Genomic DNA, 57,671 nt, shown 5'->3' with positions numbered 1-57,671 from the left:
CGGCCGGTGCCCGGTGACGCACTCGTAGAACACGCAGGTCGCGGCGTAGACGTCGGTGGCGGGGGAGGCGGCCTCGCCGCGCCACTGCTCGGGAGCCATGTAGATGGGGGTGCCCGCCGCCGACGTGGAGCCCGCTTCGGTGGCGATGCCGAAGTCGATCAGTTTGCTGCGGCCGTCCGCCGGGACGACCACGTTCGCGGGCTTGTAATCACGATGAACGACGCCCACGGCGTGCGCGGCGGCGAGACCGAGCAGCGACCCCTTGAGAACGGTCAGCGCCGCCTCGGGCTCCAGCGTCCCGTACCGCTGGAGGATCTCCTTGAACGAGACGCCCTCGACGGCCTCCATGATGATCGCGACGCCCTGCTCGCCCTCGACGAGCCGGTACAGGCGCGCCACGTGCGGGTTCTCGACCTGGCCGAGCATCCGCGCCTCGTGCCGCAGCCGCTCGATCTCGGCCTCGCCCGCACCGGCCGTCAGGTACTTGATCGCCACGGGGGTGCCCCGGGTCGCGTGGCGCGCGAGAACGACGCGACCCTGCCCGCCACGGCCGAGTTCGCGTACCTCCTCGAACCCCGACACCCGCCACTCGCTCACGTCAGCTCCTCACCAAGATTCTCTCGTTTGTGTGACGCCCCGAACGCCCCCTGCGTTCGCGCGGATCGATCATCCCTGACTCCGGCGTTCACATCAGCCTTAACGGACCGCGTTCCAGATCGACGCCACCCCCCGCCACCACCAATTCCCCTGCGCGGGGGAGGCCCGCCGGTCTCGCGGGGGAGGTCCGCGGGGCCTCCCCGGCGAGATCTTGGGTGCATGGCACACACCTTGGGAGGACGCGATGTTCCCGTTCAGCACGAAGTTCCCGTTCAGCCAGGCGGTCAGGATCAAGCTGCTGGTGGTCGCGGCGATGACCGCGATCATCGCGGCGGCGATGCTGCTCAGCTGACGGCTGCTCAGGCGACGGCGGGCCCGGTGCCGCGCTGGGCGGACCGGGCCGCGCAGGCGACGCTGTGGCTCGCGCTGCCCTCGGGCATCTGGCGGATCCTGTTCGCCCTCGGCCTGCCCGCCGGGTTCACCGGCTCGCAGGCGCCGAACGACTGGTTCATGCTGCCGTACGTGATCGTGCTGACCACGGTCTCCGAGGCGGTCGCGTTCCTCAGCATGGGCCTGGTCCGGCCGTGGGGCGAGGTCTGGCCGCGCTGGGTGCCGTTCCTGCGCGGCAGGAGGATCAGGCCGCCGGCGGCGATCATCCCGGCCGCGCTCGGGTCGGTGGCGCTGATGCTCCTCTGGACGCAGCTGGCCTTCTCGTTCGGGTCCGATCCCGATCCGGAGTTCCCGCACGGCGCCAAGGCCGTGATCTTCTACGCCTGCTACCTGCCGCTGGTCGCCTGGGGCCCGCTGCTGGCGGCGGTCACGGTCGCCTACGCGATCCGCCGCCGTCGCTACGGGTGAGTCACTCCTCGGCCGTCAGAACGGCCCGGGCGGCGAAGACGACGTCCGGGTGGGAGTGGGCGCGCAGCCCGCGGAGGACGGCCCGCCACTCCTCGGGCCATCCCGCCGCCTCGCCGTGGTGACCGGCCAGGGCGCAGGCGAAGAGCCCGCCCGGCAGGTCGCCGCGGGAGGCCAGGCGGACGGCGTGGGGGAGCACGTCCTCGGGCTCGGGCGCGCCGATCGGTGTGCAGGGCATCCAGTCGGGCTCCTCGCCGTTCGGCCCGTACGCGAGGAAGCCGGCGACGCGGGAGATGGCCAGGACGCCGCCCATGTCGCGGGCGGCGAGTGCGTCGATCTTGTCCGCGGCGTTCTGCCAGCGGATCGTGGCGGCCAGCAGCTCGGACGCGAGGGGCTCGGGAAGCCGGTCGTCCAGCGCGCGGATCGCGGGCTCGGCGGCCTCACGGTTGCCCGCGGCGCGGGTCAGGGTGGCCTCGACCAGGGCCGCGAGACGCTGGGACGCCGGGATGTCGCGTTCTTCCTCGGCGTCGGGCTCGGAGGCGGAGGTGGAGGCGGTGGCGAGCGTGGACGCGGCCGACGCCAGGTCGGCGGTGCCCGAGCCGTTGGCCGCGCAGGCGACCAGGGCGTCGAGGGCGGGACGCCAGTGGGTCACGTCCAGGTCGGTGACCAGGGACGCCAGCACGGTCGGCGCCTCGGGCGCCCACGGTGCCCACGCGGGGAGCGCGGGCAGCGCCACCTCGCGGGCCTCCGGGTCGGCCGAACGGGCGACCTCCAGGACCAACGCGGCGTAGGCGTCGCGGTGGCGCTCCTCCACGTAGATCGGCGAGGTGCCGACGACCTGGCGGGCCACGTCGCGCGGGCCGTTCGCCGCCTCGGTCAGGATGCGCATCGCCTCCGGGTCGCCCAGCCGGGTCCGTAGGGCGGAGGCGATGGCGGCGCGGACGTCACGGTGCTGGCCGGGGTCGTCCCAGGCGGCGGCGATCAGCGTCATCGCGTCCGGGACGCGGTTGTGCAGCAGGATCCGCAGCGCCTCCTTGCGCGCCGTGATCTTGCCGTCGGTCATCACCGGGCCGAGGTGGGCGGCCAGCGCGCTCGGCGGAACGAACCGGGCCGCGCGGGTGGCGGCGTAGACCGAGACGTGCGCGTCGTCGCCAGAGGCGGCCTGCAGCAACTCCGGCAGCATGTCCTGCGGGGTGGCGATCCAGGGCGCGGCGGTCAGCGCGATGCGGCGCAACTCGTCGTCGCCGAGATAGGGCCGCAGCTCCTCGGCGCCGATGCCGGGGACCTCACCGATCGCACGGACCGCCTCGCCGCGCCGCGACGAGGTCGTGCCCTCGTCCCGCGCCACCAGATGCTGGAGCAGCAGGTAGTCCGCGCGCTGGCGGGCGGTCCAGCGGCGCATCCAGGCGCGCTGCGCCGACGGGACGAACACCACGTTCGGCCGCCAGAAGCGCCCCTCCGGCGAGGTCCCGGCCAGGGCGGCCGAGCTCAGCAGGTCGGTGCGGTCGGTCGCGACGACGGCGAGGACGTCCGAGAGCGTCACCGCCGAGGCGTCCCGCTGGAGCAGGACCGCCACGCGCTCGGCGCGCGTGCGGGGCGCGGCGAGCCACAGCGAGATCGCGATCTTGGCGATGCTCGTGTCCTTGACCCCGGTCGCGACCTCGAGCGCCTCCTGCAGCGCCGGAACGTCGTACGCGCGACGGCCGAGGGCGCGGGCGAGGTTGAGCGCCAGCCGGTGGTTGCCGCGCTTGCCCGACTTGGCCAGGCGCGGCGCGAGCGCCCGCACCAGGTCGTGCTCGGAGCCGCGCCGCAGCACGGTGTCCAGGCGGCCGAACCCGATGTGCTCGACATGCCCGGTGAGCTTGGTGATCATGTCGAGGCCGACCGCCAGCAGCTCATGATCATTGCGGATCGCGCCCTGGAGGCAGATCTGGCGGGCGATGGCGCCGAGGGCGTCGCGGGTCGCGTACGAGCAGTCGCGGGCTGCCAGAGCGTCATCGGTCAGCCGGAGGAACGCCTCGCCGTGCTCCACCCGGATCGCCTGGCCCGGGATCCGCGCCAGCGCTCCCAGGGCGATCGAACGCACCGGGTCCTGCTCGTTGCGGAGCCTGCCGAGAGCGTCGAAGAGCCGCGTCAACATCTGCGGGTCGCGGCTGCGGCCCGCGCACGCGATCAGGTCGGCGTAGCCGCTCGCGCGCTCGTCGGCGTCCTGCCGCCGGGTGACCGCCCCGAGCACGGGCAGCGCCTCGTCGAACGGCAGGAACGACTGCGTCCGCCAGTAGGTGTGCGGGGTCTCGGCCACGCGGCGCAGCCTCAGCATCCGCCGTGCGTGCGCGGTCCGCAGGCCGGCGGGCAGCACGTTGAGCAGGGCCTCGTCGAGCTCGGCGGTGCTCAGGTCGATGCCGTCCATCGCCAGCTCGAAGATCCGCTCCCGGCGGCTCGGCGGGAACACCTTGAGCAGGAGCAGCAGTGCGTAGTCGTCGGAGCGGACGGCCCGTGCGACCTCGGCGATGTCCGCCTCGTCCAGCCTGGCGATCCGTTCCCTGAGCGAGCGGCGCCGCAGCGAGAGGTAGGGCCGGTGGCTCTCGGCGAGCAGCAGCCGGAGCACGCGCTGCGGGTCGGCGTCCATGAGCACGCCGAGGTGCGGCTCGATCGCCTGCGGTACGGGACCTTCCGTCCAGTGCCGCTCCAGCAGCCCGATGACCCGGCTCGGGTCGTACGGGATGGCCGCCGCGATCCCCGGCGCGTGCCACCACCAGAACCGCTGCGTGGCGGCCGGGAGCGAGGCGAGCTCGGCGTCGGCGTGGTCGAGCATGAGGCCGGGGTGGGCGCGCCCGAACGACTTCCAGTTGGGCACGGCGTGCGAGAGCGCGCCGAGCCGTTCGCGGGCGACGTCCTCACTGCACGCGGGCAGCAGCGCGGCGGCCTCGGCCTCGCCCCACCGCCCGGCGACCCGTTCGATCAGCGCCTCGGCCAGGTCGGCGCGCCGCCAGCGCCGGATCGCGCGGTAGGCGGCGGTACGGGTGGCGGCGGGCGCGTCGTCCAGCAGGGCGGCGAACGCCTCCACCCCGACGCCGAGCCGCGCCGACCAGCTGATCGCCGCCTGCGCGAGGTCGGCGGCCGGGTCGCGCATGGCCGCCGCCAGGTGCTCCAGTGCGGGCCGGTTCTTGGCCGCCGACGCGATCAGGAGGGCGAGCGAGCGCTCGTAGTAGCCGAGCGCGCCCAGTTCGGCGAGCTCGTCTGACACGGGCTGGTCCGTCGCGGGCTGGTCCGTCGTGAGCTGGTCCGTCGCGAGCTGGTCCGACAGCAGGCCTCGGCCGACGTGCAGGGCCAGCCTGCGGCACCGCTCACCATGCGACAGCGGCTCGATCTCGGCCAGCAGTTCCTCGACGCGCATGGCCCCGCATCCTGCCCGATCAGGGGGCCGGGGTCACCTCGATATCGGCCTGCGAGTCGGTCTCCACGCCCGCGCCGGCGTCCGTCTCGACGTCCGGGCGCGACTCGCTGATCTGCTGGGCCAGCAGCCGTACGCGGGGCTCGTGCTCGTCGTAGCCGACCACGACCGGCGGCTCGTTGTAGGCCATGGTGTCGGACGAGCGGCGCAGCTTCACGTACTGGCCGCAGGCGTCGATGGCGTACGGCTCCATGTCGTCCTGCAGGGCGCCGATGACCGTGATGCCGTGCGTCTCGCCGATCTTGCGGAAGAGGGCGACGGCCTCCTTGCGGTGCTCCTTGCCGAGGTTGCGGCCCAGCTCGTCCAGGACGAGGCAGAGCCGGCCGCCGCCGGAGCTGGCCAGCGCCGCGGCGCAGACCAGCTTCACCGCCTTCTCGTCCATGAGCGCGGTGTTGGCGCGCCGGTTGTAGGGCACGTACCGCTGGCCGTCCGATCGCCGCCACTTGGGGGTGACCCGCCAGCGCCACTCCTGCTCGGGGTCGCCGGGCGGCTCGGGCGTCGGGAACTCCAGCGTCGCGCCGTAGCCGCCGTAGGCGACGTCGAGCTTCTCGAACTCCTCCGAGACCCGCGCCAGCCGGGCCCGGATCGCGGCGGTGAGGGCGGTGCGGTGCGCCTCGGCCGCGCCGGCGGCCTCGTCGGCGCCCTTCTGGGCCTTGTCCAGGTCGGCGCGGCGGGCCGACAGCTGCACCTCGATCTGCCGCCGCTGGTGGCGCTCGTAGTCCTCCTGCTGGCGCAGGTAGGCCTCCAGCGCCTTGACCAGGCGGGGGAACGTGGCGCGCTCGCGGTCGGTGCGGCGGCCCTCGCCCTCGGCGCGTTCGGTCAGCAGGAAGCGGACCTCCTCGGGCATGTCCTCGTCGGAGACGCCGTCGGGGAACACGCGCCGCAGCGCCTCCGAAAGGTGCTTCTCGGCGTTGTGCCACCACTCGTCGGGCGTCCAGGTCCGCTCGTCCTCGTCGAGGGCGTCCAGCCACTCGGCGGCGCCGTCGCGCGAGCCGCCCCACTCCCGCTCCAGGCTTTCCAGCTCGAGGGCGTTGCGGCGGTCGGCCAGTTCGGCGGACTTGCCGCGGATCCGGTCCCGTTCGCGTTCGTGGCCCTCGCGGCGCCCGCGCAGCCGGTCGACCTCCAGGGCGCGCGTGTCGGCCTTGGCCTGCAGGCGGCGCAGCGTCTGCTCGGCCGAGCCCAGGCGCGGGCCGAGCTTGGACTCGCTGCCCGCCAGCTCCTCCAGCTGCTCGCGCAGGCCGGTCATCTTCTCACGGACCAGCTCCAGCTCGGCGGCGGCCCGCGCGCCCGCCAGGCGTCGCTGCGCCTGCGCGACGTCGGCGGCGGTGTCGGCGGTACGCTGCCTGGCCTCCTCCAGCGCCTCCTTGGACGCCTCCAGCGCGGCCCGCGCGGCCTGGACGCGTGCGACCCGGCCGGTCATCGCCTCGGGGAAGCCGCCCACGATCACCACGCCCGTACCGTCGCCGCCCTCCAGGGCCGCGAAGAAGCGGCCGAGCGGCAGCCCGCAGTTCACGCCCTCTGGATGCCCGTCCAGCGGCTTGCCATCGGGGTCCAGATCGCCGTCCGCCGGAACGATCATCGAGCCGGGCAGCGAACGCAGCGCCCCGGCCGCGGTCTCCAGGTCGCCGGACCCGACCACGACCGCCTCGCGGTACGGCCAGAGCGCGGCCTCCCAGCGTTCGCGCACGTCCTCGGCCAGCTCGACCGCGTCCAGCAGGCCGACCGCGGCGATCCCGGCGCCCGCCAGCGCGCGGATCTGCGCGGGCGCGCTGCTCTCGCCCGCCTCGGCCTCGGTGAGCGCGCGTTCGGCCCGGGCCACCGCGCCCCTGGCCATCCCGAACTCCTGCTGCGCCTCGTCGCGGCGTCCCTCGGCCTCGGCCAGCTCCTTGCCCGCCGCCGCCTCGTCGCGCCCGTCGGCCTCGCGCTGCCGGTCCTCCAGGGAGGACACCTGACGGCGCAGCTCCTCTAGGCGGTTGCGCGCGACGGCCTTGTCGGCGCCGAGCTTGTCGGCCTGGCCCTTGAGGTCGGCGAGCGCCGAGCCCGCCTCGCCGAGCTGCGCGTCCAGCGCGCCGCCGGTGAGCTGCTCGACCTCGCGTTCGGCGGCCCGGATCGCGGCGACGGCCTCGGCGGTCTCCTCGTGGAGGCGTTCCTGCTCGGCGGCGTGCGCCGCGTCGGCCTCGGCGGCGTCCACCAGCATCCGGGCCTGCCGGGTCCGCCAGTGCCGCAGCGCGCCCGCGACCTCGTCACGGGCCCGGTCGCGGCGGTCGAACGTCTTCAGCAGCGACGCCGCCTCGCGCTCCCACTCGGTGAGCCGCGCGATCGCCTCGGCGGCCTTGGCACGCTCCCGGTGCTCCTCGGCCCGCGACTTGCGCTCGGCCTCCAGCTCCCGGTCCAGGCCGGTCAGCGCGGCGATCGCGCTGAAGATCCGTTCCGGGCTGATCTCGTTCAGCGGCTGCGACAGCAGGTTGGTGGCGACCTTGGACCGCACCGAGGTCGACAGGAACGACACGCAGCGCACCTGGCCGCCGTACAGCACCCGGCTCAGGTCCTTGGCGACCAGGTCGCGGCGCCCGGCGCTGCGCGGCAGCTCGGCCCAGCGCCGGTCGGCGAGCGACACCCGCTCGGCCTCCGACGGCGCCGCCGCCAGGTGCACGCCGTGCCGCCAGCGGATCTCCAGGTGCGGCGCGTCCGCGTTCACCCGCAGCCAGATCGTGACCGGCCCCTCGCCCTCGGGCCGCTCGTTCTCCTCGGAGAAATCGAAGACCCCGACGATGTAGCCGTGGTCGGCGCTGGCCCACTGGTTCTCGCCCTGGGCGGCCAGCTCGGCGTTGAACAGCAGCTCGGCGACCGCCCGCGCGCCCGAGGCGAACCGCCACTGCTCGTCGCCGAGCAGCGCGGTGATCGAGGCGATGAACGAGGACTTGCCCGCGCCGTTGGAGTCCTTGGGACCCTGCCCGGCCACCACGATCAGCGTCCCCGGCACGGTCGGCACCGGATGGGTGGACAGCCGGGAGATGTTGACGGCCTGGATGGCGATCAGGGTGCGGGCGCCGACGACGTTCTCGCTGTCGGCGCCGCCGCGCGCGGGCGCCGGCACCAAAGGATCAAGAACCGCGGTCATGTCGTCTCCCCCCGATCGTGCACTGTCCGAACCTGCACCGTGCCGCGCCTGCGGGCGCGGATCGCCGCGGCCAGCGGCGAGTCCGGCCCGGCGGCCAGGATCAGCTCTTCCTGCAGGCGGCGCCGCGCCGCGTCGGTGAGCCGATGGAACTGCGGCCCCGGCACGAAGCCGCCCGCCTCCTCGGCGCCCGCCTTGACCTGCGACACCAGCCCCGCCGCGCGCAGCCGCCGCAGCGCCGCCTCCAGCTCTCCGATGGGCAGCTGCGAACGGCGCCGCAGCTCCTCCATCGGCGTGGGGTAGGTGGACAGCCACGAGTCGTCGCCGAGCAGCCCGGCCGCGCGCAGGATCGCCACCGAGTGGATCAGCACCAGCACGAGCACGGCGCGTTCCTCGACCGGCAGCGCGACCTGCGGGTCGGCGCCGAGCCCGGCCGTCACGTCGTCGCGGTAGCCGGAGATCCACTCGGCCTGCGCCGACCGGATCAGCGTCCGGCCGGTCAGCCCGAGCATGCCCTCGATCGTCCGGCGCAGCGCGGGCTCGCGCAGCGCCGGGAAGCGCACCTCGGGCACCGGCTCGGCCGCGTGCTCGACGGCCATGTAGGCCGCCACCAGCTCGGCGCGCCGCTTCTCGTCGTACGGCCGCAGCAGCCGCTCGAACAGCTCACTCACCGGCAGCCTCGACCTCCCCGATGGTGGCCCGAGGCTCCTCGGCGGCGCCTTCGGGCTCCCGGGCGGTGGCCTGGGGCTTCCCGGCCGCAGCCGGGGGCTCCCCGGTGGCGCTCTCGGCCTCCTCGGCGGTGGCCTGGGGCTCCTGGGCTGTGGCCCGGGGCTGCTCGGTGGTGGCCTGGGGCTCCTGGGTGGTGGCCTGGGGCTGCTCGGTGGTGGCCTGGGGCTCCTGGGTGGTGGCCTGGGGCTGCTCGGTGGTGGCCTGGGGCTCCTCGGCAACGGCCTCGGGCTCTTCGGCGGTGGCCTCGGGCGCCTCGGCCGCGGCCTGAGGCTCCTCGGCGGTGGCCTCGGGTTCTTCGGCGGTGGCCTTGGGCTCCTCGGCAACGGCCTCGGGCGTGACTGCCGGCGGCTGCTCGGCGGCAGGCTTTTCAGTGGCGGGCTTTTCAGCGGTGGGCTCGGGCTGGGGCGGTTGGGGGAGGCGGCGCAGGAGGTCGCGGAGGGAGGCCAGCGAGTCGTCGGCCCACATCGCCACGCGCGGGCCCGGCCGGAGCGTTCCGGCCTCCTCGTCCAGCAGCAGCCAGGCGGTGTCGGCCAGGCGCCGCAGCTCGCCGGTCGCCCAGCGGCGGGCCAGCTCCGCGTCGCCGCGCGTCATGCCCGCGTAGACCTCCAGCACGGCGGCGACCGTGGCGGTCTCGCCCGGCCAGGGCGCGTCGTCCAGCCGCGTCCAGCAGCAGCGCAGCGCCGCCGCCAGCACGCGCCGCGTCATCCCCGGCCGGTCCAGCGGCATCGGGGCGGTCTGGTAGTCCTCCAGAACGGCCGGGGTCGCGCCGTCCGGCCAGGCGGGCAGCAGCCAGACCCGTGCGTCGTCGGAGGCCGCGGTCATCCCGGCGGGGATCGGCTCCGACACCGGGATCGACGGCGCGCCGAGCACCCGGGCACGCGCCCGCGCCAGCACGTCCGGTTCCACGCGGGGTTCACTGCGGGGTTCGCTCACGACGGCCCGGTCCTCTCGAAGACGCCCGGGGACATCCAGGTGGGGGCGCCGTCCGGGCGTACGGCCAGTCCGTCCGACCAGACCAGCCGGTAGGGCAGCTCGGGGTGCAGGTGCACCGAGGACAGGTCGGCGAGCATCCGGCGCCCGGCCACCCAGTCGCGGTCCAGGACCTCCTCGACGGCGACCCGGTCGCGGCCCCGCAGCACCTGCTCGGCGATCTCGCGGAGCCGTTCCAGCGCGGCCCGGTCCCCGCCGGTCTCGTCCGACAGGCCGTGGTCGGGCACCGACGGGCGGGGCGGCGCAGGCCGCGGCGGGGTCGCCCGCGGCCCGTCCTCCACCGCCGTGACCACCGCGGCGGGCTCGTGCCAGGGGGCGGCCGCGTCGAACACGAACCCGTCCAGCACGGCGGCCAGGTCGTCGCGGGTGGCGGTACGGGCGAACGTCCGCCAGGTCTCGGGCGGCAGCAGCGTCAGGTTGCGGGTGGTGCCGGCCGAGTCCGAGAGCCGGGCCGCGGCGCGTCGCGACGCGTCCCCATAGGCGTAAATGGCCGCCCGCAATTCGGTGCAGGTGCGGTCGAGCTGGGGCCAGCGCCGCAGGATCGCGCCGTGCAGCCGCTCGGCCCGGATCAGGATCTCCTCGGTGCCCCACAGCTTGGGCGCCTGCTCGCGCAGCTCCTCGATCGTTCCATTGGTCAGCGTGAGCAGCTCCACGCTCCACAGCCGGAACGCCCGCGCCAGCCCCTCGGCCCCGGCCCGCGCCTGGTCGGGGGTCATCCGCGGGTCGGCCACGTTCAGCTGCTCCAGGGCCAGCAGCCGGTGCATCTCGCTCTGGCCGCCGTCCAGCATCATCCGCCGGACGAACATCAGCCCGACCACGCTGGTGAACGAGGCTCGATAGCGCAGCTGGTTGGGCTTGGGGAACACCTCGCGGATCGCGCCGAGGCCCTTCAGCACGCGCAGGCGGTTCTCGAAGACCTCATTGGGATAGCGGCGGCAGACGTAGCGCATCTGCTCGCGGCTCAGCCCGTCCTCCCCGGCGTCGGCGAACGCGGCCAGCAGCGTCTCGGCCACGTCGACCAGCTCCGGGTCGTCCACCACGGCGCCGCCGTCGCGGGCCAGCGCGGCGAACATCTGCCGGTAGACCCCCAGCACGGCCTCGCCCACCAGCACGTCGTCAAGGCTGGGGGCGTCGCCGCTCTCTTGCTCGGGGGTAGCCGACACGGCGAACCACGGTACGGCCACCAGGCCCCGAAGGTGGAATCGGATCACTTCCGGCGTGTTCCAGAGCGGGTCCGGCTCGTTCCGGAGCGGGCGCGGCCTGGGCGCGGCCTGGGCGCGGCCTGGGTAAAGAGAAGGAAGATAGGCAACACCCGGAAACCGGAGACGGTGCCCGGTAGCGGATGTCAAACTCGCAGTGACCACATGGGGATGTACGGGCCAGACCTTCGACAGATGTGGGCGCATGACACTGCAGAACGCTCCTGACTCTCATGCTGACGACGATCCGAACGCCGCCACGAACCTCCCCGTCGAACCGAACGACTTCGTCGGCCGCGAACGGGACGTGGCCGACCTGCGCGACCTGCTGGAGTCGGTACGGGCGGTGACGCTGTGCGGACCGGGCGGCATCGGCAAGACGCGGCTGGCGGTGCACGTCGCGCACTCGCTGCTGGGCTCCTACCCCGACGGCGTGTGGTTCGTCGAGCTCGCCGACGTGGCGCCCGACGGGCTCGACCAGGTGCCGCGCAAGGCCGCGGCCGTCCTGGGGGTGGCCGAGGAGGACACCCGGCCGGTGGCCGACACCCTCGCCGACGCGCTGAGGCCGCGCGAGGTGCTGCTCGTGCTGGACAACTGCGAGCACCTGGTCGACGAGTGCGCCGACCTCACCCGGGTGCTGCTGGCCCGCTGCCCGCGGTTGTGGGTGCTGGCGACCAGCCGCGAGCCGCTGCGGATGGCGGGGGAGAACGTGTGGCGGGTCCCGCCGCTGGAGCCCGCCGAGGGCGCCGAGCTCTTCCTGGCCCGCGCCGCCGCGATCCGCCCCGGGTTCGCCGGCGCCGGGCCGGGCTCGGGCGCGCGCGGCGGCCCGGACGGGGTGGAGGACGCGGTCGGCGAGATCAGCCGGGCGCTGGACGGGGTGCCGCTGGCGCTGGAGCTGGCCGCCGCCCGGATCCGGGTGCTGTCGGTCGAGCAGATCGCGGGCCGCCTCGCCGACCGGTTCAAGCTGCTCAGCACCGGCGACCGGACCGCGCCGCTGCGCCAGCGCACGCTGCGCGCCGCGATCGACTGGAGCCACGAGCTGCTGTCCGAGCCCGAACGGGTGCTGCTGCGGCGGCTGTCGGTCTTCGCGGGCTGGAGCCTGGACCAGGCCGAGCAGGTGTGCGCCGGGGACGGGCTGCCCGCCGAGGACATCCTGGACCTGTTGACCGCCCTGGTGGACAAGTCGCTGGTCGCGATCGCCGGTGAGGTCGCGGGCGAGGTGCGGTTCCGGCAGCTGGACAGCATCAGGCAGTACGCGGCCGAGCGGCTCACCGCCGCGGGCGAGACTGAGGCGGCCCACGACCGGCACCGCGACGCGATCCTGGAGATCGCCGAGCGGCACGGCGAGCTCGCGCTGGCCGAACGGCGCGGCCCCTGGTCGGAGCGCATCGCGCTGTTCCGCCGCTACGACGTCGAGGTCGGCAATGTCAGGGCGGCCCTGGCCTGGTCGTTGGAACGTGGTGAGATCGAGGCCGGGCTGCGGATCTGCACCGCGTTGCGCACGTATTGGATCGTGCGCGGGCGCGTCGCCGAATGGGCCGAGTGGACCGATCGCTTCCTGGCCCTGGGCGCCGACCTCCCGGCCTACGTGCGCGGCCCGGCCCTGGCCAGCCGGGCGCAGCTGGGCATCGGCGCCCGCGATTACTCCCAGGCGGGCGAGTTCGCCTCCGAGGCGATCGAGCCCTGCCGCAAGGCCGACGACGCGTTCATGGAGGCCAGCGCGCTGATCGCGCTGGCCGAGTCGCTCAGCCGCGCCGGCCGCCTGAACGAGGCGGTCGAACGGCTGGACGAGGCCGACGCCCTGGCCGCCGCCCCCGGCCAGGAGTGGAACCGCGCGTACTCGCTGACCTCACGCGGCTACCTGCAGATCAGGCGCGGCAGGCTGCGGGAGGCGCGCGAACTGCTGGAGTCGGGGCTGGCGACCATGCGGGAGATCGGGCAGCTCTGGGGCGCCTCGGCCGCGCTGATCGGCCTCGGCAGGCTCGCCGAGCTGCGCGGCGATCCGGCCGCCGCGCGCGCCCACTACACCGACGTGCTGCCGATCCTGGACGAGATCGACGCCCGGCCCGAGCTGGCCCGCGCCCACGCCGGGATCGGCCGGGTCGCGCTGGAGCAGGGCGACCTGCGGGCGGCCCGGGAGGCGCTCACCGCCAGCATCGGGCTGAGCCGCGCGAGCGGCATCCGGCTCGACGTCGCCCGCGCCCTGGAGACGTTCGCCATGCTGCTGGCGGCCGAGGGCGACGACCGTGGCGCCGTCACGCTCGGCGGCGCCGCGCACGCGCTGCGCGAGGCGGCGGGCGGCCGGGCCGGGACCGGCGCGCGGCTGGAGGCGACCCTGGAGCCGCTCCGCAAACGGCTCGGCGAGCCACTGGTGGCACAGCTGTGGGGCGAGGGGCTGGCGACCTCCTCCGACGACGCCGTCCGCTACGCGCTGCGCGCCCCCGAGCCTGGTGCGGTCCCCGCGCCGCGTTCTCCCGCAGGCCCCGAACGGCCGGAGGAGACCGAGCCGCACGGACAGGCCAAGCCGGGACCGCGGCCCGAGACCGGACGGCCGCTGGCCACGCCGGTGACACCGCCGAGCACGCTCACCGCCCGCGAACGCGAGATCGTGCGGCTGGTCGCGCGCGGGCTCAGCAACCGGGGGATCGCCGACGAACTGGTCATCAGCCCCGCGACCGTCGCCCGGCACGTCACCAACATCCTGACCAAGCTCGGCTTCTCCTCGCGCGCCCAGGTCGCCGCCTGGGCCGTCGAGAACATCCCGGACGAGTGATGTGACGTGCCGCCGCGTCAGGTGCGTACACATGCCCGTCCCGCCGCGCGGCGGCGGGATACGACCCCGGATGCACATTCCGGTGCATGCGCGGGCCGCCCCGGCGCCCGTAGCGTCGCACCATGATCTCCATAGGTCCGGAACCGGTGGGCGCCGTACCCGCGGTCACCGTGACCCAGGCGGTCTTCGGCGCGGTGGGTGCGGATCCCGACCTGGGTGAACGCCCCGCGCTGGTGGACGCCACCTCGGGTCGCTCCCTGTCCCACGGCGACCTCGCGGCGGCGGTCGGATCGGCCGCCGCCGGGCTCGTCAAGGAAGGACTGGGCGCGGGCACCGTCATCGCGCTCTACCTGCCCGACAGCCCAGAGTTCGCCGTGGCCCTGCACTCGGTCATCGCCGCCGGCGCGGTCCCGCTGCCGGTGCGGCCGACCGTGCCCGCGCCGGAGCTCGGGCGGCTGATGGCCGCCGCGGGCGCCGCCGCCCTGATCACCTGGCCGGTGCTGCTCGACCTCGCCCAGGAGGCGGCCAAGTCCGCCGGCGTCGAACGGGTCCTGTGCTTCGGCGCCGAACCCGACGTGGAGCCGTTCGACCTGCTCCACACCGGGGAGGCGGCGCCCGAGCTGGCCGTCAGCCCCGCCGCCGACGCCGCGATCCTGGCCTGCACGCGCGGCACCACCGGCCCCGCGCGGCTGATCCCGCTCACGCACGCCGACGTGGTCGGCGGCCTGGTGCGGCTCGGCGAGGCGGGCATGCTCGGCTCGTCCGACGTGGTGTTCTCCGCGCTGCCGTTCGCCGACGTCCTCGGCCTGAACGGGATCCTCAACCCCGCGCTGCGGCTCGGCGCCACCGTCGTCACCCAGTCGGGCGCCGGGCGGCACGACCAGCTGCGCGCCATCCAGGACCACCGGGTGACGGTCGCGCTCGTGCCGCCGCGCATGGTCGAGATCCTCGCGTTCGACCGCGCCGTGCCCCGCTACAACCTGCGCTCGCTGCGCGCGGTGGTCAGCACCGGCGGCCCGCTGCGCGCGGAGGTGGCCCGCGCCTGTGCGACCCGCCTCGGCTGCCCCGTGCGCCAGGCGTACGGGCTGGCGGAGGCCTCCGGACTCACCCACCTCAACCTGCGCGCCGCCGAGGAGGGCACGTTCGACTCGGTCGGCCGCGGCCTGCCCGGCGTGACCTGGCGGGTCGTCGACCCGGCCACCGGCACCGACCAGCCCGCCTACCAGGCCGGGGAGCTGTGCCTGCGGCTGCCGGTCGCCGGCACGGGCAAGATCAGATGGCTGCCGACGGGCGACTCGGCGTTCGCCGACGAGCACGGCCGCATCTTCATCCTCGGCCGCCTCGGCGAGGGACGGCCCGAACCGCCCGCCGAGCCGGAGGCGGTGCTGGCCGCCCACCCGGCCGTGCGGGACGCGGTGCTCGCCCCCGCGCCCGACCCCGACCTCGGCCTGGTGCCGCACGCCTTCGTCGTGCTCGCCGAGCCGGTCTCGGGCGACGACCTGCTCGCCTACGTCAACGGGCACGTCCCGGCCTACCGGTCGGTGCTCGCCGTCCACGAGGTCGACGTGATCCCGCGGTCGCCGAGTGGCCGGGTGCTGCGCCGCGCCCTGCTCGAACGCGCCGGGCTGCGCGCCGACCCGACGCCCACGCCGCCGACCACGCCCACGCCGCCGACCACGCCCACGCCGCCGACCACGCCCACGCCGCGCAGCCATCGAAGGCAGTGAGCTACACACCCGCGTACACATTCCTGATGATGTGGCGGTACCTGCGGGGCACGTACCGTCGGGGCATGCTCGAGGGAGACCGCATGTTCAGCGACGAGGCCGGTCAGGTGACCGTCTCCGACGCGACGGTCACCCGCACGGTCATCGGGGCCGTCCGGGAGAACGCCGTCCGGCACGGCGACCGTGCCGCCGTCCGGGACGCGCGCCAGGAGCTCGGCTTTTCCAGGCTCGCCGCGGTCGTGCCCGCGGCCGCCGCGGGGCTGCTGCGGCGCGGCGTCCGGCCCGGCGACGTGGGCGCGATCCATCTGGAGGGCGCCTGCGACTTCACGCTCGCCCTGCACACCGTGACCGCCGCCGGCGCCGTGCCAGTGCCGCTGCCGCCCGGCGGCTCGGCGAGCGAGCTGGCCCGGATGATGACCGACTGCGGCGCGCGCTTCCTGCTCACCGGCGGGGAGACGGCGGCCGCGTCGCTCGCCGCCACCGAGCGTTCCTATGTACGCCAGGTCTTCGCGTTCGGCGAGGCGCCGGGGGCGACCCCGTTCGCGCGCCTGGTGTCGGCGGGAAGATCCGTGTCCGGAGAACCGGCCGCCGAGGGGGAGGCCGGACCACTGGACGCGGGGATCGATCCGCTGGGCGACCTGGCGCTGCGACTGTGCGACCCGCCGGAGGAGTTCACCCACGCCGACCGCCTCGCCGATCTCTACCGGCTGGCGGGCTCGGTCGGGATGGGCGAGTCCGACGTGCTGGTCTGCGGCCGCCGCGAACTGCCGGTCGCGACCTGGGTCGGGCTGATCGACCTGTGCCTGACGCACGGCGCCACGTTCGCCGCGACGGCCGGGTCCGGGGTGGGCCCGCTGGCCGACGCCATCGAACGGCACGAGGCGACGATCGCGGTCGTCACCCCGGCCGAGCTGCGGGCGCTGACCTACGACCACGACCCCGTGCGCAAGCCCGGCATGCGGCTGCTGGTCACCGGGACGCCCGACCCCGAGATCGTCCGCGCCTGCCGCGAGCGCAACGGCTGGACCGTCTCGCCGCTGGATTGACGGCTCGCCTGAACTGAACGGGGTCACTCCACCCGCAGCACGAGGATGGCCATGTCGTCGTCCAGGGGCTCGGTGCTGAAGTCGCGGACGGCGGCCTGGATGCGCAGGCTCACGGCGCGCGCGGTGAGGCCGGTACATTCCGACAGCAGTCGCGCCAGCCCGTCGTCGTCATCGAGCTGCTCGTAGCCGCGGCGGCGTTCAGTGATCCCGTCGGTCACCAGCAGGAGCACGTCACCGCGATCCAGCACGACCGAGTCCAGCCGGTAGTCGGGATCGGTGACGGCGCCGACCAGCAGTTGCGAGTCGCCGATGGGCTCCACCACGCCGTCCGGGCGCAGCCGCAGCGGCAGCGGATGGCCCGCCACCGTCATTGACACCCGTACGCCGCCGGAGCCGAGCATCTCCAGCTCGCCGTGCACCGCCGTGAGCAGCTTGGGGCCCGTGCTGTCGAGCATCGCCTCGTTCAACCGGTCCAGGGCGCGGGCCGCGCTGTGGCCCTCGCGGCCGAGCGCGCGCAGGGTGTGGCGGGCCAGCCCGGTCACCGCTGCCGCCGCCGCGCCCGTCCCGCACACGTCGCCGAGCATGAAGCGCCAGCGCTCCGGCCCGGCGGCGAACAGGTCGTAGAAGTCGCCGCCCGCCTTGGCGTCCTGCCCGGCGGGCATGTAGACGATGCTGTGATCGATCCCGGGGATCTGCGGCAGGTGATCGGGCAGCAGGCTGCTCTGCAGGATCTGGCTGACCGCGACCTGCTCGCCGTAGCGGCGGGCGTTCAGCAGCGCCAGCGCGAACCGGTCGGTCAGGTCCTCGGCGAACCGGGCCAGCTCGGGGCGGAACGATCCGTCGTCCGGCGCGCCCAGCACGATGCTGCCGAGCCGGTGCTCGCGGCAGGCGAGCGGCAGCTCGAGCGCCTCGGGACCGCTGATCGCACGGTCGGCCGGGCCGAGCACGTCCAGAGCGTTCCACCGCCGTGGCTCGCGCACGGGGAACGCACCGGGCGCCGGGCACGACTCCAGCAGTTCGCGGAGCGGCCGGATGCGCTGCTCGTCGGCGTGCCAGATGTGCGCGAGCACGCCCTTGCCGCCCTGGTCGCTGAGGTACACCGCGCACCAGGACGCGATCCGGGGCACGAACAGCTGCGCGGCCAGCGCCAGCACGAGCTTCTCGTCGAGCGTCCCGGCGAGCAGGTCGTTGGCCTCGGCCAGGAAGCCGAGCCAGCCGCGATAGCCCTGCTGACCCGCGGCCTGCCGTTCCCGCGCCACCACCGGCGCGAGCGAGGTCGCGGCGTACTCCAGCCGGGCGACGTCGGCCGCGCCGAACCGGTCGGCCTCCTCCGCCGACACCACCACCAGCCCGAGCCGCTTGCCGCCCGCCTTGAGCGGCGCGGTCGCCAGCGACCGGAAGCGGCTGCCGACGGACGGCGTCACGATGCCCGCGTCCTCGTGCGTGGCGAGGGCCAGGCGGGCCGTGTCCAGCGAACGCAGCGCGGCGCCCTCGGGCGGGACCGGCGCGGCCGGGTCGTCGGAGGCCGCGGTGGCGGTGGCGCGCACGGCCAGCGCGTCGTCCTCGGTCGACACCAGCACGTAGGCGACGTCGGCGCCGGTGGACGCGCGGGCCCACTGCACGACGTGGTCGAACATCCGCTCGGCGGGCAGCCGTTCGGGCGCCTCGGGGGCCACGTCGGCGGGCGCGACGGGCGCGGCGCCGCCCGGCGCCACGAGCATGGGCGACGCGCTCATCGCGGCCGGCGCCGCTGTCGCCGCCGTTGCGGGCATCCCTGGCGACACGGCCACGGCGGGATAAAGGCCTACCTCCGGCGGTTCCGAGACGATGGGGAGGGTCGTGACCTCGGCGGGCGCGGGCTGGGTCATGGCGGGCGCGGGCGCGGTCGCGGGGCCGGGCTGCGGCGGCGGCAACGCGATCGGCGGGGGAGGAGCGGCCGTCGGCGCGGGCTCGACCGGCTCGCTCGCGGCGTCCTCGAACTCGAACCACACCGTCTTGCTGGTCTTGGAGTAGGTGACGCCCCACGAGTCGGCCAGCGAATGGGTGAGCACCAGGCCACGGTGACCGTCGGACAGATGGGCCTGCGCACCGTCCAAGCCGGGCGCGTGCACGCCGTGCGGCTCTTCGACGCGCCGCATCGGCAGCTCGTCGCGCACCTCGACGCGCAGGATCGTTCCCGCGGCGTCCAGCAGGCAGGACAGACGCACGTCGGTGCCGGCGTGGACGACGGCGTTGGTCACCAGCTCGCTGGCGATGAGGACCGCGTCCTCGACACGGTCGTACGGAAGGCCCCAGGCGCGCAGCGTCCGCCGGACGAGCCCGCGTGCGGCGGGCACGGCGGTGCTCTCGGGGACATACGTGGCGCTGGACCTTCGCGAAACCGACACGATGACCCCCCTGCGGGAAACATGCTGATTCGCGAGGTGAACCTCAGGCCATAGTGACAGAATGAACGGGCTCAGATACGCCGAGTTGGCAAGGTCCGCCCAATGAGTGCAACCTCGAGCAAGTCGCAAGTCCAGCAGCCCTCATCAGGGGCCGCCGAGCAAGCCCAGCCGCCACCTCATTCCGACGCGGTCGGGGCGGGGGGTGCCGGGGGTCGTCCCCCCTCGGGAGGCGTCGACAACGAGGCCGCGCTGCGCTCGTTGCTGGAGGCGCTGAGGGCGATGCGGGACGGTGACTTCCGTCCCAGGTACGCCCCTCCCGACGACGGCACGCTCGCCGAGATAGGCGAGGTCCTCGGCCAGATCCTGGATCGCAACCGGCACATCGCCGACGAGCTCGGCCGGGTGTGCCGCCAGGTCACGCGCGAGGGCCGGCTGGACGAGCGGCTGGCCGCGAGCCCCGGCCCGGGCCAATGGACCTCCAGCGTCGAGTCGGCCAACACGCTGCTGGACATCATCACCACGCCGCTCACCTCGACGGCCCGCGTCCTGGAGGCGGTCGCCGCCGGCGACCTGTCGCAGCGCGCCGACCTGGAGGTCGGCAACCGAGCCCTGCACGGCGACCTGCGCCGACCGGCCAAGGCCGCCAACCGGATGATCGACCAGCTGTCGCTGTTCACCTCCGAGGTCACCCGCGTCGCGCGCGAGCTCGGCACCGAGGGTCGCCTCGGCGGCCAGTCCAAGGTGCGCGGCCTCACCGGCAGCTGGGCGCAGGTGACCGAGGCCGTGAACGACATGGCGGGCCGCCTCACCGGCCAGGTCCGCGACATCGCCGTGGTGACCACCGCCGTCGCCAAGGGCGACCTGACCCGCAAGGTCACGGTCGAGGCGACCGGCGAGATGCTGGAGCTGAAGCTCACCGTCAACACGATGGTCGACCAGCTCTCGGCGTTCGCCGACGAGGTCACCCGCGTCGCGCGCGAGGTCGGCACCGAGGGGCGGCTGGGCGGCCAGGCGCAGGTACGCGGCGTCAGCGGCACCTGGAAGGACCTCACCGAGTCGGTGAACGTCATGGCCAGCAACCTGACCTACCAGGTGCGCAACATCGCCCAGGTGGCGACGGCGGTGGCCAAGGGCGACCTGAGCCAGAAGATCACCGTTGACGTCAAGGGCGAGCTGCTGGAGCTGAAGGACACCCTCAACACGATGGTGGACCAGCTGTCGGCGTTCGCCGGCGAGGTCACCCGCGTCGCGCGCGAGGTCGGCACCGAGGGCAACCTGGGCGGGCGCGCCGAGGTGACGGGCGTGTCGGGCGTCTGGAAGGACCTGACCGACAACGTCAACGCGATGGCCAACAACCTGACCTCGCAGGTCCGCAACATCGCCCAGATCACCAAGGCGGTCGCCGACGGCGACCTCACCAAGAAGATCGACGTGGACGCCCAGGGCGAGATCCTGGAGCTGAAGGACACGCTCAACACGATGGTCGACCAGCTGTCGGCGTTCTCCTCGGAGGTCACGCGCGTCGCCCGCGAGGTCGGCACGGAGGGACGGCTGGGCGGCCAGGCGCAGGTGCGTGGTGTGTCGGGGGTCTGGAAGGACCTCACCGACAACGTGAATTCGATGGCGAACAACCTGACCAGCCAGGTCCGCAACATCGCGCAGATCACCAAGGCGGTGGCCGACGGTGACCTGTCGAAGAAGATCACGGTTGATGCGCAGGGCGAGATCCTGGAGCTGAAGGACACGCTCAACACGATGGTCGACCAGCTCTCGGGCTTCGCCGACGAGGTGACCCGTGTGGCGCGTGAGGTCGGTACCGAGGGCGAGCTGGGCGGTCAGGCGCAGGTGCGTGGTGTGTCGGGGGTCTGGAAGGACCTCACCGACAACGTGAATTCGATGGCGAACAACCTGACCAGCCAGGTCCGCAACATCGCGCAGATCACCAAGGCGGTGGCCGACGGTGACCTGTCGAAGAAGATCACGGTTGATGCGCAGGGCGAGATCCTGGAGCTGAAGGACACGCTCAACACGATGGTCGACCAGCTGTCCGGCTTCGCCGACGAGGTCACGCGCGTGGCGCGTGAGGTCGGCACGGAGGGACGGCTGGGCGGCCAGGCGCAGGTACGCGGCGCGTCGGGGGTCTGGAAGGACCTCACCGACAACGTCAACTCCATGGCCAACAACCTCACCAACCAGGTCCGCAACATCGCCCAGGTCGCGACGTCGGTGGCGGGCGGTGACCTGACCAAGAAGATCACCGTGGACGCGCGCGGCGAGATCTTCCAGCTGAAGACGACCATCAACACGATGGTCGACACGCTCTCGGCGTTCGCCGACGAGGTGACCCGCGTGGCGCGCGAGGTCGGTACCGAGGGCGAGCTGGGCGGCCAGGCGCAGGTACGCGGCGCGTCGGGGGTCTGGAAGGACCTCACCGACAACGTCAACGCGATGGCCAACAACCTGACCTACCAGGTCCGCAACATCGCCCAGGTCACCACGTCCGTCGCGAACGGCGACCTGACCAAGAAGATCGACGTCGACGCGCAGGGCGAGATCCTGCAGCTGAAGACGACGATCAACACGATGGTCGACACGCTGCAGGCGTTCTCCTCCGAGGTGACCCGCGTCGCCCGCGAGGTCGGCAGCATGGGCGAGCTGGGCGGCCAGGCGCAGGTGCCCGGCGCGTCGGGGGTCTGGAAGGACCTCACCGACAACGTCAACGAGCTCGCCGGAAACCTGACCACCCAGGTCCGCGCGATCGCCGAGGTGGCCAGCGCCGTCGCCCGCGGCGACATGACCCGCGCGATCGCGGTCGAGGCGCGCGGTGAGGTCGCCGAGCTGAAGGACAACGTCAACCTGATGGTGGCCAACCTCCGCGAGACCACCCGCGCGAAGGACTGGCTGGAGAGCAACCTGGCCCGCATCGCGGGACTCATGCAGGGCCACCGCGACCTGGTCGAGGTCGCCAGCCTGATCCTGAGCGAGCTGACCCCGCTGGTCACCGCGCACTACGGCGCGTTCTTCCTGGCCCAGCGCGAGAGCGGCGGCGAGCCGGTGCTGCGGCTGATCGCCGGTTACGGCTACCGCGGCCAGGGCCGGCTGAACGAGGAGATCGTGTTCGGCCAGGGTCTGGTCGGCCAGGCGGCGGTGGAGAAGAAGCGGCTCATCATCATCGACACCCCGCCCGACTACATCAAGATCTCCTCGGGCCTGGGGGAGTCGTCCCCGGCGTGCGTGGTCGTGCTGCCGATCGTGTTCGAGGACGAGGTGCTCGGCGTGATCGAGCTGGCCGCGTTCAGCCGGTTCAGCGACGTGCACCTGGCCTTCTTCGACCAGTTCGTGCACACCATCGGCGTGGCGATCAACACCATCATCGCCAACGCCCGCACCGAGGCGCTGCTCGGCGAGTCCCAGCGCCTCACCCGCGAGCTGCAGGAACGCTCGGGTGAGCTGCAGCGCCAGCAGGCCGAGCTGCGGCGCTCGAACGCCGAGCTGGAGGAGAAGGCGGCGCTGCTGGCCCAGCAGAACCGCGAGATCGAGGTGCAGAACACCGAGATCGAGCAGGCCCGCCGGGCGCTGGAGGAACGCGCCGAGCAGCTGGCCCTGTCCTCGCGCTACAAGTCCAACTTCCTGGCCAACATGTCGCACGAGCTGCGCACCCCGCTGAACAGCCTGCTGCTGCTCGCCAAGCTGATGTGGGCCAACCCGGACGGCAACCTGACCTCCGAGCAGGTGCAGTTCGCCCGCACCATCTATGGTGCCGGGCGCGACCTGCTCCAGCTGATCGACGACATCCTCGACCTGTCCAAGATCGAGGCCGGCAAGATGGAGATCCACCCGGAGGAGATCCCGCTCACCAAGCTCGTCGACTACGTCAACGTCACCTTCCGGCACATCGCGGTCGAGCAGGGCCTGGAGTTCGAGGTCGTCATGAACGACGACCTGCCCGCGGTGCTGTCCACCGACGAGCAGCGGCTCCAGCAGATCGTCCGCAACCTGCTGTCCAACGCCATCAAGTTCACCACCGAGGGCGGTGTACGGCTGGAGATCGGGTTGGCCGAGGACATCTACTTCTCGATCGAGGCGCTGAACCAGGCCGAGCGCGTGGTGGGCTTCACCGTCACCGACACCGGCGTCGGGATCCCGCCCGGCAAGCTGGAGGTCATCTTCGACGCGTTCCAGCAGGCCGACGGGACCACCAGCCGCAAGTACGGCGGCACCGGCCTCGGGCTGTCGATCTGCCGCGAGATCGCCGGGCTGCTCGGCGGCGAGATCCGCGCCGACAGCCGGCCGGGCGTCGGCAGCACGTTCGTGCTCTACCTGCCCGAGCGCAGCCCGCATCCGCGCCGGTTCGAGCTGGAGGAGGGCGGGACACCGGCCGCGATCACCGACGGCGGGATGGTCGCGCTGGAGCCCGCCGCCCGGGTGCACGTCGGCGACGAGTTCGACGAGCCCGGCCTGGTCGTCGCCCAGGACGAGGTGTTCGAGGGCCGCAAGGTCCTCATCATCGACGACGACATACGGAACGTGTTCGCGCTCAGCACGGTGCTGGAGAGGTCCGGCCTGAAGGTGCTCTACGCCGCCGACGGCAAGAAGGGCATCGAGAGCCTGGAGAACAACGACGACATCTCGCTGGTCTTCATGGACGTGATGATGCCGGAGATGGACGGCTACGCCACCACCCGTGCGATCCGCGCGATGCCGCAGTTCACGGCGCTGCCGATCGTGGCCCTCACCGCCAAGGCGATGAAGGGAGACCAGGAGAAGAGCCTGGTCGCGGGCATGTCGGACTACGTCACCAAGCCGGTGGAGATCGAGCACCTCTTCGACGTCATGCGCAAGTGGCTCGAGGGACGCGGGGACGGGGACCAGGACCCGGGCCGGGACGCCCGGGACGCCCGGGAGGGCCAGGAGGGCCCGCAGGGACAAGAGAGGCAAGAGGTGAGATCGGAAGACGGGGAAGACGCCGAAGGGGGACGGCAGTGATGGACTCGGCCCATCTGCCCAAGATCCTGCTGGTGGACGACCAGGAGGAGAACCTGATCGCGCTCACCGCGATCCTGAAGACCGTGAACGCGGTCGTCGTGCCCGCGCGGTCGGGGGAGGACGCGCTGCGGGCACTGATGGCCGACGACTTCGCGGTGATCCTGCTGGACGTGGTGATGCCGGACATGGACGGCTTCGAGACCGCGTACCACATCAAGCGCAAGGACCGGACCAAGGACGTCCCGATCATCTTCCTGACCGCCGCGCGCAGCGAGCCGGACCTGGCGTTCCGCGGCTACGCGGTCGGTGCGGTGGACTACCTGGTCAAGCCGTTCGACCCGTGGGTACTGCGGTCCAAGGTGGAGATCTTCATCGAGCTGCACGAGCAGCGCCGCCGCGCCCGCGAGCGCTCGGCGATCCTGACCGGGCTGTTCCCGGGCGCCTCGACCGGCCTGGCGCACGGCGCGGGCCTGGTCAGCACGCTGAACGAGCACATGGCGGCGGTGCACAAGGCGATGTCGGCGCTCGCCGACCGGATCGACGACGTGGAGGCCAAGGAGGCCTTCGACCGGCTCGACGAGGAGGTCGCCGGGCTGAGGTCGGCCCACGATGCGCTGTTCGGCTGCGAGATCTAGCCGCCGGGCCGCGGCGGCCCGCCACGGGGCTAGGTGCGCGGCTTCAGGTGGCCGCGTTCGAACGCCTCCGCGACGGCGGCCGCGCGGTCCTTCACGCCCAGCTTGGCGTAGATGTGCAGCAGGTGGGTCTTCACGGTGGCCTCACTGATGAACAGCTTGGCGGCCGCCTCCCGGTTGGTGCTGCCGCGCGCGATCAGGCTCAGGACCTCCAGCTCGCGCGGGCTGAGCGGCTCCTGGTCCGCGGCCGCGGCGGGCGCGGGCGTGGCGGCGGTGCGCATCTGGCCGAGCAGGCGCGTGGCGACCGACGGGGACAGCACGGCCTCGCCGCGTGCGGCCGATCGTACGGCCCGGAACAGCTCGTCCTGCAGCGCGTCCTTCAGCAGGTAGCCGGTGGCGCCCGCCTCGATCGCGGGCAGCACGTCGGTGTCGGTGTCGTAGGTGGTGAGCACCAGCACCTTGGACGGCAGGCCCAGCTCGGCCATCGCGGTGATCGCGGTGACGCCGTCGCCGCCCGGCATCCGCAGGTCCATCAGCACGACGTCCGGCGCGAGCTCCCGCGCCCTGCGCACCGCCTCGACGCCGTCCCCGGCCTCGCCGACCACCTCGAAGCCCGGCTCGCCGGTGAACATGCCGCGCAGGCCGTCCCGCACGACCGGGTGGTCGTCCACGATGAGCAGCCGGATCACGCTGTGCCTCCGGCGGGGATCGCGGGCACGCTCGCCGAGATCGCGGTGCCCGCGCCCGGCTCGGACTCGATCTCCAGCGTTCCGGCGACCCGGGCGACGCGGCGGCGCATCGCGGTGAGGCCGTAGCCGCCGTCGCCGTTCGGCCGCACCTGGTCGGGCGCGAATCCGGCGCCGTCGTCGCGGACGTCCAGGGTGACCAGGTCGCCCATGTACGACAGCGTCAGCGCGACCCGGGTGGCCCCGGCATGCTTGGCGACGTTGGCGAGCGCTTCCTGGGCCGTGCGCAGCAGCGTGCCCTCCACCTCGGGGTGCATGGGCCGTACGGTACCGGTCGTGCTCACCTCGGCGGGCACGTGGTGGACCGCCGACCAGCGCTCCACCACCTCGGCCAGCGCGTCGGGGAGACCGGCCTCCTCCAGCTCGCCGGGGCGCAGCGCCTGCACGGACCGGCGCGCCTCGCTGAGGCTCTGGCGGGCCATGGTCTGCGCGAGGTCTACGTGCCGTACCCAGTCGGCATCGCGGTCGCGGGCCTGTTTGGCGGCCTGCAGCTGGGTGACCACCCCGGCCAGGCCCTGCGCGATCGTGTCGTGGATCTCGCCGGCCATCCGCTGCCGCTCGTCCAGCACGCCCGCCTCGCGGGCCTGGGCCAGCAGCTGGGCGTGCAGGCCGGCGTTCTCCTCCATCGTGGCCTCGAGCCGGGCGTTGGTCTCGGCCAGCTCGTTGATCATCGCCTTGCGGCGGTCGGACTCCTCGTCCTGCCGCCACAGGAAGTAGGTGAGCCCGCCGGCCAGGAACACGTTGATGGCCAGGACCAGCAGGTAGATGCCGGGGGCGTCGGAGGCGTGGCCGAACCCGCCCATCTGGGAGGTGGCGGCCAGCGCCGCGACGGCCGCGACGCCGAGCATCCGCAGCCGCCGGGGAAGCAGGAACGCGTGGGTGTAGCCGGTGATCACGCCGAACCCGTACATCGAGTTCAGCGCGATCAGGCCGCCGAGCATGACGAGCAGGACGGCGAAGTAGACGGTCGCGAGGGTGGGGCGGTCGCGCCAGGACGGGTGGAGGGTGACCATCCAGGCGACCCAGGCCAGCGTCGCGGCGGTCAGCCCGACCATCGCCGCGATGTGCGTCCAGCTGCCGTGGGAGGCCAGGACGGCCAGCCCGGTCGCCAGCGTCAGGGAGACGTAGGGGACCACCGCCAGGGCGATCTGCTCCCGCCGTTCCCAGACGTCGAGCTGCTGGTCCCCCGCGTTCACGTTCGTCACCCTCACCATTATCCCGGGCCTCATTCCCAGCGGAAGAAACGGACCGCGAGCAGGCTCGCCAGCACCGTGTAGACGGCCAGCACGGTGAGGTGCAGCCAGGTCGCGCCGATGCCCGACCAGGTCTCCACGACCGCGCCGAACGGGAGGAAGCCGACGATGTCCTGCAGGATGTGCGGCATCTTCTCGACGGGGGCGTAGAGGCCGCCGGCGAAGAAGTTGGCGATGAGGACCGGGATCCCCATGCCGCTGGCGGCGCCGGCGTTCCCCGCGATCCCGGCGATCAGCAGGCCCAGGCCGAGCACGGCGGTGGAGCCGAGCAGGGCCGCCGCGACCGTGGTGCCCGGGTGCTGGGGCGCCTCGGCGCCGAAGCCCAGCGTGGCGATGGCGATCACGACCGCGCCGACGACCGCGGCGATCGCCACGATCACGATCAGCTGGGCCGCGAGCACCCCCGCCGCCGGAACGGGGCTGGCCGACAGCCGCCGCAGCGCCCCGCGCTCGCGCAGCTCGGCGATGAAGGTCGGCAGGCCGGTGCAGGCCAGCACCATCGCCGACATCATGGCCAGCGTCGGGACGAAGGCATCCAGCGTGGTCCGGCCGCCGAGGTCGGCGTGCTTCTCGGTGAACGACGGGATGCTGCCGAAGATGATCAGCAGCAGGATCGGCAGCCCGATCCCGGCGGCCACCACGGGGACGTCCCGCATGGTGAGGCGCGCCTGAGTGCGGAGCAGCGTGCGGAACCCGTGGCCCGTCATGCGCAGGCTGGGCAGCGTCATCGTGGACATGTCGTTTCCCTTCTTACTTCTCGGCCTGGTCGGAGCCGGCCGCGGTGGACCTGGTGAGGGCGAGGTAGGCATCGTCGAGGGTGGTCTGCTCGACCCGCAGGTCGGCGGCGATGATGTGGCGCCGGGCGAGCAGCGCGGTGACGGCCTGTACGACGTTCTCGGTGCCGTTCACCTCCAGGTGCTTGCCCTGCCGCGTCACGCCGGTGACCTCGGGCAGGGCGAGCAGCAGCGCCTCGTCGACCGGCTCGGAGGGCCGGAACCGCATCCGCTGCGGGGTGCCGACCCGGGCGGTGAGCCCGGCCGGGGTGTCGACGGCGACCACGCGGCCCGCGTCGATGAGCGCGAGCCGGTCGCAGAGGCGCTCGGCCTCCTCCATGAAGTGGGTGACCAGGACGACGGTGACGCCCGCGTCGCGGATCCGCTCGATGAGGTCCCAGGCCGCGCGGCGGGCGGCCGGGTCCAGGCCGGTGGTCAGCTCGTCCAGGACGACGATGCGCGGGCTCCCGACCATCGCCAGCGCGATCGCCAGCCGCTGCTGCTGGCCGCCCGACAGCTTGCCGTAGCGGGTCCCGGCCTTGGCCTCCAGGCCCCACTGGGTGATCAGCAGCTCGGGGTCCACCGGGTCGCGGTAGAACGAGGCGTACAGCCGCAGCGCCTCGCGGACCGTCAGCTTGGGCGGCAGCCCGCTCTCCTGGAGCTGGACGCCGAGGAACTGGCGCAGCTCGTCCCGGTCGGCGCGCGGGTCCAGGCCGGCGACGCAGACCCGGCCGCCGTCGGGGGTCCGCAGCCCGGACACGCACTCGACCGTGGTGGTCTTGCCGGCGCCGTTCGGGCCGAGGATCCCGAAGATCTCGCCCTCCTCGACCGAGAAGGACACCCCGTTCAGTGCGACCTGGTCGCCGTAGCGCTTGGTGAGGTCGCTCACCTCGATGATTGCCATGCCTCAAGGCTCGCGCCGAGGCCGTTTCCGCGGGATCCGCCGACCGGTCAGGAGACGGCTGATCCCGGCATCAACCGATCGGTGGATGCCGGGATCGGACACATCAGCCACAGCGTGAGCGCGGCCGAAGGTCTGGCCGAGGGACGAGGCTAGATCGCGAAGCGATGCAGCGCTCGGCCCAAAGCCCGGTGAGGACGAGCCGCCAGGCGAGGCCGTAGGCCGGGGTTTCTTAAGCAGGGCGGGGGATGGCCTTGTACTCCAGGTAGGGGGACAGGCCCTCGGGGCCGAGCTCGCGGCCGAGGCCGCTGTCCTTGTAGCCGCCGAACGGGGTGTTCGGGTCCAGGACGTAGAGGTTGACGCCGCAGCTGCCGGTGCGGATGCGCTTGGCCACCTCGACGCCGTGGTCCACGTCGGCGGTCCACACCGAGCCGCCGAGGCCGTACGCGCTGTCGTTGGCGATCCGGACGGCGTCGTCCTCGTCGTCGTAGGCGATCAGCGCCAGCACCGGGCCGAAGATCTCCTCCTGGGCGATCCGCATGTCGTTGGTGACCTCGCCGAACACGGTCGGGGCCACGTACCAGCCGCGGTCCTGGGGCCGGGACAGGCCGCCGGTGATGACCTTGGCGCCCTCGTCCTGGCCGATCTTGATGTAGTTCTCGACGCGTTCCTGCTGGCGCTTGGCGACCAGCGGGCCGATCTCGGTGCCGTAGTCGGCCGGGTCGCCGACGTTCAGGGCGCCGACCATGGTGGCGAGCGCGTCGGCCACCTCGTCGTAGCGGCTGCGCGGCGCCAGGATGCGGGTCTGCGCGGCGCACGCCTCGCCGTTGTTCATCAGCGAGGCCATCTTGAAGCCCTCGATGGTGGACGCGAGGTCGGCGTCCTCCAGGATGATCGCCGCGGACTTGCCGCCGAGCTCCAGCGTCACGGGCCGCAGCAGCTGCCCGCAGGCCGCGCCGATCTTGCGCCCGGCCTCGGTGGAGCCGGTGAAGGCGACCTTGTTCACGCCCGGGTGCGAGACCAGGTACGCGCCGACCTCGCGCCCGGCGGGCACGATGTTCAGCACGCCGTCGGGCAGCCCGGCCTCCTTGGCCCACTCGGCCAGGACGTAGGCGTCCAGCGGGGTCTCGGGGGAGGGCTTGGCGACCACCGTGCAGCCCGCGATCAGGGCCGGCGCCAGCTTCATCATCAGCGTGAACTGCGGGACGTTCCACGGGTAGATCGCCGCCACCACGCCGACCGGCTCGCGGCTCACGGTGACCGGGCCGAGCATGCCGGGGCGCTCCTCCTCCCAGTTGAACGACTCGGCGAGGTCCACGTAGTACTGCAGCACCATCTGCGGCAGCGCCGCCTGGCCGAAGATGGAGAACAGGATCGGCGATCCCATCTCGGCGGTGACCAGGTCGGCGATCTCCTGCTGGCGCTCGGCGTAGATCGCCGACAGCCGGCCGAGGATCGCGGCCCGCTCGGCCGGGGCCATGCGCGGCCAGGGACCGGCGTCGAAGGCGCGGCGCGCCGCGGCGACGGCGGCGTCCATGTCGGCCTCGGTGCCCTCGGGCACCCGGCCGATGACCTCTTCGGTGTGCGGGGAGATGACGTCGATGGTCCCCGTGCCGGCCGGGGCGGTCCACTGGCCGTCGATGAACAGCCGATCGTGCTCGCGCATGCTGCTTCTGCCTCCAGACCTAATGCTTGCTTGGTACCACAGCATTCACGGTGGCCGGGGTGGTTGGCAAGGGGCGTGAGACTGGAGTCTCAATCGGGAGTGAGTCAGGGGGTGAGGAGGTGCGCGTTCGGTAGCCGGGCGAGATCTGCCAGCTCAGGGCGTTCGACGACCTCCACGCCCGCCGCCAGCAGCCGTTCGACGCCCTGGCCCTCCACGAACAGGCTCGGCTCGCGCCAGGCGAAGACCACCCGGCCGATCCCGGCGCGCAGGATCAGGTCGGTGCAGGTCAGCGGGCGCGACTTGCGCTCGCCGCACGGCTCCAGCGAGCTGTAGATCGTGGTCCCGCGCAGGTCGGCGGCCGTTCTTGCCAGCGCCGCCTTCTTCGGCGCCGCCTTCTTCAGCGCCGGGTCCTCGACTGCCGCCTTCTTGAGCGCCGACTCCTCGGCGTGGTCGTGCGGGTCGTTCTCCCGCGAATAGCCGCGAACGATCTCCTGCCCGTCCATGCCCACGATTACCGCGCCGACCGAGAAGGCGGTCTGCGAGGGCGGGCACAGCGCGGCCAGGTCGCACGCCAGCCGCAGCCACTCCAGGTCTGGGTCGGCCGGGAGAGCCACGCCGTCAGTCATGCCGTCAGCCATGCCGTCAGCCACGGGCGGAGCCGATCACGTACCGCAGCAGCGCGAGGTTGCCGATCCGGGTCAGCTCGGCCAGCCGCATCGGCCGGTCCGGGCTCTGCGGGAAGACGCCCGACCCGACGAAGCGCGGCGCGGACGGGTCGCCGATGAAGAACGGTGCGACCACCAGCTGGATCTCGTCGACCAGCCCGAACTGCAGGAAGCGGGTGTGCATCCCGCCGCCGCCCTCCACCATGAGCCGCCGCACGCCGCGCGCGGCCAGGTCGCCCAGCATCACCGGGAAGTCGACCGGGTCGCCGGTGTCGATGACCTCCGCCCGGCCGGTGAGCCGGGCCGCGAGCTCATGCGCGGCGCGCGAGGAGGAGTACACCAGCTTCGGCGCCTCGCCCGTGGTGAAGAACCTGGCCTCCGGGTCGAGGTCGCCGCTCTCGGTCACGGTGATCTTCGTCAGGTCGGCGGGCTGTCCTTGTTCCCTCCGTTTGTCGCGCCGCGTCGGCGACTTGATGAGCAGTTTGGGGTCGTCGGCGCGCACCGTTCCGGCGCCGACGAGGATGGCGTCACAGGTCGCGCGAACCATGTCCACCCGGTCGAAATCGGCCGGGCTGGACAATCGCAACCGCTCCTCACTCGCGTCGTCGATATAGCCGTCAACCGACATCGCACAGCTCAGGAGCACATAAGGGCGCTCGCTCACGGCGCCACTCTAAGGGACTCCGTAACGCCACACATAGAGTGATTGGAACGTTGCTTACCGTGAGCGACATTTCTTTTGGTGCCCCTCGGCGTTTCTGCGCCGGATGTGTCGGGGGTGATGCCTATGGTGACCCCGACATGCGACTCCTCCACACCTCCGACTGGCACCTCGGCAGATCCTTCCATCGTGAGGATCTCCTGGGCGCACAGGCGGCCTACGTGGACCATCTCGTCGAGACGGTGCGCGCGGAGAACGTGGACTGCGTGCTCATCTCCGGCGACGTCTACGACCGCGCGCTGCCCGCCGTCGACGCGGTGCGGCTGTGCAACGAGGCGCTCGTACGGCTCGCCGAACTGACCCGCGTGGTGCTCATCGCGGGCAACCACGACTCCTCCCGCCGCCTCGGCTTCGGCTCGGAACTGATGAACGCCTCCGGCGTGCACGTGCGCACCGATCCCGCGACCGTCGGCGAGCCGATCCTCATCGAGGACGGCGCGATCTACGGCATCCCCTACCTGGAGCCCGAGCTCGTCCGCCACCCCTGGGAGCTGGACGAGCGCAGCCACTCGGCCGCGCTCACCGAGGCCATGCGCCGCGTCCGCGCCGACGCCGAGCGCCGCGGCGACCTCGCCACTGTCGTGCTCTCCCACTCGTTCGTCACCGGGGGAGAGGCGAGCGACAGCGAACGCGACATCTCCGTCGGCGGCGCAGCCAACGTGCCCGCCTCGGTCTTCGAGGGCGTCGGCTACACGGCCCTCGGCCACCTGCACGGAAAGCAGGAGATGGCCGGGGGAGTCTGGTACTCGGGCTCGCCCCTGGCCTACTCGTTCTCCGAGGAGAAGCAGCGCAAGGGCTCGCTCCTGGTCGACGTGCGGCCTGGCGCCGCGCCGTCGGTCGAGTTCGTCGAGGCCCCGGTGCCGCGCCGCGTCTCGCGCGTGCGCGGCCGCATCGACGACCTGCTGACCGACCCCTCGTACGACAAGTACGAGGATCGCTGGCTCCAGGTCACGCTCACCGACCCCGAGCGGCCGTCGGCGGCGATGGAACGCCTGCGCCGCCGCTTCCCGCACGCCCTCGTGCTGGGCTTCGAGCCGGACGGCGCCTCGTCCGCGAGCAGGCGGACCTGGTCCGAGCGCGTCCAGGAGCGCTCCGAGCTCGACATCGCGGGCGACTTCGTCACCGAGGTCTCCCAGGCCGCGCCGACGGGCGCCGAGCGCGACCTGCTGAACGAGGCCTTCGAGTGCTGCCGCCAGAAGGAGGCGCTCACGTGAGACTTCACCGGCTGGAGATCACCGCGTTCGGGCCGTTCTCGGGCACCGAGGTGATCGACTTCGACGCGCTGTCGGACGCCGGGCTGTTCCTCATCCAGGGCCAGACGGGCGCGGGCAAGACCAGCGTCCTGGACGCCGTCTGCTTCGCCCTCTACGGGCAGGTCCCCGGCGTGCGCAACGCCGTGAAGGGCCTGCGCAGCGACCACGCCCCGCCCGACCAGGGGCCGCGCGTCGTGCTGGAGACCACCGTGCGCGGGCGCCGGCTGCGCGTCACCCGGTCACCGGCCTGGGACCGCCCCAAGAAGCGCGGCTCGGGCACGACGACCGAGCACGCCGCCGTGCTCCTGGAGGAGTACGAACACGGTGAGGCTGTGTCTACCCGGGGGGCGACCCCCGGAGCCCCCGAATGGCGCGCCCACACCAACCGGCTCGACGAGGCGGGCGACCTCATCGGCCGGATGCTCGGGATGACGGCCGCGCAGTTCTGCCAGGTGGCGATGCTGCCGCAGGGCGAGTTCGCGAGCTTCCTGCGTGCCGGGGCCGAGGAACGCCGCAAGGTGCTCGAACGGCTCTTCGCCACCGAAATCTTCACCCAGGTTGAGAAGTGGCTCGCCGACCGCCGTTCCGGCACTCGCCGCGAAGCCGCCGACCTGCGTGCCGCCGCCGAGTCGATCGCGGACCGTATCGCCGAGACCACCGGAACCCAGCGCCCCGGCGCCGCCCTGGTCCCCGAGCCGCGCGCCGCCGAGACCTCCGAAGAGCCGCTGGACGACGTCGAGGTGCTGCCCGCTTGGGCCGCCGAGCTGACCGGGCACCATCTGGCCGCGCGCGCCGCCTACGAGGAACTGCTCGCCGAGGTCACCGCGACGCTCGACCAGGCCCGTTCCGCCGCCGACCGGGGCCGCACATTGGCCGAACGCCAGCAGCGGCACGCCCAGGCACTGCGCCGCAAGGCCGTCCTGGAGGAGCACGCCGAAGAACGAGGCCGCCTCACCGCACAGCTGGACGCCGCCGCGCGGGCCGACCGCGTCGTCCCGCTGATCCGCCAGTGCCGCGAACGCGCCCAGCGCGCCGACACCGCACGGCACATCGCCGCCGAGGCCCGTTCCCGCGTCGGCGCGCTGGTGACGCCGAACGCGGCCGAGGACGTCCTCGCCAAGGCCGAACGCGAGCGCCGCGACGACATCGCAGCCCTGGAGAGCAAGCGGTCCCTGGCGGCTCGCCAGCGGCAGATCACCGCCGAGCTCACTCAGCTGACCACCGAACGTGAACGCCTGGAGCCCGAAGAGGCCAAGCTCGCCGCCACCCTGGAAGAGCTGCCCGGCCTCGTTCAGGAGCAGCGGGCGCAGCTCCAGGAGGGCGTGGCCGCCGTCGCCGCCCGCGGCGGAGCGCAGGGCGCGGTCGCCGACGTCACCCGCAGGCTGGAGGCCGCCCAGCGCCGCGACCAGGTGATCGACCGCCTCGGCGAGGCCGAGGTCGCGCTCCAGGTCGTCATCGACGCCGCCCAGAACGCCCGCGCCCACTACCTCGACCTCCGTCAGGCACGGCTGGAGGGCATGGCCGCGACCCTCGCCGAAGACCTCAAGGCGGGGGAAGCGTGCCTGGTCTGCGGCTCGACCGACCACCCGGCGCCCGCCTCCGCCCTCGGCCTGATCCCCGGCGAAGAGGACGAGGAACGCGCCCAGACCGCCTACGAGCAGGCCCAGCGCGACCGCGAGGAGGCCAGCAACCGCGTCGAGGCCCTGCGCGCCGAACGCGACGCCGCGCTGGACGCGGTCGGCGAGACCTCCGCCGAGGAACTCGCCGCCGAGCTGGCGGGCGCCCGCGAGACCCTGGACGCCATCGACGCCCGCACCGCCGACGTCGAACGCATGGAGACCCTCCTCCACCAGGCCGAACAGGAGCTCGACCGGCTCCGCGACCGCAGCGGCGAGGTCGCCCAGGCCCTCACCGCCAACCGCACGCGCGGCGCCGAGCTGACGGGCGAGCAGGCCCGCCTCGCGGCCGACCTGGACGAGGCGCGCGGCGACGACCCCACCCTCGAGGCCCGCATCCAGCGCCTCGGCGGCGAGGCAGACGCGCTCGCCGAGGCCGTCCGGGCCCTCCAGGCCGCCGACGTCGCGGCCGGGGAGCTGGCCGCCGCACGCGCCCGCGCCAAGCAGACCGCCGCCGACGATGGCTTCACCACCGCCGACGAGGTCACCGCCGCCGCGCTCGACGACGAGGACCAGGGCAGGCTCCGCGACAAGATCCGCCGGCACGAGGACGAGGAGGCCGCCGTCCGCGAGCTCCTGTCCGACCGCGAACTGGCCGCCGCAGCCGCTGAGGCGGCGCCCGACCTGGACGTTCTCGAAGCCGCGCTCGCCGCCGCCGAGTCGGAGCGCACGGCCGTGTCGTCGGCCGCCGACCGGGCCCGGCAGCGCTGCGCCCGCCTCGCCGAGCTGGGCGGGGAGCTGGCCGCGCGGGTCCGTGCCTGGCGTCCCGCCGCCGAACGCCACGCCATCGCCGCACGGCTCGCGGGCCTGACGTCCGGCCAGTCCTCGGCCAACCGCCTCAGCATGCGCCTGTCCGCCTACGTGCTGGCCGCCCGGCTGGAGCAGGTCGTCGCCGCCGCCAACGAACGCCTGGCGCGCATGTCGGCCGGCCGCTACGCCCTCCTGCACACCATCGACAAGGCCGCGGGCGACCGGCGCGGCGGCAGCGGCGGCCTCGGCCTGCGCGTCGTGGACGCCTGGACCGGCCAGGAACGCGACCCGGTGACGCTGTCGGGCGGCGAGTCGTTCATCAGCTCGCTGGCGCTGGCGCTCGGCCTCGCCGACGTCGTCACCGCCGAGGCGGGCGGCACGGAGATCAACACGCTGTTCGTGGACGAGGGCTTCGGCACCCTGGACGAGGAGACCCTCGACGAGGTCATGGACGTCCTGGACGGCCTGCGGGACGGCGGCCGGGCCGTCGGGATCGTCAGCCACGTCGCCGAGCTGAGGACCCGCATCCCCGCCCAGCTCCGCATCCACAAGGACCGCACCGGCTCCCGGGCCGCGGTCGCCGTCTGACCAGCGCGGCCCTGTAAACTTCGCCCCGGCCGGGGCCTTCGCCCCGCCGACGGATCGTGAGCTGGGGAGCACATGGAACTGGTCCACTCGGGCAAGGTCAGGGACGTCTACGCCGACGGCGACGACCTCATTCTGGTCGCCTCCGACCGGGTGAGCGTGTACGACGTCGTGCTGCCCACCGAGGTCCCCGACAAGGGCAAGATCCTCACCCAGCTGTCGCTGTGGTGGTTCGAGCAGCTCGCGGGCATCGTCCCCAACCACGTGATCTCCGCGACCGACGTTCCGGCCGAGTGGGCCGGGCGGGCCGTGCGCTGCCGGCGGCTCACGATGCTCCCGGTCGAGTGGATCGCCCGCGGCTACCTGGCCGGTCTCGGCCTCAAGGAGTACGAGAAGGGCGGGAACGTGTCCGGCGTCGCCCTGCCGCCCGGCCTCGTCGAGGGATCCAAGCTCCCCGAGCCGATCTTCACGCCGACCACCAAGGCCACCGAGGGCCACGACGAGTTCATCACCTACGACGACGTGGTGGCCGAGATCGGGGCCGACACCGCCGCGCGCCTCAAGGAGACCACCCTTGAGGTCTACCGGCGCGGCGCCGCCCTGGCCGCCGAACGCGGCATCATCATCGCCGACACCAAACTGGAGTTCGGCCGCGCCGCCGACGGCACGCTCGTCCTCGGCGACGAGGTACTGACCTCGGACTCCTCGCGCTTCTGGCCCGCGGGCGAATGGCGGCCGGGCGGGCCTCAGCACTCGCTCGACAAGCAGTTCGTCCGGGACTGGAGCAGCACCCTGGACTGGGATCGCACGCCGCCCGGGCCCGCGATCCCCGACGAGATCGTGGACGCCACCCGGGCGCGCTACATCGACGTGTACGAGAGGCTCACCGGCCGCCGCTGGGAGTCCTGACCCTCCGGAGGCCCTCCTGCTCGGTCTCGAACTCGCCGTCGCCCTCGGCGCGGCACTGCTGATCTGCGGGGTCGTGGAGCGCGAGCTGCGGCTGCCGCCCCCGGTGACGCTGCTGGCCTGCGGGGTCGTGCTCGGCTTCATCCCGGCGCTGCGCGGGGTGACGCTGCCGCCCGAGGCCGTCCTGCTGCTGTTCCTCCCGGCGCTGCTGTACTGGGAGAGCCTGACGACCTCGCTGCGGGAGATCCGCAGCAACCTGCGCGTCATCGTGCTCACCAGCACCGTGCTGGTCGTCGCGACCGCCGCCGCCGTCGCGGTGGCGGCGCAGTGGTTCGGCATGCCCACCGGCCCCGCGTGGGTGCTCGGCGCGGCGCTCGCGCCGACGGACGCGACCGCCGTCGCGGTCCTGGCCCGCGGCCTGCCACGCCGCACGATGACGATCCTGCGCGCCGAGAGCCTGGTGAACGACGGCACGGCCCTGGTCATCTACGGGATCGCGGTCGGCGTCGTCGTCCATCAGGAGCACCTCAGCCCGGTGCACGTCAGCTGGCTGTTCATGCTCGCCTACGTCGGGGGAGCGCTCGCCGGGCTGCTGGTGGCGTGGATCGCGATGCGGGTCCGCAACTGGCTGGACGATCCGCTGCTCGAAACCTCGGTGAGCGTGCTGACGCCGTTCACCGCCTTCCTGCTCGCCGAGCTGATCGAGGCCTCGGGCGTGCTCGCGGTCGTGGTGTGCGGGCTCGTGCTGAGCCAGTACGGCCCGCGCCGGGTCGGCGCCGAGACCCGCCAGCTGACCAACGCGTTCTGGCGGGTCACGACCTTCATCCTGAACGGGGCGCTGTTCGTCCTCATCGGGCTCCAGGTGCAGGCGTCGATCCGCGACCTGACCCACGCGACCGTCGGACGGGGCCTGGCCGCCGTCGGGCTCATCTCGGCCGCGGTCATCGGCATGCGCGTCCTCTGGTCGTACACGACGCCGTACATCATCCGCGCGATCGACCGCCGGCCGCAGCAGCGGCTGAGACGGGTGGGCGCGCGGCAGCGCCTGGTCAGCGCCGGGTCGGGCTTCCGTGGCGCGGTCTCGCTGGCGGCGGCGCTGGCGGTGCCGGAGCTGCTGGACTCCGGCGAGCCGTTCCCCGACCGCGACCTGATCGTGTTCGTGACGACCGGCGTGATCGTGGTGACGCTGGTGCTCCAGGGCTTCGCGCTGCCGCTGCTGATCCGGCTGGCGCGGCTGCCCGAGGACACCGCGCTGCAGGAGGAACGCCGGTTGGCCGAGACCGTGGCGACCGAGGAGGCGCTCGCGGTGATCCCCGAGGTCGCGGCGTCGCTCGGCACCTCCCAGCCGGTGCTCGAGCGGACCCTCACCGAGTACGAGACGCATCTGAAGGTGCTCTGCACGATCTGCGAGCCCGAGGACGACCCGGTCCGCGACGCCGAGGACGACTACGCCGCGCTCCGGCTGGCGCTGCTGGCGCGCAAGCGGGCGACGATCGTACGGCTGCGCGACGAGCGGCGGATCGACGACACGGTGCTGCGGATGATCCAGCAGCGGCTCGACATCGAGGAGGTCCGCCTCGCCCGCCGCGAGGTCATCGACTAGCGCTCGGCTACCCGGTCGGGCGTTCGGGCGGTCGCATGATCAGGCCAGGTCAGGTCAGGTCAGGGCTTGCGGCCGATGCCGGCCAGCAGCCAGCCGCTCGGCGGCTCGCCCTCGCGGTCGGGCCGCCATTCCGCCGCGTTCACCAGGCCCGGCTCCAGCAGGCCGAGGCCGTCGAAGAAGCCGGTGAGGCGCTCGCGCGACCGGAAGGTGACCACGACGCCGTACTCGCGGATCAGGTGGTCGGCGGTGGCGCGTTCCTCGGCGGTGAGGTTCTCGTCGGTGAAGTCGCAGACGACCAGGTGGCTGCCCGGCGCCATCGCACTGGTGAACGCGGCGACGGTGGCCTCGGGGTCCTCCTCGTCCAGCAGCAGGTCGAGCACCGAGATCATCAGTACCGCGACGGGCTTGCCGAAGTCGATGAGCCCGGTCAGGCCCTCGTGCTCCAGGATGCTCCGCGGCTCGCGCGCGTCCGCCAGGATCGCGGCGGCGCCCGGAACGGCGTGCACGAGCGACTGGAAGTGCACCACCGAGACCGGGTCGTTGTCGACATAGACCACGCGCGCGTCCGGGTCGGCGCCGAGCACCACCTCGTGCAGGTCGGCCTTGCCCGGCAGCCCGCACCCGACGTCGATGAACTGCCGGATGCCCGCCTCCAGCAGGAACCGCACCGCCCGCCGCATGAACTTGCGGTTCTCCCTGGGCAGCAGCCGCGTGGCGGGCAGCGACTGGAACGTCTCGATGGCGACCTCGCGGTCGGCCGAGTAGTTGTCCTTGCCACCCACGGCGAAGTCGAGGATGCGCGCGGAGGCTGCGCGGTTCGGTTTCGGGTCGCTGCTCATCGTGCCTCCTCTATGGTTTGCGCCCGACCCCGGCCATCAGCCAGCCGGACGGCGGGTCGTACGGGCGGTCGGGGCGCCACTCGGGGGCCGGCACCAGGCCCGGGTCGACCAGGTCGAGTCCCTCGAACCAGCCCGCGAACCGCTGCGACGAACGGAAGGTCAGCGGGATCCCGTAGCGCTCGGTCAGATCATGATGGGCCGCCCAGTCGGCCTCTGTCAGGTGATCGCTGAGGAAATCGCAGATCACCAGGTGTCCACCAGGGGCCAGCGCGTCCCGGAACGCCGCCACGACCGCGTCGGGATCGTCCTCGTCCTGGATCCAGTCCAGCATCGAGATCATCAGCACCCCGACCGGCAGGTCGAAGTCGATCAGCGCCGTGACCTCGGGCGACTCCAGGATCTCGGCGGGCCGCCGCGCGTCCCCGTTGACGGCCGCGACGCCCTTCACCGTGTGCACGAGCGACTGGTAGTGGACGACGGCGACGGGATCGCTGTCGACGTACACGACGCGCGCGTCCGGGTCGGCGGCGTGCGCGAGGTCGTGCACGTTGCCCTTGCCGGGCAGGCCGCAGCCGAGGTCGATGAACTGGCGCACGCCGGCGTCCAGCAGGTGGCGCACGGCGCGGCGCATGAACTTGCGGTTCTCGCGCGGCAGCAGGTGCGCGACGCGGTGCATGCCGAGCGCCTCGCTCGCCGCCTGCCGGTCGGCGCCGTAGTTGTCCTTGCCGCCGAGGGAGTAGTCGTAGACGCGGGCGCTCGCGGGGCCGGAGAATCCGAGGTCGGTCGGCTGTCCCGCGTCGGTCGGCATTCCGGCGTCGGCCGACGGCGCGGGGTCGGTCGGGTTTCCGAGGTCGGGCGGGTCACGATCGGGCATCTGGCATCCCTCACGGGGTGGTCGGCCGGGGAGCGGAGGCCGAGGCGGGGGATCACCCAGACTAGTGGATCGATCGAATCAACGGGTACCCTCCGTCGCCCATCCCGTACGGAAAGAGACGGGCGACGGAGGGTGTCTCACTGAGACACGGTCGTCTTAGAGCTTGGTGTAGCGGTCAGAGCTTGGTGTAGCAGGGCGCGTCGAGCGTGTAGCCCTTGGCGGTCGGTCCCGTGAACGCCTCCTTGATGACCTTCACGCCGGTCGGCGCGGTGTCGTCGGGCTGCGCGATGAGCGTGGTGCGCACGGCGCCGGTGTTCGGGTCGCCCGCGTAGTTGCCCGACCCGGGCGGCAGCATGCCCTCGTAGTCGACCGAGCTGATCTGCTTGACGGCCTTGGCAAGCCCTGCGCGGGTCAGGTCCTTGTTGGCGGCGGCCTTCTGCAGCGCGGCCTTGAGCGGGTACGACCAGACCCAGCCGGCGGTGTAGCCGTCGTTCGGGTCGACCTGGCCGACCGCCGCGCGCATCGCCTGGTGACCCGGGGTGTCGGTCTGGAACGGCGCCCACGGAGCCGACTGCAGGTACTGCGCCTTGATGGCCGGCGCGGCGGGGCTCTTCAGCAGTCCCTTGTTCCAGCTCGGGCTCGTACCGAGGTAGTGGCCCTTGTAGCCGCGCGCCGCGGCCTGCCCGACGACCGTGCCCGCGTCGGTCGGCCCGGTGGTGAGCACGACGATGTCGGGCTTCTCCTTGACGATCGCGTCCACCGCGCGGCCCTGGTTGTCCTGCCCCTGCGGGGTCTCGACCGCACTGAACGACAGCTTGTGCGCCGCCGCCGCGACCTTGGCCCCGGCCGCCGCGTCGTTGCCGTAGTCGCCCGCGTAGTGCACGGCCATGATCTTCTTGGGCTTGTAGGTGTCGACCGCGTAGTCGATCGCGTTCATCGACTCGATGCAGTAGCTGGCGCCCGACTCCAGCATCACGTCCTCGAAGTTCCACAGCGAGGTCCACGACGCGGGCACGGCCACGATCTTGCTGGACTTCAGGTCGTTGATGATGGCGGCGGTCGTCGGCGAGCCGAGCGTCTGCGCGAGCGCCAGCACCTTGCCCTTGATCTCCTGGTAGACCTGGTTGTGCACCTGCGGGTTGTACTTGTTGTCGCGCACGTACTTGGTGACGTCGATGTCGTAGCCGCCGATGCCGCCCTGGGTGTTGACGCGCTTCCAGAACGCCTTCTGCGCCTCGGTGATCGGCACGGCCAGCGCGTGGAACGGGCCGATGGTGAGGTCGGAGATCGACCCCAGGTAGATGCAGCCGTGCTTCTTGTTGACCGCGTTCGGGCAGGGGTCCTTGGTGACCCCCGGTGTGCCGCTGTCGCTCTTGCCGTCCCCCCGGAACACCCCGCATCCGCTGAGCACGAGCACGCCCGCGGCGATCGCCGCGCCGATCCTGGTCTTCATGAGGGCTCCCTAATAGCTGAAGGGCCAGGCCTTCCAGTAGTTGCGGATCCGGGTCCAGACGCCGAAGAGTCCGCGGGGTTCGAGGATGAGGAAGACGATGATGAGCAGGCCGTACAGCACCGACTCGACCTGGAAGATGTTGGGGCTCTTGTCGGACTCGGAGCTGATGAACGGCAGCACGCCGGGCAGCTCGCGGGTGAGGCGGGGGAGCAGGGTGATGAACATCGCGCCCATGATCGAGCCGCTGATGGTGGCCGTGCCGCCGATCAGGATCATCGCGATGAACTGGACCGACAGCAGCAGGTCGAACGAACCGGGGTCGAAGTAGCCGGCCACGGTGTACATCAGCCCGCCCGCGATCCCGGCGTAGAACGAGGAGATCGCGAAGGCGAGCAGCTTGGTGCGGCGCAGGTCCACGCCGATGATGGCGGCGGCGATGTCGCGGTCGCGCACGGCGGCGAACGCGCGGCCGATCCGCGAGCGCATCAGGTTGCGGGCCAGGACCGCGAAGACGACGAGCAGGACCAGCATCAGCAGGTAGAGCTTCTGCTCCTTGCTGTAGGCGCCCGACTGGTCCAGCCGTACGCCGAACAACTCGGGCACCGCGGCGGGACGGCCGACGCCCGGACCGCCGGTGAGCGAGTCCCACTCCTTGAAGATGTGCCCGCCGAGGAAGACCAGCCCGAGCGTGACGACCGCCAGGTAGAGGCCGCGCAGGCGGGTCGCGAGCGGCGCGACGATGACCCCGGCGAGCGCGGCGGCGAGCCCGGCGGCCAGCAGCCAGACCGGCAGGAACGTGATGCCGAAGCCGATGGTGTCGCCGTCCGGGTCGCCCGAGATGGCCGCGCCGGTGTACGCGCCGATCGCCAGGAAGAACGCGTGGCCGAGCGAGATCTGCCCCGCGTACCCGGTGACGATGTTGAGGCCGATCGCGCCGATGGAGGCCACGAGCCCGGCTGCGAGCAGGGCCAGGATGTCGTCGGTCAGCATGAACGGCGCGAGCAACGACGCCACCAGCAGCGCCGTCAGCCAGCGGCGCTTGGCCGGGGTGTCCAGCAGCGCCGTGTCCTGCTTGTAGGAGGTGTAGAGCTGAGGCCGCCCCCGCGGCCGCCGCCGGTTGATGAGCGCGGTCCCTGCCGGCCCGAGGGGGGCCGACCCTCCACGCCCCCCGGCGCTCCTCCGGAGCGTTTTCATACCCGTTCGACCTCCGGGGTGCCGAACAGGCCGTACGGTCTGATGAGCAGGACCAGGAGCATCAGCACGTAGGGCGAGACGACCGCGAAGTTCTGGCCGAGCCAGGGCGCCATGTCCGCCTGGTAGGTGCCGACGAGCGACTCGACGAGGCCGACCGCCAGACCGCCGATGACCGCGCCGCCGAGGGAGTCCAGGCCGCCCAGGATGATGGCGGGCAGGGCCTTCAGCGCGATGATCCACAGGTTCTGGTCGACGCTGGCGCCGGTGCCGACCAGGACGCCCGCGATCGCCGCGAGGCCGCCGGCCATGGCCCACGACACGGCGAAGACCGAGCCGACCGAGATGCCCTGCGTGAGCGCCGTCTCCTGGTCGAACGCCGCCGCCCGCATCGCCAGCCCGAAGCGCGTGTAGCGGAAGAACGCGAAGAGGACGACGACCATGACCGCGGTGATGACGAGCATGGCGATGTAGCGCTGCTGGACGGGCACGCCGAGGATGTCGACCGTGTGGAGCTTCCACGGGTCGCCGACCTGGCGCACGTCCAGCCCGACGAACGCGTCGACGACGACGCGGATGACCACGTCCAGGCCGAGCGTGATGATCGCGACCGCGAAGACCGGCTTGCCGACCATGGGCCGTACCGCGACGCGTTCCACGCCGAGTGCGAGGAGCGCGATCGCCAGGGCGGAGAGGATCAGGCCCGCGTAGAAGCCGACCGAGCCCGTCAGGTAGGTGATGAGCACCGCGCCCGCGAGCATGAACGAGGGCTGGGCGAAGCTGATGACCCGGGTGGACTTGTAGATGATCACGAAGCCGAGCGCGAGCAGCGCGTAGATCGACCCGTTGCCCATCCCGCGCGCGATGCTCTGCCAGAACTCGGTCATCGGCCCGTCTCCCTCATCGCAGTGTCCGTTTCACCGCAGGGCCCGTCCGCCGTACAGCTCCTCGATCAGGTCGGCGAAGGCACGCTCGACCGCGCGCCGCTTGACCTTCTGCGTCGCGGTCAGCTCGCCGTCCTCGTGGTCGAGCTCCTTCGGCAGCAGCCGGAAGTCCTTGATCTGCTCGGGCCGGGCCAGGCCCGCGTTCACCTCGCTGACGACGTCCTGGACCAGCGCGCGCACCTCGTCGCGCTCGGACAGGTCGCGGTAGGTGGTGTAGGGGATGCGGCGGCGGGTCGCCCACTCGCCGACGGTGTCCAGCTCCACGCCGATCAGCGCGGTGAGGAACGCGCGCCGGTCGCCGAGCACGATCGCCTCGCGGATGTACGGGGAGACCTTCAGCTCGTTCTCGATCATCGGCGCGGCGACGTTCTTGCCGCCCGAGGTGATGATGATCTCCTTCACCCGGCCGGTGACGCGCAGGTGGTCGCCGTCCCAGGCGCCGAGGTCGCCGGTGCGCAGCCAGCCGCCGGGCTCGACCGCGCGGCGGGTCGCCTCCTCGTCGCGCCAGTAGCCGGCGAACGTGCCGGGATGGCGGGTGAGGATCTCGCCGGTGTCCTCGTCGAGGCGGATCTCGCAGCCGGTATGCCGCTCGCCGACCGTGCCGAGCTTCACCCGGCCGGGCCGGTTGGAGGTGGCGATCGCGGTGTTCTCGGTCATGCCGTACACCTCGTGCATCGCGACCCCGATGCCCATGAAGAACTTGAGCACCTCGGGGGCGATCGGCGCCGCGCCGGACGCCGCGTACCGCACCCGGCGCATGCCGAGCCGCTCGCGCAGCGCGCGGAAGCAGAACACCCACCCCACCGCGTACAGCAGGCGGGTGGTCAGGGTGTGGCGGCCGCCGTGGCGGACGAGGACGGAGCCGATGCGGTCGGCGAGGCGGAGCCAGAAGCGGGTCGTCCAGCGTTTCACCGGCGTCGCCGAGCCGAGCCGGATCTCCACGCTCGCCAGGATCTTCTCCCAGATGCGCGGTACCCCGAACAGGATCGTCGGCTGCACCTCGACCAGGTTGGCGGGCACCGTCTCGATCGACTCGGCGAAGTTCACCTGCACGCCGGTCGCGGCGTTGAACCACGTCGTGAAGATGCGTTCGGCGATGTGGCAGAGCGGCAGGTAGGACAGGATCAGGTCGCGCGGCCCCGGCGGCGGGTCGCTGAACCCGCCGCCCTCCACCAGGGCCGCGATCGCGAACTCCACGTTCGCGACCGTCAGCATCGCGCCCTTCGGCGGCCCGGTCGTGCCCGAGGTGTAGGCGAGCACCATCACGTCCTCGGGCCGCGCGCCCGCCATCCGCTCCTCGACGGCGTCGGCGTACTCCTCACGGTGGCGCGCGCCGAGGTCGAGGAGGTCCTGCCAGGACATCAGGCGCGGGTCGTCGTAGCGGCCCGCGATGCCGCGCGGCTCGACGTAGACGATGCGTTCCAGATCAGGCAGGTCGGCCGTCGTCTCCAGCACCTTGTCGAGCTGCTCCTGGTCCTCGGCGATGAGGATCTTCGAGCCCGAGTGCCGCAGCAGGTAGCCGACCTCGGCCGCCGGGTTGGTCGGGTAGAGGCCCATCGTCGTGCCGCGCACCGCGACCGTGGCGAGGTCGGTGTAGAGCCACTCGCGCCGGTTCTCCGCGTGCACGGCGACCCGGTCGCCGGGCTCCACGCCGAGCGCGAGCAGCGCGTGCGCGACGGTCAGCACGGTGTCCCAGTACGTCCCCCAGGTCACCTCCTGCCAGATGCCCAGGTCCTTCTCGCGCATCGCGACCCGGCCGGGCGTCTCGACCGCCCGGTCCCGTACGCGCGTGGCGATCGTGGTGGTGTGCACAGCCGTCTTGAGGTCGGTCATGTCGGTCACGAGGCCTTCCCGAGGTACGCGCGGATCACTTCGGGGTCGTTCCGGATCTCGGTGGGGGAGCCGAGCGCGATCGCGACGCCGAAGTCGACGACCAGCACCCGGTCGGCCAGGTCCATCACCAGGCCCATGTCGTGCTCGACGAGGATCATCGGGATGCCGATCTCCTCGCGGATGTCGAGGATGTAGCGGGCGGTGTCCTCGGTCTCCTCGAGGTTCATGCCGGCGACCGGCTCGTCGAGCAGCAGCAGGCGCGGCTCCATCGCCAGCGCCCGGCCGAGCTCGACGCGCTTCTGGATGCCGTACGGGAGCAGCCCGACGGTGTGCCGCCGCCACTGCTCCAGCTCCAGGAAGTCGATGATGTCCTCGACCGCGGCGCGCGCCGCCAGCTCGGCCCGGCGGGCCCGCCCGAGCCAGGCCATCGCGCTGAGCGCGCCGTAGCGCAGCTGCTGGTGGCGGCCGAGCATCAGGTTGTCCAGGACGGTGAGGCCGGCGAACAGCTCCACGTTCTGGAACGTGCGGGCGATGCCGAGCCCGGCGATCTCGTGCGGGCGGCGGCCGATCAGGTCCTGCCCGTCGAACGTGACGCGCCCGCGCTGGGGCCGGTACACGCCGGAGATGACGTTGAAGATGGAGGTCTTGCCCGCGCCGTTCGGGCCGATGACGGCGAACAGCTCGGAGGGCTCGACGCCGAACGAGACGCCGTCGATGGCCGCGACCCCGGCGAACGACAGCCCGACGTCGGAGAACTCCAATATGGGGCCCGCAGGCGGTGGCGCGGGCGGTGGTGCGTTCACGACAGCCACCGCTTCCGGCGCCGGTAGTGCTTGACGTCGCGGAACGAGCGAGCCGCGCCCTCGGCGCCCAGGCCCAGGTAGAACTCGCGGATGTCCTCGTCGGCCAGCAGCTCGCGGGCCGGCCGGTCCATCACGATCTTGCCGGTCTCCAGCACGTAGCCGTGCCCGGCGATGGCGAGGGCCATGGCCGCGTTCTGCTCGACCAGCAGCACCGTGGTGCCCTGCCGGTTGATCTCGAGGATGATGTCGCGGATCTGCTCGACCAGCCGGGGCGCCAGGCCGAGGCTCGGCTCGTCCAGGAGCAGCAGCCGGGGCTGCGACATCAGCGCCCGCCCGACCGCGAGCATCTGCTGCTCGCCGCCCGACAGGTAGCCCGCGGTCCTGGTGCGGCGGTCCTTGATGACGGGGAACAGCCCGTACACCCGGTCCAGGCTCTCGCCGAGGCGGGACGGGCTGGTGTGCGCGCCCAGGCGCAGGTTCTCCTCGACGGTGAGCTCGGCGAAGATCCGCCGGCCCTCCATCACCTGCCGGACGCCGAGCCGCACCACCCGGGCCGGGGCGAGCTCGTGGATCGGGCGCCCGTCCAGCTCGACCGCGCCCTTGGTGACCTCGCCGCCGTGCACGTCCAGCAGCCCGGAGATCGCGCGCAGCAGGGTGGTCTTGCCCGCCCCGTTGGCGCCCAGCAGGGCGACGATCTCACCGGCCGGGACCTCGAGGCTCACGCCCCGCAGGACCAGGATCACATCGTGGTAGACGACCTCGAGGTTCCGCACACTCAGCATGAGTGCCGCCCGTTCCTAGAACGCGACTCGACTCAGTGCATGCGAGTGTGACCCACGTCTCATCGTGAGACAAGGGGCGAATGTGTCCCGTCGGTCTCCGTTGCGTAACGCCGCGCCGGATCGCTCACCGTCCGGCGGGCCGCGGTCACTGCGAGGAGTAGTGCAGGATCACGTCGTGCACGTGGTGGGTCTTCTCGGCGCCGCGGAACTCGACCTCGTACAGCTGGGTCCCGACGTGGATGGCGATCGTGCCGGAGGAGAAGTAGGCGCCCGCCCACGACTTGTTGCTGACGACGCTGACCGCGCTGATCTTCCCGTACGGCACGCTGGTGATCGCGACCCGCTTGCCGACGAACGACTTGTCCTTGATGATCACGCGCTTGTCGGTGAGCGCGAGGAAACCGGTCCCGACCCCGACCGCGTCGTACACCGCGATGATCTGCTCGCCCGGCAGCAGGCCGCTCTCGATCTGCTTGAGCTGGTCCGACTTGTCGTGCGGAATCCCGTTGCCCATCTGGCCTCCTCGTATCGCCGTCATCGGTGAGTCTGCCACGTTCGCTGGCCTTGCCCCGGGCGGGGCGCGCACATCCCCTTGGCGCCCCTTGCCTCCCCTTGCGGACCTTTGCCGCCGTTCTGTCTGACTCGTGACTCGACAGATGCGTCCGGAAGCGGTCAGTAAGGCATCGATACGCGCGAGTCCTGGAAGGTCTGGAATACGTTCTTGATCCGCGCCAGGATCACGCCTCAACGGGGAGGGGACCTGTGAGTCCCGGGATCGACACCACGCTCGCGTCACCGGCCCGGATCTACGACTTTCTGCTCGGCGGCAAGGACAACTACGGGGTCGACCGCGCCGCGGCCGAGGAGATCATCGGCCTGGTGCCGGACGCGCCGCTGGCCGCCCGCCTGAACCGCGCGTTCCTCACCAGGGCCGTCGAGTACCTGACCGCGGCCGGCATCCGGCAGTTCATCGATGTCGGCGCGGGCCTGCCCACCCAGGGCAACGTGCACGAGGTGGCGCAGCGCGCCGCCCCGGAGGCGCGGGTGGTGTACGTCGACAACGACCCGGTCGTGCTGGCGCACGGGCGGGCGCTGCTGGAGACCAGTTCGGGCGTGGCCGTCATCGAGGGCGACCTGCGGCGCCCGGAGGAGATCCTCGCCGACGCGCGCGTGCGCGAACTGATCGACTTCGACCGGCCGGTCGGGCTGCTGCTGATGGCGGTGCTGCACTTCGTCACCGACGAGGACAAGCCGCACGCGCACGTGCGGCGGCTGACCGACGCGCTGCCGCCGGGCAGCCACCTGGCGGTCTCGCACGGCTGGACGGGCGGGCTGGGCGAGACGGCCTTCGAGGCCGCGCAGGTGATCTACCGCCGTACGGGCTCCGCGGTCCAGCCGCGCGACCCCGGCGAGGTCGAGCGCTTCTTCGACGGCCTGGACCTGGTGGCCCCCGGTGTCACCTGGCTCTCCGAGTGGCGGCCCGTTCCCGGGCGCGGGGTGCGGCCGTCCGATCCGGCCCGCAGCTGCTTACTGGGTGCGATGGGGCGCGTCGGAGAACGATGACCGCGACCTGGACACCGTTCCGTCCGAGCCTGGACACCAACCGCCCCGGGCGGATCGGTGTCCAGGCCCGGGGCGGCTGCCGGTGTCGGCTGTCGGCTGTCGCCTGTCAGCCGGAGAGCTTCGCCAGCTCGGCGTCCACTGCGCGCTGGTGCGCCTCGGCGTCCTCGCGGGCGCGCTTCGGGTTCCAGCGCCCTCGCATGGCGAAGACGAACGGGATGAAGATGACCTGGCCCGCGACGGCGACCAGCCACCAGGTCCGCCACTGGCCGGGGCCGTCCTTGGCCGCCTTGGCGACATCGGGCCCGTGCTCCTTCAGCACCGCCAGCTGCGGCTGCGCCTTTTGCACGGTCTGCAGGCCGGGAACGCCGACCTCCTGCGCGGCGCGGGCCTGCAGGTCCGCCGGGGCCTGACCGGGCGGGTACTTGCCCAGTTCGGCGAAGATCTGCGGGTGCGCCTGAACGATGGCCAGCGCCGGGGCCGCCTGGGCCTGCGCCACCTGCACCTCGTGCCCGTGCTCGACGATCGGTGTCACCGACGTCACCACGATCGGGACGAACGCGGCCGAGACCGCGACGACGATGCGCAGGATCCAGCCCCAGACCGCCAGGCCCGTGGCGGTCGCGGCGGGATTGTGCTCCTCGACGGTCTCGGTGTAGGCCGCCATCCACGGCGCGTACGCGATGCCGCTGAAGACCGCGATCCACACGAACAGCCAGGCGAAGGTGTAGTAGCCGGTGTCGTGGTGGGTGGCCAGGATCGCGAAGACGATCGTGCCGGCCAGCGCCCCGACGCCGCCGACCAGCATCAGCGGCTTGCGCACGCGCAGCCGGTCGGAGATGAGCCCGGCGGCGATCAGCGCGATGGCGGTGGCCGCCCAGTACCAGTTGGCGACCGCGTTGGCGCGCTGCTCGGTGTAGCCGAACGTCGAGGAGAAGTAGATGACGATGTTGCCGACCAGGCCGTAGTAGAGCAGCAGGAAGACGCTGATCGCGAACGCCGGGCCGATCACGTCCAGGCGCATCATCGCCCGCCAGTGACCGGCCATCTCCTTCTCCGGGTCGATGCCCCGCGCCCGGGCCTCGACCAGCGCGCGGTCGTGCAGGCTCACCATGATCTGGTCGCGCAGCCGCGGCGACAGCTCGCGCAGCCCGAACAGCGCGATCACGAACACCACCAGCGCCGAGATCCCCGCGTAGCGCAGCTCGTCCTGCCAGGTGTGGTCATCGAGCGTCGCGCTGGTCACGGTCGTGACGATGAGGCTGCCGATGACCGGGCCCATCGTCCAGGAGCCCATCGCGGTCGCGCGGCCGACCTGCGGTGAGAAGTCGCGGATGAGCGCGGGCGTGGCGACCAGGACGATGCCCTCGATCACGTTCAGGCCCGCGAACATCAGCAGGTAGACGGTCTTGTTCGAGGCGCTCGGCAGCAGCAGGACGAGCACCCCGGCGATCAGCAGGCCGTACACGACCAGGTTGGCGCGGCCCCAGCGGTCGGCGAACCCGGCCAGCAGCGACGCGAACGCGCCGACCGCGTTCCCGACCACCGACAGCAGGATGAAGAAGCCGAAGGTCATGCCGTAGTGGGTCATGATCGACGTCGCCACGGCGTACTGGATGTAGAGCAGGTAGTACAGGACGATCGTCGTGGCCACCACTATCGCCAGGTAGGCGTAGCGCGGCCCGGTCTCGGGATAGTGCGCGAGGTCGCGGCGCCAGAGGCGGGTCATCAGACCCGGTGCCGGCGTGGCGCCGACCGCCGTGCTGGATGGAGTGACGGACACCAGTTCCTCCAGTTGGGTGATGGGCCCCGAAAGAACCGTCCCCCGCGGTCGGACGCGTACGTACCGACCGCCCGGTATGTCCGTGAAAGTAGCCAGCGACCTGGGCTATGTCAATGAATCCGTTCTGGGAAGATGGTCCACGTGATCGAGAGGACCAAGGTTCCCCGGGGCGAGGCGCGCGAGCGGATCCTCGCCGCGGCGACCAAGCTGTTCGGCGCGCAGGGCTACGAGGCGACGACCACGCGGCAGATCGTCGAGGAGGCCCGGGTCACCAAGGGTGCGCTCTACCACTGGTTCGGCACCAAGGACGAGCTGCTCACCACCATCTACCGCGGCCTGCTCGCCGAGCAGACCAGCCGCCTGGCCGCCATCGCGCACGGCGGCGGCCCGGTCGACAAGCGCCTGTACGCCGCGGTCGCCGACCTGTTCGACCACATGAACGAGCACTACGAGCCGCTCACCGTCTGGGCCCGTTCGATGCACCTGGTCGAGGGCGAGGGTGCCGCCGCCGTCCGCCGCGACCGGCGCCGCTACTACGAGATCTTCCGCGACCTCATCAAGGAGGGCCAGGCCGCCGGCACCGTCCGCACCGACGTCCTGGCCAGCGTGATCACCCACACCTACCTGAGCAGCGTCATCCAGATCCACACCTGGTTCCACCCCGGCGACCCGCTCACCCGCATCGAACTAGGCCGCCAGATGACCGCCCTCTTCATGGCCGGCATCCGCCCCGAACCCGAGGGTGAGGCCTAGGGCTCAGGCCGGTCGAGGGAGCCGTGCTGTGCTGCGGCGTGGAGAGGGGGTTCGTTCATGCGCCCGATCTTGCATGCCGACCCTGACAAACCGGGACGTTCGCCGGGGCGGCGGGGGTCAGTTGCTCAGTGCCGCGTCCTGCTGGATCCGCTCGAACTGGGCGCTCATGGCCTCGGCCAGGGCGGTGGCGGCCGAGAGGGGGCGGACCATCACCGTGAGCTCGTCGATCAAACCGTCCTCGTTCATGTGCAGGAAGTCGCAGCCGTGCACCTCGCGGCCCTGGACCGTGGCCTCGAACATCAACGCGTGGTCGCGGCCGTCGGCGCTCGCGATCTCACGGACGTAGGTGATGTCCTGGAAGACCCGGGCGACGCCGCGCAGGATGGCGACGGTGATCGCCTTGCCCGGGTACGGCTTGAACGCGACAGGGCTGGTGAACACCACATCCTCGGCGAACAGGTCCTCCGTCGCCGCCAGATCTCCCTGTTCCACGGCCTTCCGGAAAGGATGCATCGTTTCCCCTAGTCAACTCGTTGATTAAATTCAGGATACTAGACTAGTTGAGTAATGGCAGAGGTGCATATGAGGGCTGTTACAGTCGCCTCATGTCGTTGCGCAACGCGGTCATGGCCGTTCTCCTGGAAGGCGAGGCGTCCGGCTACGACCTGGCCAAGAGCTTCGACGCCTCGGTGGCCAACTTCTGGATGGCCACCCCCCAGCAGATCTATCGGGAGCTGGACAAGATGGCGGCCGAAGGGCTGGTCCAGCCGCGCCTCGTTCAGCAGGATCGCCGCCCCAACAAGCGGCTGTTCTCGCTGACCGAAGCCGGTCGCCGCGCCCTGCACGAGTTCACCGCCGAGCCGCCGCGTCCCGTGGCGATCCGCGAGGAGCTCATGGTGCAGGTCCAGGCGGTCGACGCGGGCGACGTGGAGGCGGTCAAGCACTCCCTGCGCGAGCGCATGAGCTGGGCCGAGGCCAAGGTCGCCCGGTTCGAGCGCCTGCGCGCGCGGCTGCTGAACGGCCGTACCGAGGCGGAGTTCCTCGCCGACGCCGACCGCATCGGGCCGTATCTGACGTTGATGCGGGGCCTGACGTTCGAGCGTGAGAACGTCAGCTGGGCCAAGCAGACCCTCGCCATCCTGGACCAGCGCACCAAGACCCACGCGGAGTAGCCATGCCCTACGAGCGTTATGTCGCGGTCGGAGACAGCCAGACAGAGGGCCTGAACGACGGCACCGAGGAGACCGGGTACCGCGGCTGGGCCGACCGGTTCGCCGAGCTTCTGGCCGCCGACAACCCCGGTCTGGAGTACGCCAATCTCGCCGTCCGTGGCCGCCTCACCGCGCGTATCAGGGCCGAGCAGACCGAGCCCGCGCTGGCGATGAAGCCCGACCTGATCACCGTGATGTCGGGGATGAACGACCTGGTCCGCCCCGGCTTCGACGTGGACGCCGTCTGCGCCGACCTGGACACGATGCTGCGGGTCTTCACCGCGTCCGGGGCGACGGTGGTCACGTTCACCTTCCCCGACGTCGCCAAGATCGCGCCGTTGGTCCGGCACCTGCGCCCCAAGGTCCTCGACCTGAACGACCGCATCCGGGCCATGGCGGGCCGCTACGGCGCCATCGTCGTCGACACGTTCGAGTACCCGATCACCACCGACCCGCGGCTGTGGAGCACCGACCGCATCCACGCATCGCCGCTCGGCCACGCCCGCATCGCCGCGGCGACCGCGCACGCGCTGAAACTGCCCGGGTCGGACCTGAGCTGGACCGAGCCGCTCCCCGGGCTGCCGCCCGTTCCCGCGTGGCGTCGCGCCTCGACCGAGGCCGGCTGGGCAGGCACGTTCCTCGGGCCCTGGATCCTCCGCCGGCTCCGGGGCCGTTCCTCCGGCGACGGCCACTTCGCCAAGCGCCCCGAGTTGGCGCCCGTCGCGTCCGCGAGCACCCCGGATCCCTGATAGGAAAGCGGGGTGACGATCGGGGGTGCCAGGTCATGGGCGTAGTGCGGATCTCGCGGCCCAACGCGCGGTTCCAGCAGTGGGAGGCGCTGCTGCGCAACCAGAACAAGCGCCAGCGGTCGGGGGAGTTCCTCGTCCAGGGCGTCCGGCCGATCACTCTCGCCGTTGAACGCGGCTGGACGGTCCGTGCGCTGATCTTCGACGCGGAACGGACGCTGTCGCGTTGGGCGAAACAGATGCTGGAACGCGCCGGGGCCGAGCACGTCGCGATGGCCCCCGAACTGCTGCGCCAGCTGAGCGGCAAGGACCAGGAGGTCCCCGAGCTGGTCGCGGTCGTCGAACTGCCTCCCGACGACCTGTCGCGCATCCCCGTCACCCCGTCCTTCCTCGGCGTGGTCTTCGACCGTCCGAGCGGGCCCGGCAACATCGGCACCCTCGTACGCTCGCTGGACGCGTTCGGCGGCGCGGGGCTCATCATCACCGGTCACGCCGCCGACCCATACGACCCCAAGGCCGTGCGCGCCTCCACCGGGTCGCTGCTCGCCATGCCGGTCGTCCGCGTCGACTCCCACAAACTCGTTCTGGACTGGGTCGCCAAGGCGCGCGCCGACCAGCCGCTGACGGTCGTCGGCACCGACGAGAACGGCGACTCCGACATCGCCGGGGTCGACCTGACCGGCCCGACCCTGCTGGTGATCGGCAACGAGACCGCGGGGCTGAGCGCGGGCTGGCGGCAGGGCTGCGACACGATGGCGCGCATCCCGATCGGCGGCGCGGCCAGCTCGCTGAACGCCGCCAGCGCCGCCACGGTCGTGCTCTACGAAGCAACCCGCCAGCGGCTCTAGCCCAGCGGCTCTAGCCCAGCGGCCCTAGTCCGGCGGCCCTAGTCCGGTGGGAGCATGCTGTGGCCCGGATGCCGCGACTCGGGCGGGAGAACGGGCTCGATCCGGTACATCGAAGGCATGCTCGTACCGGGCCGCGTCGTTCGTTCCGGAGGGAGCCCGGCGAGCGCGCTGATGAGGTCGTGGGCCGTGAGCAGGCCGACCAGCGCACGGCCGTCGATCAGCACGGCGACGTAGTCGCAGCCCGACTCGAGCATCGTCCGCGCGGCCTCGGGGATCGCGTCGGCGGGGTTCGCCGTCGCGCCCACCCCCGCGCGCAGCAGGGACCGGACGGGACGCCGCGCGCGTTCGGGACCGGTCGGCTCCCAGTTCGCGGCGATCGTCTGGGCATCGATGACGCCCATGAACTCCGCGTCCTCGGTGAGGACGGGCAGATGGTCGACGCGGGCCCTGCCCATGAGCTCCCAGGCCATCAGGATCGAGTCGTCCGGTGTGACCGTGAGCAGGTCGGTCGCCATCACGTCGGCGACGGTCCGTTCTTCCAGTGCGGGTAGCGCGTTCATCCGACCTCCCTCATGACGGACACCCCGATCTCAATCTGCGCCCCGGGACACGGGACCCACAGAGTCGAACGACCCGGGTGATCTGAGGACCAAGGTCCCTTCTGGCGAAGGCGGCCGTGCCGGGTGATACTGGGCGCGTGTCGACCTCAGGTCCGCCGCCGCATGAGGAACGGGCGAGGTTGAGCCTTCCTCACCTGCGCTTGGACGATCTGCTGGCGGAGCTTCAGGCGCGGTTGGAGGCTGCGCGGGCGACGCGTGATCGTGTGCACGCGCTGCTCGAGGCGGTCGTGTCGATCGGGAGTGAACTCGATCTGGCGACGGTGCTGCGGCGGATCACTGAGGCGGCGACCACGCTCGCGGACGCCCGGTACGGCGCGCTCGGGGTGATCTCCGAAGAGGGCGAACGGCTGGTCGAATTCGTCACGGTGGGCGTCACGCAGGAGGAGATCGACGCGATCGGCCACTGGCCCCACGGGTACGGCATCCTCGGCCTGCTGATCAAGGAGCCTGAGCCGCTGCGGTTGTCGGACATCGCGGCGCATCCCGAGTCGTACGGCTTTCCGGACAACCATCCACCGATGCACCGGTTCCTGGGTGTGCCGATCCGGGCGCGCGGTGGGGTGTTCGGCAACCTGTACCTGACCGAGAAGCGGGGCGGGGCGGAGTTCGACGACGAGGACGAGGTCGTGGTGTCGGCCCTGGCCACCGCCGCCGGCGTCGCCATCGAGAACGCGCGCCTGTACGAGGAGACGCGGCGGCGTGAACGCTGGCTGCAGGCGACCGCGGAGGTCTCCACCGCACTGCTGTCGGGCACCGACCCGGGGGAGGCGATCGAGCTCGTGACGCGGCGGGCGCGCGAACTCACCGGCGCGGCCCTGGCCACCATCGCGCTCGCCGACGAGGCCGCCGAGGAGATCACCGTCGTCGCGGCGAACGGCGCGGGAGCCGCCGCCCTCATCGGCCTGCGCGAGTCACTGGCCGAGAGCGCCGCCGAGCCGGTCTACCGCACCGGTGCCTCGGGCCGGTTCGAGGACGGCACCGAGGTCGAACGCCCCATCGGCGCGGTCGACCCCGCCGCCGTCGGGCCGGTCATGATGGTGCCGCTCGGGACCGGCGACTCCGCGCGCGGCGTGATCACCATGATCAGGCCGCCGGACGGCGCCGTCTTCGACGAGGCCGAGCAGCGGCTGCTGGAGACGTTCGCCGCCCAGGCCGCGATCGCGCTGGAGGTCGCCGAGCGCCGCCGCGACGCCGAACGGCTCGCGCTGTTCGAGGACCGCGACCGGATCGCCCGCGACCTGCACGACACCGTGATCCAGCGGCTGTTCGCCACCGCGATGTCGCTGATGGCCGCCATCAAGATCACCCAGAAGCGCGAGGTCGCCGTGCGAGTCCAGCACGCGGTGGACGACCTGGACGACACCATCCGGCAGATCCGTTCCACCATCTTCCAGCTCCAGGCCGAACCCGACGGGCAGAGTCTGCGCAGCCGCCTGCACGCGGTCGTCGACGCCTGCTCGGAGAACCTCGGCTTCGCCCCGTCCGTACGGCTGGACGGCCTGCTCGACACCGCGGTCGACGACGGCGTCGGCGACCAGCTGCTCGCGGTCGTCCAGGAGGCGCTGTCCAACGTGGCCAAGCACGCCAAGGCACGCGAGGCCGCGGTGGTGATCGACGTCGGCGACGACCTTGTCCTGCGCGTCGAGGACGACGGCGTCGGCATCCCCGAATCCGGACGGCGCAGCGGCCTGGCCAACATGGCCCAGCGGGCGGCGGCACTCGGCGGCTCGTTCACGACCGCGCCCGGCCCGCACGGCGGCACCTGCCTCACGTGGAGGGTCCCGCTCTGAGCCGGTGCACGGCCGGGTCCGTTCAGACGGCCGTGCCCTCTCGTTCAAACGGGACCTTCGCCCCTATGGGGCATCCCCGGCGGTCGAGTCTCCTGAAGGGGTACTGCCGGCGAGGGGGGATCGCCCGCGAGGAAGGGGACCGTCATGACGCGCATGGGTGGAGCGCTCACCGCCGCTTCGATCTCCGGTGAGCCGTTTCTGAACGGCATGGCGTTCCCGCAACTGGCGCGCCTGGCCACGGCCGCGCACGCCGTCGCCTTCGAGCCCGACCGCCAGATCTTCGCGCAGGGCGGGCAGGCCGAGGGGTTCTGGCTGATCCGTACCGGCGCCGTCGCCCTGGACATGCGCATCCCCGGGCAGAACGCGCTGACGGTCGAGACGCTGCACCCGCGAGCGGTGCTGGGATGGTCCTGGCTGTTCCCGCCGCACGAGTGGAAGTTCGGCGCCCGCTGCCTGCAGCCGGTCACGGCCGTGGAGTTCGACGGCAAGCTCGTACGAACGCTCTGCGCGGCCGACCCCGAGCTGGGGCTCGACCTGCACCGCCGCTTCGCCAAGGTCCTCATCGAACGGTTGCAGGCGACCAGGATCCGTCTCCTCGGCATCTATTCGCAGGCCACCGAACTGAACTGGCCCACCCCCTGATCGCGGAGGAACCATGGCCACCAGCCCTGGCACCAGCCCTGGCACCAGCCCTGGCACCGGCCCTGGCACCGGCACTGGCACCGGCACTGGCACCAGCACTGGCGTCCTCGTCGGGTACGACGGGAGTCCGGACAGCGAGAAGGCCCTGCGCTGGGCGGCCGAGGAGGCCCGGCTCCGGCGCCTGGACCTGCTGATCTGCCACTCCTGGCGATGGCCCTACCCGAAGGACTACGTCGACGACGCGGTCAAGGCGACCATCGAGCGCCTGGGCGCGAACCTGCTGAACGAGGGCGTCGCGCGCGCCCGGCGCCTGGTGCCCTCGGTCAAGGTCCACAAGCGGCTGATGACGGGCCCCGCCTACGCCGCGCTCGATCTCTGCGCCCCCGAGGCCGAACTGATGATCGTCGGCTCCCATGAGCGCAACGAACTGCCTGCCGCCTCCACGGCGCTCCAGCTCCCCGCTCGTTCCCACCGCCCAGTGGTCGTCGTCCGCCGTTCGCCCACCGCGCGGAACCGGGTGGTGGCCGGAGTCGACGGCTCGTCCGGAGGCGACGCCGCGCTCGCGCTCGCCTTCGAGGAGGCGGCGCTCCGCGACTGGGACGTGCTGGCCGTCTACGGCTACTGGGAACCGGCGGCCTTCATCGGAACGGACCTGGCCGGCCTCTCCGACCCCACCGAGCTCAAGCACGCCTGCGCCACCCGCCTGGAGGGCGCCGTCGCACCATGGCGGGTCAAATATCCGCAGGTGGAGGTCCACACACAGCTGGTCCCCAGGGGACCTCGCGAGGCGCTCCTGGACGCCGTCCAGACCGCCGACCTGCTGGTCGTCGGCGACCGTGGACGCGGAGGCCTCGATCCCCTGCTGCTCGGCGCGACCACCTCCGCCATGCTCCAGCTGGCCCCCTGCGCCGTCGCCGTCGTCCCCTCCCCGGCATCATTCGGGACCAAGGGACCCAGAGCATTAAGACCAACGGCTCCTACGGACGGGTGATCGGCGGAGCGACTGTG

The 57,671-nt window shown here is 72.3% G+C and carries 44 protein-coding genes (1 of these 44 running past the window's edge); 18 read left to right on the top strand and 26 right to left on the bottom strand.

From position 1 onward, the window contains the following. A protein-coding gene (locus J4573_RS51025) for a serine/threonine-protein kinase (protein WP_208263714.1) crosses the window boundary here: on the bottom strand, positions 1-597 show its 5' end (the start). It extends 1,062 nt beyond the left edge of the window; only the first 597 of its 1,659 coding nucleotides appear in the window; its start codon is at positions 595-597; its stop codon lies beyond the left edge, outside the window. 378 nt (positions 598-975) lie between these two features. Between J4573_RS51025 and J4573_RS51020 the strand changes: the two genes are divergently transcribed. Then, positions 976-1,455: a hypothetical protein gene (locus tag J4573_RS51020; RefSeq protein ID WP_307797541.1), complete on the top strand. Its 480-nt coding sequence runs from the start codon at positions 976-978 to the stop codon at positions 1,453-1,455. Between the two features lies 1 nt (position 1,456). On the opposite strand, the gene J4573_RS51015 is transcribed toward J4573_RS51020, so the two are convergent. The 5 genes from J4573_RS51015 to J4573_RS50995 are packed head-to-tail and all read right to left on the bottom strand — an operon-like array spanning position 1,457 to position 10,906. Further along, entirely contained in the window at positions 1,457-4,849 is a 3,393-nt protein-coding gene (locus tag J4573_RS51015) for a hypothetical protein (protein ID WP_208263713.1), read from the bottom strand. A gap of 19 nt (positions 4,850-4,868) precedes the next feature. Further along, positions 4,869-8,027 (bottom strand): coiled-coil domain-containing protein, encoded by a 3,159-nt coding sequence (locus J4573_RS51010; protein ID WP_208263712.1) that lies wholly within the window; start codon positions 8,025-8,027, stop codon positions 4,869-4,871. Continuing rightward, complete coding sequence (locus J4573_RS51005) at positions 8,024-8,695, bottom strand: hypothetical protein (protein ID WP_208263711.1); 672 nt, start codon at positions 8,693-8,695, stop codon at positions 8,024-8,026. Before J4573_RS51005 ends, J4573_RS51010 begins: the two co-directional genes overlap by 4 nt. Beyond that, the gene (locus J4573_RS55020; RefSeq protein ID WP_243774938.1) at positions 8,688-9,686 is read right to left on the bottom strand and encodes a hypothetical protein; all 999 of its coding nucleotides are present in this window, start codon (positions 9,684-9,686) and stop codon (positions 8,688-8,690) included. The genes J4573_RS51005 and J4573_RS55020 overlap by 8 nt, the downstream gene beginning before the upstream one ends. After that, positions 9,683-10,906 (bottom strand): hypothetical protein, encoded by a 1,224-nt coding sequence (locus tag J4573_RS50995; protein ID WP_208263710.1) that lies wholly within the window; start codon positions 10,904-10,906, stop codon positions 9,683-9,685. The genes J4573_RS55020 and J4573_RS50995 overlap by 4 nt, the downstream gene beginning before the upstream one ends. A gap of 241 nt (positions 10,907-11,147) precedes the next feature. Between J4573_RS50995 and J4573_RS50990 the strand changes: the two genes are divergently transcribed. The 3 genes from J4573_RS50990 to J4573_RS50980 all read left to right on the top strand — a co-directional run bounded on the left by J4573_RS50990 (position 11,148) and on the right by J4573_RS50980 (position 16,488). Further along, positions 11,148-13,715, top strand: a complete 2,568-nt coding sequence (locus J4573_RS50990; RefSeq protein ID WP_208263709.1) for a LuxR C-terminal-related transcriptional regulator — start codon at positions 11,148-11,150, stop codon at positions 13,713-13,715. A 122-nt stretch (positions 13,716-13,837) separates the two neighbouring features. Continuing rightward, complete coding sequence (locus tag J4573_RS50985) at positions 13,838-15,442, top strand: AMP-binding protein (protein WP_208263708.1); 1,605 nt, start codon at positions 13,838-13,840, stop codon at positions 15,440-15,442. Between the two features lie 65 nt (positions 15,443-15,507). After that, entirely contained in the window at positions 15,508-16,488 is a 981-nt protein-coding gene (locus tag J4573_RS50980) for an AMP-binding protein (protein ID WP_243774937.1), read from the top strand. A 23-nt stretch (positions 16,489-16,511) separates the two neighbouring features. Here J4573_RS50980 and J4573_RS50975 read toward each other — a convergent pair whose 3' ends face one another. Then, the gene (locus J4573_RS50975) at positions 16,512-18,875 is read right to left on the bottom strand and encodes a SpoIIE family protein phosphatase (RefSeq protein WP_208263707.1); all 2,364 of its coding nucleotides are present in this window, start codon (positions 18,873-18,875) and stop codon (positions 16,512-16,514) included. A gap of 102 nt (positions 18,876-18,977) precedes the next feature. On the opposite strand from J4573_RS50975, the gene J4573_RS50970 reads away from it, so the two are divergent. Both J4573_RS50970 and J4573_RS50965 read left to right on the top strand, forming a co-directional pair. Beyond that, positions 18,978-23,861 (top strand): HAMP domain-containing protein, encoded by a 4,884-nt coding sequence (locus tag J4573_RS50970; protein WP_243774935.1) that lies wholly within the window; start codon positions 18,978-18,980, stop codon positions 23,859-23,861. Continuing rightward, a complete protein-coding gene (locus J4573_RS50965) occupies positions 23,861-24,496 on the top strand; it encodes a response regulator (protein WP_208263706.1) in 636 nt (211 codons plus the stop codon). Before J4573_RS50970 ends, J4573_RS50965 begins: the two co-directional genes overlap by 1 nt. 29 nt (positions 24,497-24,525) lie before the next feature. Here the strand turns inward: J4573_RS50965 and J4573_RS50960 are convergent, their stop codons facing one another. The 7 genes from J4573_RS50960 to J4573_RS50930 form a co-directional block, all read right to left on the bottom strand. Next, positions 24,526-25,182 (bottom strand): response regulator, encoded by a 657-nt coding sequence (locus J4573_RS50960; protein WP_208263705.1) that lies wholly within the window; start codon positions 25,180-25,182, stop codon positions 24,526-24,528. Further along, entirely contained in the window at positions 25,179-26,444 is a 1,266-nt protein-coding gene (locus tag J4573_RS50955; RefSeq protein WP_307797540.1) for a sensor histidine kinase, read from the bottom strand. The genes J4573_RS50960 and J4573_RS50955 overlap by 4 nt, the downstream gene beginning before the upstream one ends. Positions 26,445-26,464: 20 nt before the next feature. Beyond that, positions 26,465-27,229, bottom strand: a complete 765-nt coding sequence (locus J4573_RS50950; protein ID WP_208263703.1) for an ABC transporter permease — start codon at positions 27,227-27,229, stop codon at positions 26,465-26,467. Between the two features lie 13 nt (positions 27,230-27,242). Further along, positions 27,243-28,169 (bottom strand): ABC transporter ATP-binding protein, encoded by a 927-nt coding sequence (locus tag J4573_RS50945; protein WP_208263702.1) that lies wholly within the window; start codon positions 28,167-28,169, stop codon positions 27,243-27,245. Positions 28,170-28,398: 229 nt separating this feature from the next. After that, positions 28,399-29,832, bottom strand: coding sequence for an aldehyde dehydrogenase (locus J4573_RS50940; protein WP_208263701.1), 1,434 nt, complete (start codon positions 29,830-29,832; stop codon positions 28,399-28,401). Positions 29,833-29,936: 104 nt separating this feature from the next. Continuing rightward, complete coding sequence (locus J4573_RS50935; RefSeq protein WP_243774934.1) at positions 29,937-30,458, bottom strand: cytidine/deoxycytidylate deaminase family protein; 522 nt, start codon at positions 30,456-30,458, stop codon at positions 29,937-29,939. Positions 30,459-30,474: 16 nt separating this feature from the next. Beyond that, positions 30,475-31,161 carry a RibD family protein gene (locus J4573_RS50930; RefSeq protein WP_208263699.1) on the bottom strand — a complete coding sequence of 229 codons (687 nt, stop codon included), beginning with the start codon at positions 31,159-31,161 and terminating at the stop codon, positions 30,475-30,477. Positions 31,162-31,298: 137 nt separating this feature from the next. On the opposite strand from J4573_RS50930, the gene J4573_RS50925 reads away from it, so the two are divergent. The 4 genes from J4573_RS50925 (at position 31,299) to J4573_RS50910 (ending at position 37,991) form a co-directional block, all read left to right on the top strand. Continuing rightward, positions 31,299-32,432 (top strand): exonuclease SbcCD subunit D, encoded by a 1,134-nt coding sequence (locus J4573_RS50925; RefSeq protein WP_208263698.1) that lies wholly within the window; start codon positions 31,299-31,301, stop codon positions 32,430-32,432. Continuing rightward, complete coding sequence (locus J4573_RS50920; protein ID WP_208263697.1) at positions 32,429-35,485, top strand: AAA family ATPase; 3,057 nt, start codon at positions 32,429-32,431, stop codon at positions 35,483-35,485. The genes J4573_RS50925 and J4573_RS50920 overlap by 4 nt, the downstream gene beginning before the upstream one ends. A gap of 72 nt (positions 35,486-35,557) precedes the next feature. Next, a complete protein-coding gene (locus tag J4573_RS50915) occupies positions 35,558-36,391 on the top strand; it encodes a phosphoribosylaminoimidazolesuccinocarboxamide synthase (RefSeq protein WP_208263696.1) in 834 nt (277 codons plus the stop codon). Continuing rightward, positions 36,285-37,991 carry a Na+/H+ antiporter gene (locus J4573_RS50910; RefSeq protein WP_307797542.1) on the top strand — a complete coding sequence of 569 codons (1,707 nt, stop codon included), beginning with the start codon at positions 36,285-36,287 and terminating at the stop codon, positions 37,989-37,991. Before J4573_RS50915 ends, J4573_RS50910 begins: the two co-directional genes overlap by 107 nt. Before the next feature lie 59 nt (positions 37,992-38,050). Here the strand turns inward: J4573_RS50910 and J4573_RS50905 are convergent, their stop codons facing one another. The 9 genes from J4573_RS50905 to J4573_RS50865 all read right to left on the bottom strand — a co-directional run bounded on the left by J4573_RS50905 (position 38,051) and on the right by J4573_RS50865 (position 47,224). Further along, positions 38,051-38,830, bottom strand: coding sequence for an SAM-dependent methyltransferase (locus tag J4573_RS50905; RefSeq protein ID WP_208263694.1), 780 nt, complete (start codon positions 38,828-38,830; stop codon positions 38,051-38,053). Positions 38,831-38,840: 10 nt separating this feature from the next. Further along, positions 38,841-39,704 (bottom strand): SAM-dependent methyltransferase, encoded by an 864-nt coding sequence (locus J4573_RS50900; RefSeq protein WP_208263693.1) that lies wholly within the window; start codon positions 39,702-39,704, stop codon positions 38,841-38,843. 175 nt (positions 39,705-39,879) lie between these two features. After that, the gene (locus tag J4573_RS50895; RefSeq protein WP_208263692.1) at positions 39,880-41,157 is read right to left on the bottom strand and encodes an ABC transporter substrate-binding protein; all 1,278 of its coding nucleotides are present in this window, start codon (positions 41,155-41,157) and stop codon (positions 39,880-39,882) included. A 9-nt stretch (positions 41,158-41,166) separates the two neighbouring features. Next, complete coding sequence (locus tag J4573_RS50890) at positions 41,167-42,351, bottom strand: branched-chain amino acid ABC transporter permease (RefSeq protein ID WP_208263691.1); 1,185 nt, start codon at positions 42,349-42,351, stop codon at positions 41,167-41,169. Further along, positions 42,348-43,235 (bottom strand): branched-chain amino acid ABC transporter permease, encoded by an 888-nt coding sequence (locus J4573_RS50885; RefSeq protein WP_208263690.1) that lies wholly within the window; start codon positions 43,233-43,235, stop codon positions 42,348-42,350. The genes J4573_RS50890 and J4573_RS50885 overlap by 4 nt, the downstream gene beginning before the upstream one ends. Positions 43,236-43,265: 30 nt before the next feature. Further along, on the bottom strand, positions 43,266-45,125 hold the full coding sequence (locus J4573_RS50880; RefSeq protein WP_243774943.1) for an AMP-dependent synthetase/ligase: 1,860 nt from the start codon (positions 45,123-45,125) through the stop codon (positions 43,266-43,268). A gap of 5 nt (positions 45,126-45,130) precedes the next feature. After that, positions 45,131-45,928 (bottom strand): ABC transporter ATP-binding protein, encoded by a 798-nt coding sequence (locus J4573_RS50875; protein WP_208263688.1) that lies wholly within the window; start codon positions 45,926-45,928, stop codon positions 45,131-45,133. Then, on the bottom strand, positions 45,925-46,710 hold the full coding sequence (locus J4573_RS50870) for an ABC transporter ATP-binding protein (protein WP_208263687.1): 786 nt from the start codon (positions 46,708-46,710) through the stop codon (positions 45,925-45,927). Before J4573_RS50870 ends, J4573_RS50875 begins: the two co-directional genes overlap by 4 nt. Before the next feature lie 145 nt (positions 46,711-46,855). Beyond that, on the bottom strand, positions 46,856-47,224 hold the full coding sequence (locus J4573_RS50865) for a PH domain-containing protein (RefSeq protein ID WP_208263686.1): 369 nt from the start codon (positions 47,222-47,224) through the stop codon (positions 46,856-46,858). A 248-nt stretch (positions 47,225-47,472) separates the two neighbouring features. Between J4573_RS50865 and J4573_RS50860 the strand changes: the two genes are divergently transcribed. Beyond that, positions 47,473-48,273 carry an SAM-dependent methyltransferase gene (locus J4573_RS50860; protein WP_208263685.1) on the top strand — a complete coding sequence of 267 codons (801 nt, stop codon included), beginning with the start codon at positions 47,473-47,475 and terminating at the stop codon, positions 48,271-48,273. Positions 48,274-48,379: 106 nt separating this feature from the next. Here J4573_RS50860 and J4573_RS50855 read toward each other — a convergent pair whose 3' ends face one another. Beyond that, positions 48,380-50,053, bottom strand: a complete 1,674-nt coding sequence (locus J4573_RS50855; RefSeq protein WP_307797539.1) for an MFS transporter — start codon at positions 50,051-50,053, stop codon at positions 48,380-48,382. Between the two features lie 141 nt (positions 50,054-50,194). Between J4573_RS50855 and J4573_RS50850 the strand changes: the two genes are divergently transcribed. Next, positions 50,195-50,806, top strand: a complete 612-nt coding sequence (locus tag J4573_RS50850) for a TetR/AcrR family transcriptional regulator (protein WP_208263684.1) — start codon at positions 50,195-50,197, stop codon at positions 50,804-50,806. A 117-nt stretch (positions 50,807-50,923) separates the two neighbouring features. On the opposite strand, the gene J4573_RS50845 is transcribed toward J4573_RS50850, so the two are convergent. Beyond that, positions 50,924-51,319 (bottom strand): nuclear transport factor 2 family protein, encoded by a 396-nt coding sequence (locus tag J4573_RS50845; RefSeq protein ID WP_208263683.1) that lies wholly within the window; start codon positions 51,317-51,319, stop codon positions 50,924-50,926. Positions 51,320-51,411: 92 nt separating this feature from the next. Between J4573_RS50845 and J4573_RS50840 the strand changes: the two genes are divergently transcribed. Genes J4573_RS50840 through J4573_RS50830 form a run of 3 tightly spaced genes read left to right on the top strand, consistent with a single transcriptional unit; the run spans position 51,412 to position 53,611 of the window. Beyond that, a complete protein-coding gene (locus J4573_RS50840; RefSeq protein ID WP_208263682.1) occupies positions 51,412-51,978 on the top strand; it encodes a PadR family transcriptional regulator in 567 nt (188 codons plus the stop codon). 2 nt (positions 51,979-51,980) lie between these two features. Then, complete coding sequence (locus tag J4573_RS50835; protein WP_208263681.1) at positions 51,981-52,766, top strand: SGNH/GDSL hydrolase family protein; 786 nt, start codon at positions 51,981-51,983, stop codon at positions 52,764-52,766. Positions 52,767-52,801: 35 nt separating this feature from the next. Continuing rightward, a complete protein-coding gene (locus J4573_RS50830; RefSeq protein ID WP_208263680.1) occupies positions 52,802-53,611 on the top strand; it encodes a TrmH family RNA methyltransferase in 810 nt (269 codons plus the stop codon). Between the two features lie 38 nt (positions 53,612-53,649). Here J4573_RS50830 and J4573_RS50825 read toward each other — a convergent pair whose 3' ends face one another. Next, on the bottom strand, positions 53,650-54,171 hold the full coding sequence (locus tag J4573_RS50825) for a CBS domain-containing protein (protein WP_208263679.1): 522 nt from the start codon (positions 54,169-54,171) through the stop codon (positions 53,650-53,652). Between the two features lie 179 nt (positions 54,172-54,350). Here J4573_RS50825 and J4573_RS50820 point away from each other — a divergent pair, with 179 nt between their 5' ends. The 3 genes from J4573_RS50820 (at position 54,351) to J4573_RS50810 (ending at position 57,654) form a co-directional block, all read left to right on the top strand. Beyond that, positions 54,351-56,021 (top strand): sensor histidine kinase, encoded by a 1,671-nt coding sequence (locus J4573_RS50820; protein ID WP_243774932.1) that lies wholly within the window; start codon positions 54,351-54,353, stop codon positions 56,019-56,021. Positions 56,022-56,165: 144 nt separating this feature from the next. Further along, entirely contained in the window at positions 56,166-56,663 is a 498-nt protein-coding gene (locus tag J4573_RS50815; protein WP_208263677.1) for a cyclic nucleotide-binding domain-containing protein, read from the top strand. Between the two features lie 13 nt (positions 56,664-56,676). Further along, positions 56,677-57,654: a universal stress protein gene (locus J4573_RS50810; protein ID WP_208263676.1), complete on the top strand. Its 978-nt coding sequence runs from the start codon at positions 56,677-56,679 to the stop codon at positions 57,652-57,654. Positions 57,655-57,671 lie beyond the last annotated feature (17 nt).

This window comes from Actinomadura barringtoniae (genome assembly GCF_017573505.1).
Lineage (GTDB): Bacteria > Actinomycetota > Actinomycetes > Streptosporangiales > Streptosporangiaceae > Spirillospora > Spirillospora barringtoniae.
The sequence above is the reverse complement of the archived record's forward strand: the minus strand, read 5'-3'. Positions and strand labels throughout refer to the sequence as shown.

What these genes read in the sequence shown, in the direction of transcription:
- J4573_RS50830 (WP_208263680.1), top strand. Translation starts at nt 52,802, where the DNA reads ATGGGCGTAGTGCGGATCTCGCGGCCCAACGCGCGGTTCCAGCAGTGG.
- J4573_RS50810 (WP_208263676.1), top strand. Translation starts at nt 56,677, where the DNA reads ATGGCCACCAGCCCTGGCACCAGCCCTGGCACCAGCCCTGGCACCGGC.
- J4573_RS50985 (WP_208263708.1), top strand. Translation starts at nt 13,838, where the DNA reads ATGATCTCCATAGGTCCGGAACCGGTGGGCGCCGTACCCGCGGTCACC.
- J4573_RS50880 (WP_243774943.1), bottom strand. Translation starts at nt 45,125, where the DNA reads ATGACCGACCTCAAGACGGCTGTGCACACCACCACGATCGCCACGCGC.
- J4573_RS50870 (WP_208263687.1), bottom strand. Translation starts at nt 46,710, where the DNA reads ATGCTGAGTGTGCGGAACCTCGAGGTCGTCTACCACGATGTGATCCTG.
- J4573_RS50905 (WP_208263694.1), bottom strand. Translation starts at nt 38,830, where the DNA reads ATGAGCAGCGACCCGAAACCGAACCGCGCAGCCTCCGCGCGCATCCTC.
- J4573_RS50940 (WP_208263701.1), bottom strand. Translation starts at nt 29,832, where the DNA reads ATGCGCGAGCACGATCGGCTGTTCATCGACGGCCAGTGGACCGCCCCG.
- J4573_RS50845 (WP_208263683.1), bottom strand. Translation starts at nt 51,319, where the DNA reads ATGCATCCTTTCCGGAAGGCCGTGGAACAGGGAGATCTGGCGGCGACG.
- J4573_RS50885 (WP_208263690.1), bottom strand. Translation starts at nt 43,235, where the DNA reads ATGACCGAGTTCTGGCAGAGCATCGCGCGCGGGATGGGCAACGGGTCG.
- J4573_RS50970 (WP_243774935.1), top strand. Translation starts at nt 18,978, where the DNA reads ATGAGTGCAACCTCGAGCAAGTCGCAAGTCCAGCAGCCCTCATCAGGG.
- J4573_RS51010 (WP_208263712.1), bottom strand. Translation starts at nt 8,027, where the DNA reads ATGACCGCGGTTCTTGATCCTTTGGTGCCGGCGCCCGCGCGCGGCGGC.
- J4573_RS50835 (WP_208263681.1), top strand. Translation starts at nt 51,981, where the DNA reads ATGCCCTACGAGCGTTATGTCGCGGTCGGAGACAGCCAGACAGAGGGC.
- J4573_RS50915 (WP_208263696.1), top strand. Translation starts at nt 35,558, where the DNA reads ATGGAACTGGTCCACTCGGGCAAGGTCAGGGACGTCTACGCCGACGGC.
- J4573_RS50895 (WP_208263692.1), bottom strand. Translation starts at nt 41,157, where the DNA reads ATGAAGACCAGGATCGGCGCGGCGATCGCCGCGGGCGTGCTCGTGCTC.
- J4573_RS50825 (WP_208263679.1), bottom strand. Translation starts at nt 54,171, where the DNA reads ATGAACGCGCTACCCGCACTGGAAGAACGGACCGTCGCCGACGTGATG.
- J4573_RS50815 (WP_208263677.1), top strand. Translation starts at nt 56,166, where the DNA reads ATGACGCGCATGGGTGGAGCGCTCACCGCCGCTTCGATCTCCGGTGAG.
- J4573_RS50990 (WP_208263709.1), top strand. Translation starts at nt 11,148, where the DNA reads ATGACACTGCAGAACGCTCCTGACTCTCATGCTGACGACGATCCGAAC.
- J4573_RS50890 (WP_208263691.1), bottom strand. Translation starts at nt 42,351, where the DNA reads ATGAAAACGCTCCGGAGGAGCGCCGGGGGGCGTGGAGGGTCGGCCCCC.
- J4573_RS50945 (WP_208263702.1), bottom strand. Translation starts at nt 28,169, where the DNA reads ATGGCAATCATCGAGGTGAGCGACCTCACCAAGCGCTACGGCGACCAG.
- J4573_RS50935 (WP_243774934.1), bottom strand. Translation starts at nt 30,458, where the DNA reads ATGACTGACGGCGTGGCTCTCCCGGCCGACCCAGACCTGGAGTGGCTG.
- J4573_RS50840 (WP_208263682.1), top strand. Translation starts at nt 51,412, where the DNA reads ATGTCGTTGCGCAACGCGGTCATGGCCGTTCTCCTGGAAGGCGAGGCG.
- J4573_RS50950 (WP_208263703.1), bottom strand. Translation starts at nt 27,229, where the DNA reads ATGTCCACGATGACGCTGCCCAGCCTGCGCATGACGGGCCACGGGTTC.
- J4573_RS50900 (WP_208263693.1), bottom strand. Translation starts at nt 39,704, where the DNA reads ATGCCCGATCGTGACCCGCCCGACCTCGGAAACCCGACCGACCCCGCG.
- J4573_RS50980 (WP_243774937.1), top strand. Translation starts at nt 15,508, where the DNA reads ATGCTCGAGGGAGACCGCATGTTCAGCGACGAGGCCGGTCAGGTGACC.
- J4573_RS51015 (WP_208263713.1), bottom strand. Translation starts at nt 4,849, where the DNA reads ATGCGCGTCGAGGAACTGCTGGCCGAGATCGAGCCGCTGTCGCATGGT.
- J4573_RS50965 (WP_208263706.1), top strand. Translation starts at nt 23,861, where the DNA reads ATGGACTCGGCCCATCTGCCCAAGATCCTGCTGGTGGACGACCAGGAG.
- J4573_RS50925 (WP_208263698.1), top strand. Translation starts at nt 31,299, where the DNA reads ATGCGACTCCTCCACACCTCCGACTGGCACCTCGGCAGATCCTTCCAT.
- J4573_RS50865 (WP_208263686.1), bottom strand. Translation starts at nt 47,224, where the DNA reads ATGGGCAACGGGATTCCGCACGACAAGTCGGACCAGCTCAAGCAGATC.